This is a genomic window from Shewanella sp. 1180_01, from assembly GCF_052850535.1.
Map to the genome: position 1 here is coordinate 1 of NZ_VXCT01000034.1, position 56,254 is coordinate 56,254.

Here is a 56,254-nt window from a genome sequence, read left to right on the forward strand (position 1 = left end):
GCCTGACCCGTCCTAAATAGCGGTAACGTCGACGAGTTCAAGCAGATGATCGGCATAGACCTTCACATCTGCCCAGTCGGTGTAGTCGATAACCGACTTAGGATCGGTTGGGCCTTTGGTCATCTTCATAATCAACTGGATCATCCACCTGTCGTACCAAGGCCATGAAGGATAATCCACTTTCCCCGCAATAATTTTAAGATCGGCTGGCGTCCACGGCGATAAGGCGATGAACTTTTGCAGATATTTATTATTCTCAGGAATACGTTTTTCTGGATTTCTCGCTACCACGTTGACGCAGAAGAAACTGTTTGGCAATGCACCCAAAGCCTCTGCATGCTGCTCGATAAACTTGAATACACTCTTATCATAGGTGCCATAGAGTACGCAGGCACCTAAGGCGACGACCTCGTAATCGGGCCAATTGATACAAGTTGCGGCAGCACTATTGATATCAACGAGATCAACCTTAGCGCCACGAAAGGTTAATTGGTCGGCAATTGCATTGGCAATCTTGGCTGTGTGGCCACCACGGGTAAAATAAAGTACGAGAACGCGTGTCATAGGGAATTACCGATCCACTGAGTTAATGTCACCATTGTGGCAAGATTACGTTAAATAAACCTCTGATAGGATCACAAATCAGCCGTATCTCATATTCTGAGATGCAAAAATTGAGATCTGCATGGCTGAGCAGTATGATTGCGTAAACACAGGTGTTCAATTAGAATTATCTAATCAAAAGCGATGAAGTGAGTGACCTTATGCAAAATGACATAGATGTAGCTGCAATGGTAACTAATGCGGAAAGTGCGGCTAAATGGCTTAAGGCCATAGCGAACCCTTATCGCCTAATGATTTTATGCCTATTACTAGACAAAGAGTTGAGCGTAACTGAACTCAATGCCACTGTGCCATTAAGCCAGTCGGCACTATCCCAGCATTTAGCCGTATTACGCGCTGAAGATCTGGTGGATACCCGTAAGAGCTCGCAAATTGTTTACTACAAGCTCAAGAACGAACAAGTCACCCAAGTGATTTCGATTCTGCATAGCCGCTACTGCGCAGTGTAACACGGTAAAGCTAGCTTAAATTTAAGCCCTAATCGCTTGCAAGTGATTAGGGCTTAATGATTTTTAGTGTTGGCTAAAGCGGTTACCGAAGGCGTCGACTTTTTCCCAATCGGTAAACTCAAAGGTGCCTGTGATATCGGTTGGCCCTTTAGTCATCCACATGATGAAACGTATCATAGTACGATCGAAGAAACCGTATTTAGGATAATCAATCTTGCCCGCAAACACTTCAAGCAACTGTGGCTGCCATAGTGATAATTGCAGGAATTTTTGCATATAAGGATTGGTTTCAGGCGTATTCTTTAAGGGTTTGCGCGCCACGACATTAACGGTAAAAAAGCCATTAATCTTAGTATCGAGCACCGCATGGTGGCGGTTCACAAACTGGTAAAGTTCAGGTCTATGCTTACCATAACGAATACTGGCGCCGATCAGTACTTTATCAAAATCAGCTAAGCTCAACGCATCAGCCTGCGCTAATGTGACCAGCGAAACCTGTTCTCCCGCCTGCTCAGCAATCGTCTTCATTTTTTGGCAAATTGCCAATGTTTGGCCATCAATCGTCGAATAGATTATTAACGTCTGCATGATTAATTCTTCCAAAAAGTTGGCGTAAACAAAATCAGTAAGGTAAATACTTCGAGGCGACCAAACAGCATAGCCGCGACCAATACCCATTTGGCGCCATCGCCAATACTGGCGTAGTTACTGGCTACCGCGCCTAAGCCTGGGCCTAGGTTGTTTAAGCAAGCTGCGGTGGCACTAAAGGCAGTAATATCATCTAATCCCATCGCCATGAGTGCAAGCATACAGATCACAAACACCAGCGCATAGGCAGAGAAGAATCCCCACACGGCATCGACAACGCGATCAGGCAAGGCTTTAGAACCGATACGGATAGAGAACATCGCCTTAGGATGAACCAGTCGCTTTAATTCGCGCGAGCCCTGTAACAGCAGCAAAATGACCCGAATCACCTTAATCCCACCCGCAGTTGAGCCACCACAGCCACCGATAAAGCTCGAAAATATCAATAGAATAGGTAAAAACAGCGGCCACATGTGGAAGCTTTCAGTACCAAACCCTGCGGTAGTGGCCACGGAAACAGCCTGAAATAAGGCATGATCTAAGGTTTCTTCCGGCGAATCATAAATGCCCGAATGATAAAGCGTGAGGAAACAAATCGCGGTAAGAATGAGTTGAATCGCCACCAGCATCTTAAATTCGGCATCTTTAAAATACACTCTAACGTTAATTCCTCGCCGCGAAAATGCCGCAAAATGCACGCTAAAGTTAACCGCAGAAACGATTAAAAAGAATACACAAATAAGGTTAATCACTGAACTATCGAAATACCCCATGCTAGCATCGTGGGTCGAAAAACCACCAATAGCGATAGTTGAAAATGAATGGCAAACCGCATCGAACACACTCATGCCCGCCAGCCAATAGGCGGTCGCACAGGAAATAGTTAACAATAAATAGATATACCACAGTGCCTTAGCGGTTTCGGCGATCCGCGGTGTCATCTTACTGTCTTTCACTGGGCCCGGAATTTCAGCGCGATAGAGCTGCATTCCCCCGACGCCAAGCACAGGTAAAATCGCCACGGCGAGCACAATAATCCCCATACCGCCGAGCCATTGCAGCATGTGGCGATAAAACAGAATGGCTTTAGGTAAGAAGTCGAGCCCGACAATCACTGTGGCTCCGGTGGTGGTTAACGCTGAGAAAGATTCGAAGAAACTATCGGTCCAGCTGAGGTCGGGTTGACTCGAGAAGATAAACGGTAAAGCACCGATAGAACCCAGTACGGTCCAGAACAGGACCACAATCAAGAAACCCTCTCGGGTACGCAATTCTTCTTTACAGTGGCGATTGGGATACCAGAGCCAGAAACCAATAAATAGGCTGACAAAAAATGCCTGCATAAACGCCGTGCCGCCGCCATCGTTATACCAAACAGCGATCAGTGCTGGTGGCAGCATAGTGATTGAAAATAAACCAATCAGCAGGCCTATGATTCGTATTATGGTTTTATATTGCATTAAGCGAGTTCAATCATTCCATTGGCTGCAAAGGTATTTTCAGCATTTGGGCTATTTTGGCATAATTTACGCAGGCATCACAGCTCAAACTCAGGCCTCAAACTTCCCTGACTGAGCGTCGCCAGCGACTCACACAGTAATGCCTGTTGCTGCCTGCCTATCTCGAACACAATATCGACCGCTTCAGCAAATTGCTTATCGATAATCACGGCATCGACTTGCTGTAATAGATGTTCCACATCGCGCAGCTGCGCATAATCACAATGCAACTTGGCAGGATAACGTAACTGTTTTAGTCGCGTTGGCAATTGAACCAAACCTTGCCTTAAGCCCGACGTATAAGCCCGAACCAGTCCACCTACGCCTAGCTTAGTTCCGCCATAAAAACGCACCACAACAGCGCCCACTTCGCCAATATTTGCCCCTTGCAACACAGCTAACATAGGGCGACCAGCACTGCCTGCTGGCTCACCATCATCACTCGAACCAATCAAGACGCTATCATCCGGTGCGCCAGCCACAAAAGCAGAGCAATAATGGCTGGCGCCGGGATAGTCACGCTTTATGTCAGCGAGTACTAACTTAAATTTATCAAAGCTATCGCAATGAAAGAGAAAAGAGATAAAGCGGCTATGCTTTATCTCTTCTTCAATCACGATAGCTTCACAGGGAACGCTATAACTTTCGAGCACACATCCGCCCTAATCTTTACCCTATGATCAATCGGTCAAGCCGAGTTCACGGGTCATGTTCTCGTTTCTATCTTGATGCACTATGACGTTATCTTCGATGCGAATACCGCCAAAAGGTCTTAACTCATCCACCGTTTGCCAATTGATCTGTTGGCCACGACTATCTTGTTTAAGCTCATTAAGCAGAGTATCGATGATGTATAACCCGGGTTCCATGGTCAGCACTTGGTTTGGCGCTAAAATGCGCGTGCAACGTAGGAATGGATGAGCCTCTGGCGCCGCAATATGAGTTCCGCGTTCATCGTGGGAGAAGCCGCCAACATCATGCACTTGTAGGCCTAACATATGGCCTAAGCCATGGGGGAAGAAAGCACTGGTTATGCCTTGATCGACCAAACCTTGGGCATCACCTGTGGCTAAATTAAAATCCAATAGCATTTGCGCGACTTTAGCATGGGTGGCCAAGTGTAAATCGGGATAACGCACGCCCGGACGCATCATGTCGATAAGCTCTAGCTGCGCCTTGTTCATCGCAGTGATCAACTCATCGAAACGATTCTTCTCGAATGCATAAGTTCTGGTGATATCAGAGGCATAGCCAAAGTAACTCGCGCCGGCATCGATAAGAAATGACAAACGTTTCGCAGGGCTTTGGTGTTCGAGTGCGGTGTAATGCAAAATCGCCGCATTTTGGTTAAGAGCGATGATATTGCCATAGGGCACTTCGTTCTCGCTCTGGCCTACGGCAGATAAATAGTGCTGCTGGATTTCGAACTCGCTCGCACCATTATAAAAGGCATTTTTAGCCGCCAAATGTCCCTGCACCGCAATTTGATTCGCGCGGCGCATACATTCCAGCTCATATTCGGTTTTAGTGGTTCTGTGGTAATGCAGATAACTCATCACAGCATCGGGATTACGACTGGTAAAACCCAGCACTTCGGCCACATCTAAATGCTCACCTAAATAGGCCCAATTAGCGATATCTGTCGGTAAAAACTCAGCGATCTTATCAGCCTTAGTTAGCAGCTTAATATCGAAATACTCAGTCCAAAACATATCTGGCACATCAGACACTTTGTGCCAAAAATCCACAGGACGATAGAAAATCAACTGCGGCTTATCACGGCCGTTAACCACCAACCAACAATTCGGATTATCCAGTACTGGCAACCATGCCTTGAAGTGCGGGTTTGCCTTAAAGGGATAATTGATATCATCTAAAAACATCCGATGCGGCTGACCCGAATGGATCACTAAACCAGACAAAGCTTCTCGAGACAAAATCTCTGCGACTCGACGGTTTAACTCGGCAATATGGGCACGATAGTGATGAGCCAACTGATCCATTTGTCATCTCCTGCAATGAATAAAAGTGAATAATATGAGCCGAATTTGCTCACATATTCTTAATCTGATCATGAACAACAGATTCAATCAAAACACTAAACTGTCACTCAATCTAAAATACATGGCCGCTGAACAAAGAACATTAAAGCGATAACGTCATGATTATCTTTAAGAGTTATGTTCAATCCTAGCATGGCTGCAACGTTTAAACGTCTAAGGTAAACAGCCACAAAGACCTATTTATCCGCAAAGTGATTTAACGCATTCTAGGTGTTCTACACTCTGTGCAGTGTATCACAAAGGTGAAAAATCACTCTAGCCGACAAGAAATTAAACAGTCGTTTAAATTGGGTGTTGTAATTTATCGAATTTCGAAGCACACTGGCACACAACTGGTCAAATGATGGCCGAAGCTGCTGTGAGATAGAGAGTCGTACTAGCACCAACACATAATGGTGGGTATCACTTTTAAGCCAAAAGGAAGCAAGCAATGATCTACCAAAGTCCTACAATTCAGGTTGAGTTACTCGAGGATAATATTGCCAAGCTGTGCTTTAACGCACCCGGTTCGGTGAACAAATTCGACAGAGAAACCCTCGCCTCGCTCGATGCGGCATTAGACAGCATCAAGCAAGATTCCAATATCAAAGCGTTAGTGCTGACCTCAAGTAAAGATACCTTTATTGTGGGCGCAGACATTACCGAATTTTTAGGCCTGTTCGCACAAGATGACGCCGTATTGCTCTCTTGGGTTGAACAAGCCAACGCAGTCTTCAACAAACTCGAAGACTTGCCTTTCCCAACTGCATCAGCAATCAAAGGCTTTGCCTTAGGTGGCGGCTGTGAAACCATTCTGGCAACCGATTTCCGTATCGCAGACACCACAGCCAAAATCGGTTTACCTGAAACTAAACTCGGCATCATCCCAGGTTTTGGCGGCACAGTTCGTCTGCCACGTGTGATTGGTGCAGATAACGCACTTGAGTGGATTACCACAGGTAAAGACCAACGCGCTGAAGATGCACTGAAAGTCGGCGCTGTTGATGCCGTGGTTGCACCACAAGCGTTAGAAGCTGCTGCGATTCAAATGCTGAAAGATGCTGTTGCTGAAAAGCTGGATTGGCAAGCACGTCGTAACCGTAAACTGTCTGCGCTAACACTGCCAAAACTTGAAGCTATGATGTCATTCACCACAGCCAAAGGTATGGTGTTTGCGGTTGCGGGTAAACACTACCCTGCACCAATGGCTGCTGTAAGCGTGATTGAGCAAGCATCGACTAAAGGTCGTGCTGAAGCATTACAAATCGAACATCAAGCCTTTATCAAGCTGGCTAAAACTGACGTAGCTAAAGCACTTATCGGTATTTTCCTTAATGATCAATTTGTTAAAGGTAAAGCGAAGAAAGCCGGCAAGTTAGCGAAAGAAGTCAACAACGCGGCCGTATTAGGCGCAGGCATTATGGGCGGCGGCATCGCTTACCAAAGCGCCAGCAAAGGCACACCGATTGTCATGAAAGACATTGCCCAGCCAGCATTAGATTTGGGTCTCAATGAAGCCGCTAAACTGCTGTCTGCCCAAGTCGCCCGTGGCCGTTCAACGCCAGAAAAAATGGCCAAAGTACTGAACAACATCACGCCTTCATTAGATTATGCCGCGATTAAACACAGTGATGTTGTCGTTGAAGCTGTTGTTGAACATCCAAAAATCAAAGCACAGGTTTTAGCCGAAGTTGAAGGCTATGTAAGTGAAGATGCAATTATCGCCTCAAACACCTCAACAATTTCAATCAACTTGCTCGCTAAGAGCATGAAGAAACCTGAACGTTTCTGCGGTATGCATTTCTTCAACCCAGTGCACAAAATGCCGTTGGTCGAAGTTATCCGTGGCGAGCATAGCTCTGAAGAAACCATCGCCTCTGTTGTGGCTTATGCCAGCAAAATGGGCAAGACCCCAATCGTTGTTAATGATTGCCCAGGCTTCTTCGTTAACCGTGTACTCTTCCCTTACTTTGCAGGTTTTAACGGCTTACTTGCCGAAGGTGGCGACTTTGCTGCAATCGACAAAGTGATGGAAAAACAGTTCGGTTGGCCAATGGGTCCAGCTTACCTGCTCGACGTAGTCGGTTTAGACACAGGTCATCACGCCCAAGCTGTTATGGCTGAAGGTTTCCCTGATCGCATGGGTAAATCAGGCACTGACGCGATTGATGTGATGTTTGAGAGCAAACGTCTTGGCCAGAAAAATGGTAAAGGTTTCTATGTCTATTCAGTCGATAGCCGTGGCAAGCCGAAGAAAGATGTCGATCCAACAAGCTACGGTCTATTGAAAGATGCCTTTGGCGAGTTAAAAGCCTTCGAAGCCGATGACATTATTGCCCGTACTATGATCCCTATGATCATCGAAACCGTGCGCTGTTTAGAAGAAGGTATTGTCGCATCGCCTGCCGAAGCGGATATGGGCCTAGTTTATGGCTTAGGTTTCCCGCCATTCAGAGGCGGCGTGTTCCGTTACTTGGATACCATGGGTGTCGCAAACTTTGTGGCCTTAGCAGACAAATACGCTCACTTGGGCGGTCTGTATCAAGTCACTGATGCGATGCGCACATTAGCAGCCAATAACGGTAGCTACTACCAAGCCTAATTAGCGGGAAAGGAATTTAATCATGAAACAAGCTGTTATCGTAGACTGCATCCGTACTCCGATGGGCCGCTCAAAGGCTGGCGTATTTCGTAATGTGCGTGCAGAAACTCTGTCTGCCGAACTAATGAAAGGTCTGTTGCTGCGTAACCCGCAACTCGACCCAAACCTGATTGAAGACGTGATTTGGGGTTGTGTGCAACAAACCCTAGAGCAAGGCTTCAACATCGCCCGTAACGCTTCGCTATTAGCGGGCATTCCAAAGACCGCTGGCGCTGTGACGGTTAACCGCCTATGTGGTTCATCAATGGATGCTATCCACCAAGCTGCACGTGCGATTATGACTGGCATGGGCGACACCTTTATTATTGGTGGCGTAGAACACATGGGCCACGTGCCAATGAGCCATGGTGTCGACTTCCACCCAGGTCTTGCTAACAACGTGGCAAAAGCCTCTGGCATGATGGGTTTAACGGCTGAAATGCTGGGTAAACTGCACGGTATTACCCGTGAACAGCAAGATGCGTTTGCGGTACGTTCACACCAACGTGCTTATGCAGCGACGATTGAAGGCCGCTTTGCCAAAGAAATCTATGGCATTGAAGGTCACGATGCTAACGGTGCCTTAATTAAAGTCCTGCAAGACGAAGTGATCCGCCCAGAAACCACAATGGAATCTCTGGCTGCGCTGCGCCCCGTATTTGATCCAGTAAATGGTACTGTAACTGCTGGTACTTCTTCTGCACTGTCTGATGGCGCCTCAGCCATGTTGATCATGGAAGAATCTAAAGCGCGCGCACTTGGCTTGCCGATTCGTGCACGTATTCGCTCTATGGCGGTTGCAGGTTGTGACGCGGCTATCATGGGTTACGGCCCAGTGCCAGCCACGCAAAAAGCTCTAGCTCGAGCTGGTATTACCGTTGCCGATTTAGATGTGATTGAACTTAACGAAGCGTTTGCTGCTCAGTCTTTACCTTGTGTGAAAGATTTAGGTTTAGCAGATGTGGTTGATGACAAAATCAACCTCAACGGCGGCGCAATTGCACTAGGTCACCCACTGGGTTGTTCAGGCGCTCGTATCTCTACGACGCTGATCAACTTAATGGAAGACAAAGACGCGACCTTAGGGTTAGCGACCATGTGTATTGGTTTAGGCCAAGGTATAGCCACTGTATTCGAACGCGTTTAATTCGTTACTCGAATAATTTCAAAGCCGGAACTTGTTCCGGCTTTTTTATGCCAAATTTTCTGCCAGCGTAAATATTAATATTTCTCATTTCTTCTGCTGTTCATTTGAAAATCAGTCCGTTATCAACTTAACTACAAGGGCATCACTGGCTATTGTGTCAACCACAGACAAGTAATCATCAGCCAAATCTAGGCAGTGTAGTGCAAGGATGCAATTCGTTGTTTTACCAGAGGAATGCCTGATGCTACAAACGGAACAGACCCTTTTCGAACAAATGCGGATCACTGAGCTGGAGATCGAGTCTCGTAAGGCGCTCTTCTCTTTTACTGCGGCGGACGTAAAGGCCTTGCAATCCTTTAAACCCATCATTGAAGAAAACATAGATAAAATCGTCGATGACTTTTACGGGTTACAAACCAGCGTATCAGAAATTGCGCTGCTGATCGGAGACTCAGACACCCTTGCCCGCTTGCGTACCGCACAGAGAAGATATGTACTCGATTTATTTAATGGTGTTTATGACCTTGAATACGTAAACAATCGCCTGCGGATTGGTTTAGTGCATAAACGTATTGGTGTTGAACCCAAACTTTACCTGTCTGCGGTGCACACACTCAAGGAGTTGATCTATGCAGTGATCAACAGCTCAGTAGAAGATGTACATCATGGCGAACGTATTCGAGCCGCAATTGATAAACTGGTGCTATTTGATGTCACGCTAGTCTTCGATACTTATATTCGCAGCTTAGTCTCCGAGATTGAGAACGCTAAGGATAAGGCCGAGAAATATGCCCAAAGCATGGAAAGCAAAGTCAAAGAGCGAACCCAGCAGTTAGAAGAACTGTCGCAAACCGATCCCTTAACAGGTTTGCTCAATGTAAGGCACTTGCAAGAAACCGCAACTCGCATACTCAGAGCTGCCCAAAGACGCGCCGAGCCCGTATGTGTCATCTACTTAGATGTAGATGATTTTAAATTATTTAATGATACCCAAGGCCACAGATCGGGTGATGAAGTACTGTGCGCCGTCGCCAAAGCAATTAAAGCCACTACTCGTGCCGAAGATTATTGCTTTCGTTATGGTGGAGACGAGTTCTGTATCATCATGCCTAACTGCCGTGAAGAACAAGCTAGGGATAATTTTATCACTCGATTCAATCAACAAATAAAACTCAGTTTAAACAATATTTCCTTAAGCTTTGGCATTATTGATACTGGCCCCTATGAGTATGAAGAAGCCAACAGCTTAATTCATAAAGCCGATCAGCGAATGTATAGCTATAAACGTGCATCCAAACAGCAGCAAACTATGGCGGCGGCAAATGATTTAGTATCAGAGAATAGTACCGCAGAAGTCCATCCAATCACTCAATCTCGCAGCATTGATAAAGCCGTCGAGTAACATTGAAACCCACATTCGCCATTAATGTTCCACGTGGAACATTCTATATCTAACATTCGTATTGATAGAACACATCAATAAAACCAGATCACAAATTGAAACCGCCAACTTGGTTTATCATGGGGGCTGGAGTAACATTAGCTAATTATGCTTAACCGTTCAGTAGAGGTAATATGAACGACGCTTTCTCAACCGCACAGCATAGACTCGATGCTCTTGGTTTACGCTGCCCAGAGCCTGTAATGATGGTGCGTAAAACCGTAAGACAAATGGCTGCCGGCGAGACACTGCTGATCATTGCCGATGACCCTGCGACGACGCGCGATATTCCAAGCTTTTGTGAATTTATGGATCACACCTTAATTGCCAGTGAAACCACACAAACGCCATATCAATATTTGATCAAAAAAGGACTTTAAGTCGTATCCGTTAACGACTTAATCATGAACAAAGGATGTGAGAAACTATGCCAAAACTGCTGGCGATAGCCTATAAAACTGTAAAACGCGGCCCAATGAATGAAGTTCTCTGTGCCAATGTCACCCAACTCAGTGGCGTAGAGAAAGATGTGTTTGGTCGCCCAGGCAAACGCCAAGTCACTGTGCTTTCCAAACTTCAGTGGCAACAGGCCTGTAATAGTATCGAGGCAGATTTACCTTGGACGACTCGCAGAGCAAATCTGCTGGTGGATGATCTCGTATTTAGCAGTGCCGATGTTGGTAAACATTTACAGATCGGTGAGTTGCGACTTGAAATCACGGGTGAGACCGACCCCTGTAAAAAGATGGAAATAGCGCATGTCGGTTTAGAAGCCGCGCTCACGCCAGATTGGCGTGGTGGTGTAACCTGCCGAGTATTGAATGATGCCATGATCCACTTAGGCGATGAGATCACTCTGGTTAATCCAAGCTAATTTTATTCCCTTCTAGTCAGCCACTCTTAGTTAAATCTCCATACTCCTCAATAAATAGAACCAAGTGACTTGGTTCTATTTCTGCTATGCCAGCTCTCTTATCCATATCGCCGTTACTTTTCCCTTCCCTCGGTCATCAATTGAAACAGTATTTACGTTTTCCTTCTTTCCTATTTATGCGATAACTAGACTAAGTATTAACAAAAGTTCATCTTAAAATTAATACCACTCAAGCAGTCCATAAGAACGATAACAGGAAGTGACATGTTGAAATCTAAACTTACCCCGCTTTATATCGCCCTCGCTCTAGGTATGAATACCCTCGCCGTTAACGCAGCAGAAACTAAGGAGGCCGAATGGAATGTTAACGCTCCAGCAAATGCTCCCTTAGAGCAAGTCAAAATTGATGTTAATGAAGGTACTTGGATGAACCTTAGTGTCAGTCCAGATGGCAAGCATATTGTCTTCGACTTGCTCGGCGACATTTACCAAATCCCAGTAACCGGCGGTGAAGCTAAGCCATTAGCCCAAGGCATTGCTTGGCAGATGCAGCCCGTCTATAGCCCAGATGGCAAACACATCGCATTTACCTCGGATGGCGATGGTGGTGATAACATTTGGATCATGGATGCCGATGGTAGCAATCCACGAACTGTCACCCAAGAAACATTCAGGTTGCTAAACAGTCCAGCTTGGAGCCCTGGCTCTCAGTATCTTGTTGCACGTAAGCATTTTACCGCCAGCCGCAGTTTAGGTGCGGGTGAAGTGTGGCTATACCACGTAGCGGGCGGCGAAGGCGTCAAACTAACTGAACGCCCAAATGATCAGAAAGATTTAGGCGAACCCGCGTACTCGCCCGATGGCCGTTATATCTACTTTAGCCAAGATGATACGCCAGGTAAAACCTTCCATTACTCGAAAGATTCAGTTAACGGTATCTACAAAATCAAACGTTATGATACCCAAACCGGGAATATTGAAATCTTGATAGAAGGTACCGGTGGCGCGATTAGACCAACACCGAGTCCTGATGGCACTAAACTCGCCTATATAAAGCGTGATGACTTTAACTCATCACTCTACCTGCTCGACCTCAAGTCTGGTGAAACCACTAAATTATTTGGCGAACTAGACCGTGATATGCAAGAGACTTGGGCAATCCACGGCGTCTACCCGACTATGGCGTGGACTCAAGATAACAAGGATATTTTCTTCTGGGCTAAAGGAAAGATTAACCGCCTGAATATTGCCAGCAAAACACTCACAGATATCCCCTTTAGCGTAAAAACTGAGTTAGCAGTACAACCCTCAGTACGCTTTAAGCAAGACATTGATAAAGACGTTTTCGATGTAAAAATGCTGCGTATGGCACAGGTTTCTCCCGATGGCAGTAAAGTCGCCTTCGAAGCACTGGGGAAGATTTGGTTAAAATCATTGCCCGATGGAAAAATGTCGCGCTTAACTGAACTCAATAATGGGATTGAAGAACTGTATCCACAATGGTCACGCGATGGCAAAAATATTGTTTTCACCACTTGGAATGACCAAGACCAAGGAACAGTACAAGTCATTAGCGCCAAAGGTGGCAAACCTAAGCAGCTAACATCTGAGCCAGGAAAGTACGTAGAACCCACCTTTTCACCCGATGGTGAACTTGTGGTGTATCGTAAAACCCAAGGTGGCAATCTCACACCTAGAACTTGGTCGCAAGAACCAGGACTCTATAAAGTCGATATCAAAGGCAAACAAAATATCAAGATCAGTGCCGATGGCTACCAAGCTCAATTTGGTGCCAATACCGATCGCGTCTTTTTTATGAATAGCAGCGAAGATGAAACACCACAGTTATCATCTATCAACTTAGATGGCTTCGATAAGCGAATTCATTACAGCAGTAAGCATGCGACAGAATTTAGGGTTTCACCCGATGGTGAGCAACTCGCCTTTGCTGAACGCTTTAAGGTTTGGGTGACACCTTTTGCTAAACACGGTGAAACCGTTGAGATTGGCCCCAATGCCAACAATTTACCCGTAAGTCAATTGAGTGTCCGTGCGGGTGAAAGTATCAGTTGGAACAGTAAAAGCAACCAACTGTATTGGACGCTTGGCCCCGAACTTTATCAAGCCAAGGTTGATACTCAATATCTCAGCAAAGATGAAAAAGCTCAGCCAAGCATTATCAATTTAGGCTTTACCGAAAAGGCCGATGTTCCACGTGGAACAATCGCCTTCATCGGTGGCAAAGTGATTACAATGGAATATGACCAAGTCATCGACAATGGCGTGGTCATAGTCAAAGACAATCATATTGTCGCCGTAGGTGATGCCAATATCGCGATTCCAAAAGATGCACAGATCATCGACATCAAAGGCAAATCCATCATGCCAGGGCTATTCGATGCCCACGCCCATGGACCGCAAGCAGATGATGAAATTGTGCCACAACAGAATTGGGCGCTTTATTCTGGCCTTTCCTTAGGTGTCACCACTATTCACGATCCCTCGAATGACACGACAGAGATTTTTGCCGCTTCCGAACAACAAAAAGCAGGACACATAGTTGGCCCGCGTATTTTCTCTACTGGTACCATATTGTATGGTGCCAATGCGCCAGGCTACACATCACACATAGACTCACTCGATGATGCCAAGTTTCATCTTGAACGTCTGAAAAAAGTCGGAGCCTTTAACGTAAAAAGCTACAACCAACCACGCCGTAATCAGAGGCAACAAGTCATCGCTGCCGCTCGCGAACTCGAAATGATGGTCGTGCCAGAGGGTGGCAGTTTGCTACAACACAATCTCACTATGGTCGCCGATGGCCATACAACGGTTGAGCACTCTTTGCCTGTCGCGGCGATTTATAACGATATCAAACAATTCTGGAGCCAAACTAAAGTCGGTTACACGCCAACCTTAGTGGTTGCCTATGGCGGTATTTCAGGCGAAAACTACTGGTACGATAAAACCGATGTGTGGGCGCATCCACGTCTGTCTATGTATGTCCCCGCCGATATCTTGCAGGCGAGATCCATGCGACGCCCGCATGCACCAGATGGCCACTACAATCATTTCAATGTTGCTAAAGTGGCTAACGAACTAAATAAGTTAGGGGTTCACCCCAATATTGGCGCCCACGGTCAGCGTGAAGGTTTAGCGGCACATTGGGAAATGTGGATGTTCGCCCAAGGCGGCATGAGCAATATGGAAGTATTGAAAACGGCCACCATTAATCCTGCGACAACCTTTGGTATGGAACAACAGCTAGGCTCGATTAAAGAAGGTAAGCTCGCAGACTTAATCGTTATTGATGGTGATCCATTAGCCGATATTCGCGTTACAGATAAAGTCACTTATACCATGGTCAACGGTAAGCTTTTTGATGCTGAGACGATGAATGAGCTTAATGGGGATAAGGAAAAACGTAAGCCATTTTTCTTTGAGAAAATCTAAACTCTATCCTCAAGGCTAGAATGGGAGAGTTGCTTTACTGTTTTAATTATTTGGTTTAACCAGATATCACCAATGAAGATAAAAGCATGTTCCACGTGGAACATGCTTTTTTACATTTTGTGCATTGTTTATTGTGTATATGGACAAGAACTCGAATATTGCTATGAGTACTGCCCTACATCACATCAGCAAGATGAGCGATTACTGATGTTCGCAGTTATGCTGACCGGCACAGGAATCAACACAGGCCTGGTAGGAAATACACTCTACAAGGTGGTCATTCACCATACCCACCGCCTGCATAAAGGCATAACAAATTGTTGGGCCGACAAAATTAAATCCAAGCTTCTTTAACGCTTTTGACATGGCTTCTGATTCTGGCGTTTGTGCTGGAACCTGCGACATAGCAGTAAACTGATTCACTATGGGCTTACCCCCAACAAAGCTCCATAAGAATGCAGAGAAATCCTTCCCATCGGCAGTATAGGCCAAATATCCTTTGGCATTCTTGATGATAGAGTTCACCTTCAAGCGATTGCGCACTATGCCGGGATTCAACATAAGTTCCTCCACTTTCGCCTCATCAAAGCCAGCAATCACTTCTGGTTCAAAATTGGCAAAGGCCTGCTCATAGTTTTGTTGTTTCTTCAGGATCGTAATCCACGATAATCCGGCCTGTTGACCGTCTAAACACAACTTAGCAAACAGCTCCTTAGGATCATAAACCGGCCGCCCCCACACTTTGTCATGATACTCACGATACAAGGGATCATCACTTACCCAGCCACAACGGATCTCTTCCATGGTATATAACCTTATTGTTTTAATTAAGAAGGTAAAAAATAACCTACATAAGCAGATATCTACAAGGTATAATCGAACCCATTTTCTATTCAGGCTGACGGCAGTAGACAAGTAGACATGACGACAAAACACGACGTAAAAACATTTCAGGGTTTCATTCTCACCCTGCAGGAATATTGGGCACAGCAAGGCTGTGCAATCGTTCAACCTCTAGATATGGAAGTCGGCGCTGGAACATTCCACCCACAAACTTTCCTACGTTCTTTAGGGCCAGAACCTATGAGCAGTGCCTATGTGCAGCCATCGCGCCGCCCTACGGACGGTCGTTACGGTGAAAACCCTAACCGTCTGCAGCACTACTACCAATTCCAAGTCGTGTTGAAGCCTTCTCCTGACAATATTCAAGAGCTGTATTTAGGCTCACTGCAAGCACTGGGTATTGATACTCAAATCCACGATATCCGCTTTGTGGAAGATAACTGGGAATCACCAACACTAGGTGCTTGGGGCTTAGGCTGGGAAGTTTGGCTTAATGGTATGGAAGTGACTCAGTTTACGTACTTCCAACAGGTTGGCGGCATCGAATGCAGCCCAGTCACAGGTGAAATCACCTATGGCCTAGAGCGTCTGGCCATGTATATCCAAGGCGTAGATAGTGTTTATGATCTCGTATGGACCGATGGTCCACTGGGCCGCATCACCTATGGTGATGTGTTCCATCAAAATGAAGTCGAGCAATCGACCTATAACTTCGAGCACGCCGATGTGGACTTTATGTTCACCCTGTTCGATCAGTGCGAAAAAATGTGTCAGCATTTATTGTCGCTAGAAAAACCTTTACCTCTGCCCGCATACGAGCAAGTGATGAAAGCCTCACACGCCTTCAACCTGCTCGATGCCCGCCATGCCATTTCAGTTACCGAGCGCCAACGCTACATCTTACGCGTTCGTACTATGGCGAAAGCGGTCGCTGAATCTTATTATCAGGCACGCGAAGCGCTTGGCTTCCCAATGTGTAAGTAGAGGTAAAAACATGAATTTTGAAAACTTACTCATAGAGTTAGGCACGGAAGAATTACCACCTAAGTCACTACGTAAACTGGCTGAATCCTTTTTAGCTAACTTTACTGAAGAACTCACCAAAGCCGATTTAGCGTTCAGCTCAGCCGTTTGGTACGCAGCGCCACGTCGTCTGGCAATTAACGTCACTGAACTTGCCCTTGCACAAGCTGACAAAGTGGTTGAAAAACGCGGCCCAGCAGTGAGTTCAGCATTTGATGCTGAAGGCAAACCGACTAAAGCTGCCGAAGGTTGGGCACGTGGTAATGGTATTACTGTTGAACAAGCCGAACGTTTAGTTACAGATAAAGGCGAATGGTTAGTCCATAACGCCAAAGTTGAAGGCGTCGAAACAAAAAGTTTAATCGCTGCTATGGCGCAACGTGCACTCGATAAATTGCCCATTCCTAAGCCAATGCGTTGGGGCAATAATAAAACCCAATTTATTCGCCCCGTTCATACAGCCACTATCTTGTTAGGCAGTGAGTTGATTGAAGGTGAATTGCTGGGTATTAAATCGGCGCGCACTATTCGCGGTCACCGCTTTATGGGGCTCAAGCAGTTTGAATTAGCACACGCTGATCACTACCTTGCCGACCTAAAAGAAAAAGGCAAAGTCATCGCCGATTACGAAAGCCGTAAAGCATTAATCAAAGCCGATGCCGAAAAAGCCGCCGCTAAGATTGGTGGCACAGCGGATATTGAAGATAGCCTGCTTGAAGAGGTCACCTCTTTGGTTGAATGGCCTGTGGTATTGACCGCTAGCTTCGAAGAAAAATTCTTAAGTGTACCGTCTGAAGCTTTGGTCTATACCATGAAAGGCGATCAAAAATACTTCCCTGTCTTTGATGACGCGGGCAAGTTACTGCCAAACTTTATCTTTGTGGCCAATATCGAATCAAAAGATCCCGCGCAAATTATCTCTGGTAACGAGAAAGTGGTTCGCCCGCGCTTGGCTGATGCTGAGTTCTTTTTTAATACCGATAAAAAACACACGCTGGAATCACGTTTACCTAGCCTAGAAACCGTCCTGTTCCAACAACAGCTCGGCACCTTAAAAGACAAAGTGAATCGTATTTCTGCCCTAGCCGCCTTTATTGCCGGACAAACTGGCGCGAATGCGGTTGATGCAGCCCGTGCAGGTTTGTTATCTAAAACCGATTTGATGACCAATATGGTGATGGAGTTTACCGACACTCAAGGCACTATGGGCATGCACTACGCCCGCCTCGATGGTGAAACCGAAGCCGTTGCGGTTGCAATGGAAGAGCAATACAAGCCTAAGTTCTCTGGCGATACAGTGCCTAGTGCTGGCGTATCTTGCGCAGTCGCATTAGCAGATAAGCTCGATACTTTAGTCGGTATCTTTGGTATTGGCCAAGCACCAAAAGGCGCAGCCGATCCCTTTGCCCTACGCCGTGCCGCCATTGGTGTGCTGCGTATTATCGTAGAGAACAAACTGCCACTGGATTTAGTAACGCTGATTGCTAAGGCTCAGGAACTCCACGGTACTAACTTAAGCAACGCAAACGCAGCAGAGGAAGTGCTTGAATTCTTAATGGCTCGTTTCCGTGCTTGGTATCAAGATAAAGGTATTGGTGTTGATGTGATCTTAGCCGTGCTAGCACGTCGCCCAACACGCCCAGCTGATTTTGATAGCCGTATCAATGCGGTATCACACTTTAGAAGCCTAGAAGCTTCTAGCGCACTTGCGGCAGCGAACAAACGTGTATCCAACATTCTGGCTAAGGTTGAAGGTGCTTTACCGACAACGATCAATGCGAGTCTGTTAACTGAAGCCGCAGAGCAAGCATTAGCGGCCAAGTTGAACGAGCTGCAACCACTGCTGGCACCTTTGTTTGCCAATGCCGATTACCAACAAGCCTTAACCTTGTTAGCTGGCCTACGTGAAAGCGTGGATCAGTTCTTCGAAGATGTGATGGTCATGGTAGATGATGAAGCGTTGAAAAACAATCGCTTAGCATTGTTGAATAATCTACGCGAGCAGTTCCTGCACGTCGCGGATATATCACTACTGCAATAACGATACTAACGTTTTTAAATTATCGCTTTATAAAAAACGCGCTCATTAGCGCGTTTTTTATTGCCCTAATTTCTTATATCCAACGTATTACATGGCCTAATCAAAACTGCAGTAGTTTTTGATGTAAGCCATCAAATTGTGTTTGATCTAAGTTAACTTGCTGCAGTAAATTCGCCAGAATCTCAGGGGACAATTGCCCTGCTTGATGCAGCATAGAAATCTCGCTGATCACATTCGCCCGCCATACCACAGCAGCTAGCCCAGCTTGCGGGCGCGAGTTCACACTGGCAAGCTTGTCTAATTCTGTTTCAAAGGTATTGGGTAACTGCCAATGCTTAGCGAGCAATGAACTTAAGGCTAACGATTTCGTCGTCATCACTTGTCTAAATAAACCAGAATTAGGCTGTTCTCCCGGCTCTGCCTGTACAAATGCATCGAGAAGCATTTTAAAAATGGCCAGCTTGCCGACATCGTGTAATAAACCCAACAAAAAAGCCGTATCTTGATCTTCATCGCTTAACTCACTGGCAAGAAAAGCAACCTGCATCGAATGGCGCCAAATTTCAGCCCCAAAACGACGGAAATAGATTGGCTTGATATCCAACATTTCACGCACTAGACAAGTGGTAACAAACTTTCTCAACTGTTCACGACCAAGCTGTACCAAAGCCTGCTGCAAACTGGTGATATCCCTATCGCTACGTTTAAACGCGGGGGAATTACATAGCTTAAGTACCTCAATACTCAGTAAAGGATCTCGCTCAATAAGCGCTAATAGATCCTTAATATCAAACTGAGGATCGGCCAGCTTACGATCTAGCTCCAATACCTTTGACGGCAGCTTTAGCACTTTTTCGGCGATCACTTGTGGCGATGCCAAGGCCTGCTCTATCTCCACCATGACTCGACGTTCAAGATTATTAGCTACACCGCCAGTGTCCTTAACCCGTGTCGGAAACAACAAACTATAAAAAAGTGCGGCTAAATCCACTGATACCACACTAATGTCTTCGAGAGGTTTAGCTGGCTTTCGCGCAGGTTCAAGCGATTTACCTAAGTCAGTGGTTGAAAAACTTTTGGGTCTCTCAACCGTCGCTGTATCGCGAATATTAAAGAGCTTATTAAAAAGTGATTTAATCAAGAAGCATCAACCTGTCATTATAAATAATTGTTAAAAAGTCAGTTAAATATTGCCCATCATAAATCCATTTTGATCCGCTTAAGCTATATATAAATACGTTGCAGACATGCTAATGGCTTGCTTAAGTGTAACATATTCAATTCATTTCTGACGTCTACAATCCCGCTATTGCTGCCTTTATAAAGACAATCTTGGTTACAACTTGAAACCTCAAAAAACTTACATTCTGGCATCATTTAGCTGACAATATGTCCACCCTTAATAAAGTGATACGTATTTCGTCTCCCTTTAAGTCATTCACGACATACTCGCCAGCTAACGACGGAATATTTGATGATCGAGGTAATAAAAGCGGGTGCACTAACCACAGTTCAAGATCTCGGACGCATGGGATACCGACATTTAGGTGTAACCCAAGCTGGCGCCTTAGATAGACCTGCCCTGTGTTTAGCAAACCGCCTATTATCAAACCCAGATAACACACCCGTATTAGAATTGACCTTCGGCCAATCGATTTTTTTGTTTAAACGCGACGCTTGGATTGCCTTAACCGGTGCCGATTTCGATGCTCGTATAGACAATAAGCCCATAGTTTGCGGCTGGCGTTACTCCATTAAGGCAGGGCAAAAACTCAGTCTTAGAGGGGGAAATAAAGGCATGCGTGCTTATATTGCCGTTGATGGCGGCGTTAAAGTACCGCTAGTGATGAATTCTGCCGCTACCGATTTAACCTCAGGTATCGGTGGATTTCATGGCCGCGCATTAGAAGCGGGCGATCGCCTGACCTTAGGTTCTGCTCATCCACTAAGAAGGCAAGTCGGTGCAATTCAAAAAAGTTGGGATGGGCATATTCGCGCACTCGCGACCAAGCACACTCAAGCCTTCTCGTTGAAATCTCAGCAAACATTCTGGCAAACACAGTGGCAACTTTCAGCGGAAAGTGATCGTGCGAGTGCAATACTCAAAGGTGATACGTTAACATTGGCGAAGCCATTCCCTGTGCAATCACACACAGTCACGCCCGGAGTAGTTCAAGTCTCCGCTTCAGGGCAACCACTCGTGTTACTTGCCGATGCGCAGACCACCAGCAGTCATCCGCAAATAGCCGTAATTATTGAAGCCGATCTTTGGAAGATCGGCCCAAACTCGCCCAGGGCAAACAGTTAAATTCGAATTGGTCGACGATGAACAAGCCGCAACGGCGCAGGCAGAATGGCATGACTACTTCTATCGCTTACAACGCAGTCTCAACTAGGTATATAGAAATTAAGAAGCTAGATTTAATTCATTAGTCATAGGTGAAATGAGCCCATATAGTAGCTTTGCAGAAACACTCAGCATTTCACTCAAGGACAAACAATGGATCTTTATATTGGCAATAAAAACTACTCTAGCTGGTCACTGCGGGCTTGGTTAATGGCCGCGAAATCTGGCGTGCAGTTCAACGAAGTATTGCTGCAACTCGATACCGACAGCTTTTATCAGCAACTCAAAGCCATTTCGCCGACGTTAAAAGTACCGACATTAGTCGATGGTAATATCACGGTATGGGATTCACTCTCGATTTGCGAATACCTCAACGACACCTATCTTGCCGGTAGTGCATGGCCGCAAGATCCTAAACAAAAAGCCAAGGCCAGATCGATTGCCAGTGAAATGCATTCTGGCTTTAATGCCGTGCGTAACGCTCTACCAATGAACATACGCGCGAGCCGTTATGTTGAGCTCACTGATGCGGTCCGCAAAGACATTGAGCGCATCGATGCGATTTGGTCAGCACAAATGGCCGAGTTCGCCCCATCACATGCTGAAGGTACTTGGTTATTTGGCCAATGGTCGATTGCCGACATGATGTTTGCGCCTGTGGTCATGCGCTTTCTCACCTACGGTGTTGAAGTCTCGCAGGCAAGCCGTGCCTATATGCAGCATGTGATCAGCTGTCCGGAAATGCAGGCGTGGATGAGTGCGGCTAAAGCTGAGACTGAAATTGTGGCAGCGGATGAAACGGGTATTGATCGATAAAAGAGATAAAATCATAGAGATAAAAAAGGGAAAGCCTTAGCTTTCCCTTAATCATTCACGTACTAACACGCATTGCGCATCTAGCACTATACGTCTAAGTTAGCCACGTTCAATGCGTTCGCTTCGATGAACTCACGACGAGGTTCAACTTGATCACCCATCAAACAAGTGAACAACTGATCGGCACCCACGGCGTCATCAATCGTGACTTGCAACATACGGCGTGATTCAGGATCCATTGTAGTTTCCCACAATTGCTCAGGGTTCATCTCACCCAATCCTTTATAACGTTGAATGTATAAGCCGCGTTTGGCTTCAGAAATCGTCCAATCTAGCGCTTCAAGGAAGCTACCGACTTCTTTAACACGTTCGCCGCGTTGTACATAGCCGCCTTCTTCAATCATGCCATCTAACGCCGCACCTAACTTACCGATACGTTGATAATCGCTTGATTGGAAGAAGTCATAAGTAAACAGATAGTTAGTATCGATACCGTGTTTACGAATGGTGATCTTAGGCAGATACACTTTACGCTCAGGATCGAGAATCGGCTCAGCAGAATACAGTACGCCGCTGCTTTCCATTTCCACCAGCTCATGGATAAAGGCATCGATCCACTCTTTCATCTTGCCTTCATCGGCCAACATATCGTTGGTGATCATTGGGTGGTAAAGCATACGGTTAGTAATGTGCGTTGGATAGCGCTGCTCTAAACGGGCAACAATGGCTTCCACTTCACGATACTGAGTCACTAAACGCTCTAACGGCTCACCTGACATACCAATCGCCCCTTGGGTTGGGTACACAACAGTGCCATCCAATGCTTGAGTCGTGAGATATTGAGTCAATGCTGGCTCGTCTTTCAAATACTGTTCTTGCTTGCCCTTTTTCACTTTAAATAGTGGTGGCTGAGCAATATACACATAACCACGTTCAATCAATTCAGGCATTTGACGGAAGAAGAAGGTCAACAGCAAGGTACGAATGTGCGAGCCGTCGACGTCAGCATCCGTCATGATGATGATGTTGTGATAACGAGTTTTATCTGGGTTATATTCGTCGCGACCAATACCACAGCCAAGCGCCGTGATCAGTGTGGCCACTTCTTGAGAAGACAACATCTTATCGAAGCGGGCCTTCTCAACGTTTAGAATTTTACCTTTCAGTGGCAGAATCGCTTGGTTCTTACGGTTACGTCCCTGCTTAGCACTACCGCCAGCAGAGTCACCTTCCACTATGTAAATTTCTGAAAGACCAGGATCTTTTTCTTGGCAATCGGCCAGCTTACCTGGCAAACCACCTAAATCGAGCGCGCCTTTACGACGGGTCATTTCACGGGCTTTACGCGCCGCTTCACGGGCACGGGCCGCATCGACAATCTTACCAACAATCAACTTAGCATCGGCTGGGTTTTCCAGCAGATAATCGTTCAGCTTCTCACCCATGGTTTGTTCAACCGCGGTTTTCACTTCACTAGAAACCAGTTTGTCTTTGGTTTGCGAGCTGAACTTAGGATCAGGAACTTTAACAGAGATAACGGCAGTCAAACCTTCACGGGCATCGTCGCCAGTCGCGCTAGTTTTGCCTTTCTTGTTATAGCCTTCGTTTTCCATGTAGCTATTGAGGTTACGTGTCAACGCACTACGGAAACCGACTAAGTGAGTACCACCATCACGCTGTGGAATGTTGTTGGTAAAACAGAAAATATTTTCTTGATAACCGTCATTCCACTGCATAGCCACTTCAACGGTAATGCCATCTTCACGCTCTTGCATAAAGTGGAATACATCTTTGTTGACTGGGGTTTTGTTACGGTTCAGGTAATCGACGAATGCGCTAATACCGCCTTCGTATTTAAAGAATTCATTCTTGTTGTCACGTTCATCAACCAGACGAATACCTACGCCTGAGTTAAGGAATGACAGTTCGCGCACGCGCTTTGCCAGAATTTCAAAGTGAAACTCGACATCGCTAAAGGTATCTTCACTTGGCCAAAAACGGATTTCGGTACCGGTTTTAGTCGCATCACCAATCTCTTTGATTGGTGCATCAGGCACGCCATGAGTATAAAACTGCTCGTACACTTTGCCTGCACGACGAATAGTCATTTGCAGCTTTTTAGATAAAGCGTTTACAACCGATACACCCACACCGTGGAGACCGCCAGACACTTTATAGGAGTTATCGTCGAACTTACCGCCGGCATGCAATACCGTCATGATAACTTCTGCTGCCGATACGCCTTCTTCCTCATGGATAGATACCGGAATACCACGGCCGTCATCCTTAACAGAAACCGAACCATCGACATGGATAGTAATGGTAATATCGCTGCAGTGGCCGGCTAAGGCTTCATCGATAGAGTTATCGACTACTTCGAACACCATATGATGTAGACCCGTACCGTCGTCGGTGTCACCAATATACATCCCAGGTCTCTTACGTACTGCATCAAGGCCCTTAAGGACCTTAATACTCGAAGAATCGTAACTATTCTCTGACATATTATTCTCTCAATGGTTATTCAATTACCGTTACACGTCCCTGTTCCACATGAAACATCCTACTGGGAGGCGTGTGTAACGAATCGACTATTGCTGCAGGATCGATGGCGGTCACAAAAACTTGTGCACCGGTATCCGTTAACTGCTTAAGCAATAGCTGCCTATGCTGTGCATCCAACTCGGACGGAAGATCATCCACAAGATAAATACTGTGTTTATCTATTTGTTGTTTGAGCAACTTTCCCTGTGCAATACGCAGTGCACAGACTAATAATTTCAATTGACCACGGGACAGGGCATCCTGCGCCGGCAAAGTGCCTACACGAAGTCTAAGGTCAGCTTTATGGGGACCGCTGACGGTATGACCTGTGGCCAAATCTCTGGAATATTGGTTTTCGAGTAGTTCTGCAAAATCCGTTTTACTATCCCAGCCGCGCGTAAATGAAACCTTCACATCTACACTCGGTAAAAACTCCCCGATTATACCCTTAAGTAGCTCATTTAACGAGTCTACATAATGGTTTCGTATTTCAGTAACCTGCTCGGCATAACGCACAAACTCTTGGTCCCAAAATTGAATATTACTGTAGGCCGAGCGATTTCTAAGCAATTGATTTCTTTGCTTAAGAACGCGGCGAACATTCGTCCAAGCGCCATAAAACTGTGGGTCAGCATGAAATGCACCCCAATCGATAAATTGTCGACGGGATTTTGGGCCTTCAAACAGTAAAGAAAAGCTTTCAGGCGTGATCACTTGAATAGGTAACGTTTCGGCTAATGTCGACAGACGTTTGACTTTTTCACCGTCGATTCTCACTTCGGTCTCACCACTACGAAATCGGCGCAAACCGATTTTACTGTCACCGCGCGCTAAATTTAAGGTCGCAAAGAGCGTTAACTTATCGTCGTCGTTATTAATCACTCGTTGGGATAAATGGCTGCGAAACGAACGTCCCATACCGAGGAAATAAATCGCCTCAAGAATACTGGTTTTGCCGCTGCCATTTTGGCCATAAATCAAGTTAATCCCAGGTGCAGGGATTAACTGTGCGGACTGAATGTTGCGAAATGCTTCGATATTGAGACGGGTCAGGCTCATGCATTACTCATTAAGCCGCGTAAACGGCGAAGGCAAGGATTCATAACACTTAACAGGCAACTCAATCGCTGCCACAGGCTAAGGCTATCGGTAAATGAGTGAAGGAATGGCCAATGCTGCGTATTAAACACTGTGCCGCCGTTAAGCGGCATAGACATCGAAGACAGAGGTACAGACACGGGTAACGTAAAAATCGATGGTTTATAAGCGCATCGGCATAACCACATACATGGAATCTTCTTCCAAATGGTTTTCGATTAAGGCGCTGGAGTTACCATCAATGAGCGTGATACGCACATCATCGGACTTAAGGTTGTTGAGCACGTCGAGTAAATAACTGACGTTAAAACCAATTTCTAAGGCTTGGTTGTTGTATTCCACATCGATGATCTCTTCCGCTTCTTCCTGTTCAGGATTGTTAGCGGTGATCTTAAGCAGACCATTTTCGAGTTGAATACGCACACCACGGAATTTTTCGTTCGATAAAATCGATGCGCGGGTCAGCGCTTGCTTCAGGTGATTACGACTCGCAATCACAATTTTATCACCGCCCTTTGGCAATACACGGCGATAATCAGGGAAGCGGCCATCGACTAATTTACTGGTAAATACTGTGTTAGCCGTAGTGGCACGAATGGCATTATCACCAATGGCAATCGCGATATCGAGATCGTCCGACTCCAATAAACGCGCCATTTCCATTACGCCTTTGCGTGGAACAATGACTTGTTTTTCAGGTAATTGTGCTTCAATCGTGCGGTGACTTAAGGCTAAACGGTGGCCGTCGGTCGCAATAGCGCGCAACACATTACCTTCAGTTTCAAACAATAAACCGTTGAGGTAATAACGCACATCTTGGTTAGCCATAGAAAATTGCGTTGAGTCGATAATCGACTTCAACACGCCCTGCTTCAAGCTAAATTCAATCTCAGCTTGGAAGGCTTCAACGTTGGGATATTCTTCTGCGGGCAACGTCGCTAAGGAAAAACGACTACGGCCTGAACGCAGCAACCATTTATTATCTTGTTGTTCGACTTTCAGTTCGCTTTGTTCTGGCAAAGACTTAACAATATCGAGCAGCTTTTTAGCCGGAACCGTAGTACGACCTTCTTCGATATCACCGTGAACCACAACTTGGCCCACGAGTTCGACTTCTAAATCTGTTCCGGTCAGCTTAAGTGAGTGACCACTTACTTCTACAAGGAGGTTAGACAAAATGGGCAAATTATGGCGTCTTTCTACCGCACCACACACCAATTGCAACGGCTTTAATAGGGCATCCCTATCAATTGAGAATTTCATAGTGTCCAAATTTCCTTGTTTTAAGAAGATAAGGTTCTAATCAAATTAGCATAATCTTCTTTAATGTCGTGGCTCTCTTCCCGTAGCTGAGCAATCTTACGACAGGCATGCAACACTGTGGTGTGATCTCGACCACCAAAAGCATCACCAATTTCCGGCAAGCTTTGGTTAGTTAATTCTTTGGATAACGCCATTGCCACTTGTCTTGGCCGCGCGACACTGCGTGAACGGCGCTTAGACAACATATCAGCCATCTTGATCTTGTAGTATTCAGCTACGGTTTTCTGAATATTGTCTATAGTGACTAATTTTTCTTGAAGTGCCAAGAGGTCACGTAAAGCTTCACGAACAAAATCAATGGTAATTGGTCGACCGGTGAAGTTAGCGTTGGCGATAACGCGGTTTAACGCCCCTTCTAGCTCACGCACGTTTGAACGTAAACGTTTAGCAATAAAGAAGGCCACTTCATCGGGCAAGTTAATGCCGCTCTCTTGAGCTTTACGCATCAAAATCGCCACGCGGGTTTCTAACTCTGGTGGCTCAATCGCCACGGTTAAACCCCAACCAAAACGCGATTTCAATCTGTCTTCAACACCGTCGATCTCTTTTGGATAACGATCTGAAGTCAAAATTATTTGGTGATTTCCCTCAAGTAAGGCATTGAAGGTATGGAAGAATTCTTCTTGGGATCTGTCTTTATTGGCAAAAAATTGAATATCATCGATAAACAAAGCATCGACGCTACGGTAGTAACGTTTAAATTCTTCGATCGCATTGTTTTGCAGCGCTTTAACCATGTCTTGGACGAAACGCTCGGAATGCATGTAAACCACTTTGGCATTCGGATTATTTTTAATGATCCCGTTACCGACAGCGTGCAACAAGTGAGTCTTACCTAGACCTGTTCCGCCATATAAGAATAATGGGTTATAAGCACCACCTGGATTTTCAGCCACTTGCAACGCCGCAGCCTTACCTAATTGGTTCGACTTACCTTCTACGAAGTTATCAAACTGGTAGCTAGGATTGATGTTACTGCGGTGATTCGCGTTCGCCATCGGCTCGGCTTGGACGTTAAACGTCGTGCCTACTGTCGCTTTAGTTTGGGTATTTGCTACACGAGTTGGCGCTATAGGTGCTGGCACACTTGGCTTTTTCGCCGAAGGACGACTACCAATATCGAAACGCAATTTAGGTGCATCGCTGCCCATCTGCTCAGTAAAGAACTGATTAATGATATTGATGTACTTATCTCTGACCCAATCAAGCACGAAGCGGTTGGGCGCATAAAGCACCAGAGTATCTCCATCCATTTCGGCTTGTAACGGTCTGATCCACATACTGAACTGCTGAGCAGAAAGCTCATCTTGCAATCGTCCGATACATTGTTGCCAAAGTGAAACAGCCACTTAGTTATCCCCAAAAGATCATCAAAAAAGAGGTGTATTCTATAGCGAGATCTCAAGGATCGCTATCCTTAAAAAATATTTATCCCCAGCGAGATCATTCTGTGTGGATATCCTCGATCATCAAAGATCCAAAACGATCCTTTTATTCTGCACTATCCGCAAATCCTGCTTTATTAAGCGATCCACATTGATCTATAATGGCGCCCCTTCGATCGGCTCGAAGATCCCCTACACTACTATATGTAGTGTCCGTACACAGAGTTATCCACATCTTATGGTGTATTCTGGGGATTGATCAAAGGATACGCTGGCAGAAATAAAGCACTTACTTACTTTCGTTGTTGACGTGACTAAGTATTGTGATTACAATTCGGCCTCTTTTTTGCCCTTACCTCTATCCTAGAGATAAGGATATGTTCACTAATTAACAAAGACGGATTGCCATCATGAGTAAACGTACTTTTCAACCTAGCAACCTGAAGCGCAAGCGTTCTCACGGCTTCCGCGCTCGTATGGCTACTGTAGGCGGCCGTAAGGTGCTTGCACGTCGTCGTGCGAAAGGTCGCGCTCGTTTATCTGCTTAATAAGTGGGTAACTAGTTGACTAGCTATACCTTTTCGCGGGAGTTACGTTTGTTAACTCCCGCGCAATTTAAATCTGTATTTTCCAATCCCATCAAAGCATCTTCTGCTGAAATTACCTTGCTCGCTATTCCTAACACGGAACAACATCCGCGTATGGGCCTTACTGTTGCCAAACGCTTTGTAAAACGCGCCAATCAACGTAACCGTATTAAGCGTGTGATCAGAGATAGTTTTCGCTTAAATCAACACGACATTCCTCATCTTGATATTGTTGTGCTTGTCAGAAATGGCGTGATGGAAATGGAAAACGCTGAAATCAACAAATTGATAGAAAAGCTATGGCGCAAACTCAGTCGCCGCTACAATGGCTAGCGACCACGTTAATTCGTGGCTATCAAGTATTCATAAGCCCTATACTGGGCCCTCGATGCCGTTTCAATCCCACCTGCTCTCACTACGCTATTGAAGCAATAAAAGTGCATGGAACCGCGAAAGGTTGTTGGTTTGCATTGAAACGCATATTAAAATGTCACCCTTTACATCCCGGCGGTAGTGATCCCGTCCCCCCTAAAAATGACAGGTGTAATAAATAGGCTATGGAATCTCAACGCAATATATTGCTCATAGGACTACTGTTTGTCAGCTTTTTGCTGTGGCAACAGTGGCAAGCAGACAAAGCTCCTAAACCCGTTGCAACAGAATCGTCCTTAGTGGCGAACGCGGCAAACTCACACAGTGCCGATGTTCCAGAAGCTGATACAGGTGTTCCTGCAGCAGTGACAGCAACCAGCAAACTGATTACCGTGAAAACCGACCAGTTGGATGTTCAAATTAATCCAATCGGTGGCGACATTGTTTTTGCTGCGTTAGTTTCGCACAAAATGGAACAGGATAAAGATCAACCCTTCGTGTTGCTTGAGCAAACGAAAGATTTCACTTATATAGCCCAGAGCGGTCTTATAGGTCGCGATGGTATCGACAGTAGCGCCAAAGGCCGTGCCGCATTTAGCACTGCAGCGACTGAATATACCTTAGCCGAAGGTCAAGACACTTTAGAAGTGCCGTTAACTTATGTAGCCGACAATGGCGTGACATACACTAAAGTGTTTGTATTCCATCGTGGTAAGTTCAACGTCGATGTTGACTATAAAATCAACAACACTTCAGCGGCTCCGCTGCAAGTTCAGATGTACGGTCAAATTAAACAAACGATTAAACCGTCTGAAAGCAGCATGGTTATGCCTACCTACCGTGGTGGCGCATTCTCTACGCAAGATGTGCGTTATGAGAAATACAAATTTGATGACATGGCGAAAAGCAACCTGAACCAAGCGACGTTGGGCGGTTGGGCTGCCATGCTACAACATTACTTCGTTTCAGCTTGGATCCCACCGGCTACCGACAGCAACACTATTTTCTCTAGTGTCAGTGCGGGCGGTTTAGCCAATATTGGTTTCCGCGGCGCGGTATATGATATTGCTCCAGGTGCGACTCAAGAAATTAGCTCACAGTTCTACGTTGGTCCTAAGGATCAAAAAGCACTGTCAGCCATCTCTGATACCTTAAACCTAGTGGTCGATTACGGCTTCCTATGGTGGTTAGCTGTACCTATTCACTGGCTATTGATGTTCTATCAGTCATTCGTCGGTAACTGGGGTATGGCTATTATTCTGATCACCTTAACCGTTCGTGGTTTACTGTTCCCGCTGACAAAAGCACAGTACACCTCAATGGCGAAGATGCGTAACCTGCAACCTAAACTGACTGACTTGAAAGAACGCTTTGGTGATGACCGTCAAAAGATGGGTCAGGCCATGATGGAACTGTATAAGAAAGAAAAAGTTAACCCTATGGGTGGCTGTTTACCTATTATTTTACAGATGCCAATCTTCATTGCCTTGTACTGGGTATTGTTAGAAAGCTTCGAATTACGTCACGCACCCTTTATGTTGTGGATACACGATTTATCGGTACAAGATCCTTACTACATATTGCCGTTGCTGATGGGCGTATCTATGTTTGTGATGCAGAAGATGCAACCTATTGCACCGACTATGGACCCAATGCAAGTGAAAATGATGCAGTGGATGCCAGTGATCTTTACCGTATTCTTCCTCTGGTTCCCAGCGGGTCTAGTACTGTACTGGTTAGTGGGTAACATAGTTGCTATCACGCAACAGAAGATTATTTATGCAGGTCTGGCGAAAAAAGGCTTAAAATAAGCCTAAGATTTGCAAGACTCTAGCGCATCGTTACAGATTAATGTGAACGAATGACACTAAAAGGCGGCTTAATTGGCCGCCTTTTCCTTTACATATTTTAGTAGATATTAGTTTGGTGGGTATTTCCGTGACAACTGACACTATCGTGGCTCAAGCCACCGCGCCCGGACGTGGCGGCGTTGGCATCATTCGAATTTCAGGCGACAAGGCCAGTGATGTCGCTATGGCCGTATTAGGTCATCTTCCTAAAACCCGATATGCCGATTATTGCGATTTTAAAAGTGCATCGGGCCAAGTAATAGACCAAGGCATAGCGCTGTTTTTTAAAGGACCGAATTCCTTTACTGGCGAAGATGTCTTGGAACTTCAAGGCCACGGCGGCCAAATTGTCCTCGACATGCTGATCAAACGTGTAATGGAAGTCGGTGGTATTCGTATCGCAAAACCAGGCGAGTTCAGCGAACAAGCCTTTATGAACGATAAACTCGACTTAACCCAAGCCGAAGCCATTGCCGACCTTATCGACGCCACCAGTGAGCAAGCCGCTAAAAGCGCGCTGCAATCACTACAAGGTGAATTTTCTAAGGAAGTCCACGAGCTGGTGGACCAAGTCACTAACCTGCGTTTATACGTTGAAGCCGCAATTGATTTCCCCGATGAAGAAGTCGACTTTTTAAGTGACGGCAAGATTGCCAATGCACTCTATAAAATCATCGACAAACTTGACCTAGTGCAAGCCAGTGCCAAGCAAGGTTCTATTATTCGTGAAGGGATGAAAGTGGTAATTGCCGGTCGTCCCAATGCCGGAAAATCGAGCTTACTGAATGCGTTAGCGGGTAAAGAGTCGGCAATTGTGACTGAAATTGCCGGTACAACACGCGACGTATTACGTGAACATATCCATTTAGACGGTATGCCGTTGCATATTATTGATACCGCAGGACTGCGTGATACCACTGATACGGTAGAACAAATTGGTATTGAACGCGCATGGAATGAAATAAACAGCGCCGATCGTGTGCTATTTATGGTGGACGGCACGACAACCACCGCCGTCGATCCCCATGCGATTTGGCCTGACTTTGTCGATCGCCTGCCCTCCAATTTAGGTGTAACAGTGATCCGTAATAAAGCCGATCTCACGGGCGAAGACTTAATGATGACCGAAGAACAAGGTTATAGCGTCTACCGGATCTCGGCAAAAACAGGCTTAGGTGTTGAAGAATTAAAGCAACACTTGAAGTCACTTATGGGTTATCAGAGTAATCTCGAAGGTGGCTTTATCGCCCGTCGTCGTCACTTAGAAGCCCTTGAATTAGCCGCAGGACACCTGCAATTAGGTAAAGAGCAGTTAGAGGTTTACCTTGCCGGAGAGCTGCTAGCGGAAGAGCTACGTATGTGCCAATTAGCACTATCTGAGATCACTGGCCGCTTCACTTCTGACGATTTACTCGGCAAGATTTTCAGCTCTTTCTGTATTGGAAAGTAATGTTCTCGCCATGTGAACAGCTTTTCTAGCTAAGGCTTGTTGTGCTCAACAAGCCTTTCTTTTAACTAAAACCTCGTCAATTCCGCTTATATATCTTCCTAAATCCCTCTCGCTATACCCGTATAAATCCCAGATTTACACACCATCTCATAGAGACAAGCCTAGTTTTACCTTATGATGAAGCCGTATTAGCGCCCGAATACAGCCCCAAAAAGGCAGTAAACGAGTGTATTTCAGCGAGATTATCCATAAAAGGTATCGTCATAAATGGCAAAGATTGAAGTAATAGTCGGCACAACATTGGGCAGTGCAGAGTATGTCGCCGACGAAATGATGGCGCAATTAACGGATCAAGGGCACCAAGTTCAAGTGCATTTAACCCCAACTCTGTGTGAAATCGACACCCATGCACTGTGGATTATCGTGTCATCTACCCACGGCGCAGGTGATCTTCCAGATAATATCCAGCCCTTTTTCAATGAAATTACCGAGCAAAAACCGGATCTCAGCCAAGTGAACTTTGCCTTATGTGCAATTGGCGACTCAAGTTACGACACCTTTTGCCAAGGCCCTGAAAAATTAATTTCAGCCATTCAAGACTGCGATGCTAAAGCCTTTGTGGATAAGATCCAGATCGATGTACAGCTTGATCCCGTGCCAGAAGACCCAGCCCTTGCATGGTTAGCACAATGGCAACAGGAGATTTAAGATCGCCTATGGGATAAGGTCGCGATCTATGTACAGTTTAGATCCTATTTATCCACAATTTACTTATTTAAAGTATAAACATGTGGATAAGCTATTATTTAGATCTGATCAACCTCTGTACTATTCACACTCCGATCTGCTTAATGATCCACCCTGTGGGTAAGTAGGCGATCTATCCCCATGTTTAATGGCGTTAGATCGCGATCAGATCACAGGATCAGGATCGCGCTAATTAATGATTTATATACTTAATTTGGGTTATGCACAGAAAAACGCGATCCTAATAGTAAACATAATAAGAAGATCTATATAAAGATCTTAAGATCTATTAGTCCGGATCATCTCGATCGAACAGCGTAAAATGATCATTCACCTAGCACAAAGCAAATGCTAAAATACTCGGCTCGTACTGAGTCTCTTAGCAATTGAAGGTAGTGGCATGCATTTTCATGAACGGTTTGATGTAATTGTTGTTGGTGGTGGTCATGCCGGAACTGAAGCCGCGTTGGCAGCAGCAAGAATGGGATCAAAAACATTATTACTAACGCACAATATCGATACGTTAGGACAAATGTCATGTAATCCAGCGATCGGTGGCATAGGCAAAGGCCACCTAGTGAAAGAAATTGACGCCTTAGGCGGTGCAATGGCGATCGCAACCGATTATGCAGGGATCCAATTTAGAACCTTGAATTCAAGCAAAGGCCCAGCAGTACGAGCGACACGTGCACAAGCTGACCGTGCGTTGTATCGTCAAAAAATCCAAAACATATTACAAAACCAACCTAACTTACGTATTTTCCAACAAGCAGTTGATGACTTAATTGTTGAAAATCATCAAGTCGTTGGCGTAGTGACTCAAATGGGATTAGCCTTTGAATCTCCAGCCGTTGTGTTAACAACAGGCACATTCTTAAGCGGCAAAATCCACATAGGGTTAGAAAACTACAGCGGTGGCCGTGCAGGCGATCCACCAGCCATTGCCTTAGCCAATCGTTTACGTGAGTTACCGATCCGTGTTGGCCGTTTAAAAACCGGTACCCCGCCACGTATCGATGCAAACACGATCGATTTTTCTCAAATGGCTGAACAAAAAGGTGATTCTCCGTTACCTGTGATGTCGTTTATGGGCGATGTCAGTCATCATCCAAAACAAATTTCTTGCTGGATCACTCATACCAATGAAAAAACCCATGAAATTATTCGTGGTGGTTTAGACAGAAGCCCAATGTATTCAGGCGTAATCGAGGGTATTGGCCCGCGTTATTGCCCATCGATTGAAGACAAGATCCATCGCTTTGCAGATAAATCTTCGCATCAGATCTTTATCGAACCAGAAGGGTTAAATACCAATGAGATCTACCCTAACGGGATCTCGACCAGCTTACCTTTCGATGTACAGCTGAATTTAGTACGTTCGATCAAGGGCATGGAAAACGCAGAAATCATGCGTCCAGGTTATGCGATCGAATATGATTATTTCGATCCAAGGGATCTGAAAAACTCATTAGAAACCAAAGCGATCAATGGGTTATTCTTCGCTGGCCAAATAAACGGCACAACCGGTTATGAAGAAGCCGGTGCTCAAGGTTTATTAGCGGGCATGAATGCGTCGCTGCAAGTGCAAGGCAAAGAAGCTTGGTGTCCACGCCGTGACGAAGCGTATCTTGGAGTACTGGTTGACGATCTGTCGACTCTGGGTACCAAAGAACCGTACCGCATGTTTACTAGCCGTGCCGAATACCGTTTGTTACTCCGTGAAGATAACGCCGACATTCGCTTAACGGCCAAAGGTCGCGAACTTGGTTTAGTCGACGACGCTCGCTGGGCAGCATTTAGTGAAAAGCTAGAATCCATTGAACTTGAACTGCAAAGGCTACGTGGCCAATGGGTACATCCAAATTCGCCTTTGATCCATGCGTTAAACCCACATTTGAATACGCCGATCTCTCGCGAAGCGTCATTTGAAGAGTTACTGCGTCGTCCAGAAATGGATTACAGCAAGTTAATGCAGATTGAAGGTTTTGGTCCTGGGCTTGAAGATCCACAAGCAGCTGAACAAGTTCAGATCCAAGTGAAGTACTCTGGTTATATTCAACGCCAGCAGGAAGAGATCAACAAAGCCGTGCGTAATGAGAACACAGGTTTACCTTTGACGCTCGATTACAAAGAAGTACCGGGCTTGTCGAACGAAGTGATTGCTAAGTTAAATAACCACAAACCAGAAACTATAGGCCAAGCGTCACGGATCTCTGGTATTACCCCTGCGGCTATTTCAATTTTGTTGGTTCACCTCAAAAAGCGTGGCTTATTACGTAAGAGTGCGTAAAAGCTAGCTTAATAGCTGCTTAGGTCATAGAAGGGAAGCATTCAGGCTTCCCTTCATCGTTTTCGGGCTTCATAATAGCCTTCGCGTTCATAATCGTATCTTTTTTGAGGTTGCTCAGTGTTATCTGCCCAGTTAGAGGCTTATTTAGCCGAAATTAATTTGCCCGCAACCGCCGAGCAAAAAAAACAACTAATTGATTTTGTTGGCATGCTCAACAAATGGAATAAAGCCTATAACCTGACATCGGTGAGAGATCCCGAAGCCATGTTGATCCGTCATATCATGGACAGCTTAGTAGTTTCAAAACATCTGCAAGGTGAACGTTTTATCGATGTGGGCACAGGACCCGGTTTACCTGGGATCCCGTTAGCGATTATGAATCCCGATAAACAATTTGTGTTATTGGACAGCTTAGGTAAACGCATTCGTTTTCAAAAACAAGTGTCCTTTGAATTAGGCATTCATAACATCAGCTCAGTTGAAAGCCGCGTAGAAGCTTATCAACCTGAGCAAAAATTCGACGGCGTATTAAGTCGTGCATTTGCTTCAATCCAAGATATGCTGACTTGGTGCCATCATTTACCCGCCGAACATGGGCAGTTTTATGCCCTTAAAGGCCAGTTAAATGATGAAGAGATGCAACATATTCCAAGTGGATTTGCAGTGAAAGAAGTCATCGAGCTTAAGGTGCCTAAACTCGATGAACAAAGACATTTATTGAAAATAATCAAAGAATAACAGGCTTGAAAGTGGTGAATAAATCATTTTTAAGTAAGGGCAATAAACCAGCATTTACATACAGGGTGATATTGTGGGTAAAGTGATTGCCGTGGCTAACCAGAAAGGTGGCGTAGGAAAAACAACTACTTGCGTTAACCTAGCCGCTTCGTTAGCAGCAACAAAACGTAAAGTATTATTGATCGATCTCGATCCCCAAGGTAATGCCACTATGGGCAGTGGTGTCGATAAATACGAGGTCGAAAATACGGCCTACGAATTATTGGTCGAAGAGAAATCCTTCGACGAGATCGTCATTAAAAACACTGCGGGTAAGTATGATCTGATCGCCAGTAATGGCGATGTCACAGCGGCAGAGATCAAACTGATGGAGTTTTTTGCGCGTGAGATCCGTTTGCGTAACGCGCTCGCACCGATAAAAGATCAATATGATTATATCTTTATCGACTGCCCTCCTTCATTGAACATGCTGACGGTGAACGCTATGTCAGCGGCTGACTCTGTGCTCGTGCCTATGCAGTGCGAATACTATGCCCTAGAAGGCTTAACGGCGCTGATTGATACCATCACTAAGCTTGCCGCTATGGTTAACCCTGGGCTTGGCATTGAAGGCATTTTACGCACTATGTACGATCCGCGTAATCGTTTGTCTAATGATGTGTCCGATCAGCTAAAACAGCATTTTGGTGACAAGGTATATCGTACTGTGATCCCGCGTAATGTCAGGCTGGCTGAGGCGCCAAGTTTTGGTGCGCCTGCTATGTATTACGATAAATCGAGTGCCGGCGCTAAGGCGTATCTAGCGCTTGCGGGTGAAATGATCCGTCGTTCAGAACAACAAACTCAGGCTAAGCAAGCGTAAAGGATCACCATGACGTTAAAGAAAAGAGGATTAGGCAAAGGGTTAGATGCCCTACTGAGTAACAGCCATGCCGCCAGTAAAAAACACACTGATGAAGCTAATGTTGTAGATAAAAAAGAAGAGCTTATCCATCTCGATTTAGACTTATTACAACCGGGTAAGTATCAACCTCGTAAAGACATGTCTCCCGAAGCGTTGGAAGAACTGGCGCATTCTATCCGCAACCAAGGCATTATTCAGCCCATCGTTGTAAGACAAGTGGCAAACGACATGTATGAGATCATTGCGGGCGAACGTCGCTGGCGTGCTTCTCAACTTGCTGGCTTAAATAAAATCCCCTGCATAGTCAAACAAGTGCCCGATGAGGCCGCTGTTGCTATCGCTTTGATTGAAAACATCCAGCGTGAAGATTTAAATGCCATGGAAGAAGCCATTGCATTGCAACGTTTAATGCAAGAATTTGAACTGACTCACCAACAAGTTGCCGATGTTGTGGGAAAATCCAGAGCGAGTGTATCTAACTTGTTACGTTTAAACGGCTTAAATGAGCCGGTAAAACGTCTACTCGAGTATGGCGACATCGATATGGGTCATGCTCGCGCTTTGTTAGCAATTGAGGGAGAAGAACAAACAAATCTTGCGAGATTAGTGGCCGCTAAGGAATTAACCGTTCGCGAAACTGAACGATTAATTAATCAAACCTTAAATCCGCCTAAACAAGCCGAAACTACGACTAAAGATCAAGATGTTTGTCGTTTAGAGCAGCAGTTAATTGAAAGATTAGGTGCCAAGGTTTCTATCGCTCATAGTAGTAAGGGCACAGGTAAAATTGTAATTAACTATCAGAATCTGGCTGAATTAGACGGAATTCTTAGTAAAATTCATTAATGTCTGTAGATTAACAGTTTTTAATGTAAATTTGTGACAGATGCTAATCTTACATTTTAACTCGTTTGGCGCTAGATCACGTTAAAAGTGTTGTTTTTCCTTATCTCAAAGTTGCAATGAAGGCGTGAAAAGGTATACTTTCGCAAGCTTTTTGTGCATCGACATAAATACGGGTATTTGTCATCCGGTCATCGAAACAAAAAGTATGAATGCGGAGAGGATGAATTGAGTAAGGTTTTAGCGCGTCGTGGCCGGTGGTCAGCCTATAAATTGGTGATGATGCAGGCGGCGGTCGCTGGGGGTGCTTCAATTCTCTTTTTCGCCGTGTGGGGAGTTCAGTTTGGCTATTCTGCTTTAGCAGGTGGTTCAATCGCTGTGCTCCCTAATTTTGTATTCGCAACCCTCGCTTTCTCCCACACGGGAGCAAGTTCAGCTGCAAAAGTCATAAAGGCTTTTTACTGGGGGGAAGCGGTAAAGTTGCTGTTAACCATCGCAATGTTTTCGTTTGTATTTATCAATATTAAGGTCGCTTTTATGCCGCTTTTTGTTTGTTATGTGCTGACGCTAATAGTGCATTGGACAGCTCCTTTATACTTCAAGCAAAGTTAAGTGGGATGAATCATGGCTGCAACTGGTGAAGCGTTAACACCGCAGGGCTATATCCAACATCACCTTACCAACTTAAGTGTTGGTGAAGGCTTTTGGACATGGCACATTGATTCGTTGTTCTTTTCGGTTGGTCTTGGTGTTCTGTTCCTGTGGATTTTCCGCAGCGTTGGTAAAAAAGCGACTTCCGGTGTTCCTGGCAAACTGCAATGTTTTGTTGAGATGATCGTTGAGTTCGTAAATAACAGCGTGAAAGAAAGTTTTCATGGTCGCAATGCTCTGATCGCACCTTTAGCTCTGACCATTTTTGTATGGGTATTCATGATGAACTTCATGGATATGATCCCTGTTGATTGGCTGCCTCACGCAGCAAGTTTAATGGGTATTCCATATCTTAAAGCGGTTCCGACGACTGACGTTAACATTACCTTTAGCTTAGCTATCGGTGTGTTCTTGCTGATTATTTTTTACAGCATTAAGGTCAAAGGTGTGTCTGGGTTTGTTAAAGAACTGACACTACAGCCCTTTAACCATAAGGCAATGATACCCGTCAACCTCCTATTAGAGACTGTTACTTTGATAGCAAAACCAATTTCATTGGCATTGCGACTCTTTGGTAACTTGTACGCAGGTGAGTTGATCTTCATCCTTATTGCGCTGATGTATGGTACCAACTTGTTATTATCTACCCTAGGTGTGACTCTGCAACTGGGTTGGTTAATATTCCACATTTTGGTTATCACACTGCAAGCGTTTATCTTCATGATGTTGACCATTGTTTATTTAAGCATGGCGCATGAAGATCATTAAGGATTGCTGAAGAAATTTTAAACTAAATCATCAACTAATATAGATTTAGATACTGGAGATACAGATGGAAACGATTTTAGGCATGACAGCTATCGCTGTTGCTCTGCTGATTGGTATGGGTGCTCTTGGTACTGCAATCGGTTTCGGCTTATTAGGCGGCAAGTTCTTGGAAGGCGCTGCGCGTCAACCAGAAATGGCTCCTATGCTACAAGTTAAAATGTTCATCGTAGCGGGTCTTCTTGACGCCGTAACTATGATCGGTGTTGGTATCGCATTATTCATGCTATTTACCAACCCACTGGGTGCAATGCTGTAAAAAACGCTTCTGTCTTAACTCTAAATAGGAGGCTGTTGTGAATTTCAACGCTACCCTAATCGGTCAGACGGTCGCCTTTATCATCTTCGTGTGGTTTTGCATGAAGTTTGTATGGCCCCCTTTGATGAATGCCATCGAAGAGCGCCAAAAAAGGATTGCTGACGGTCTAGCTGATGCTGATCGTGCGGTAAAAGACCTGGAGTTGGCACAAGCGAAAGCGACTGACCAACTAAAAGAAGCCAAGGTAACGGCTAATGAAATTATTGAGCAAGCTAACAAGCGTAAAGCTCAAATAGTTGAAGAAGCCAAAACCGAAGCAGACGCTGAGCGTGCTAAAATCATCGCTCAGGGTAAAGCAGAAATTGAAGCTGAACGTAATCGCGTCAAAGAGGATCTGCGTAAGCAGGTTGCTACTCTTGCCATCATGGGTGCTGAGAAGATCCTTGAGCGTTCTATTGATCCAGCCGCCCACAGTGACATAGTTAATAAACTAGTCGCTGAAATTTGATAAGGGAGTTGAGTTATGGCTGAATTAACCACCATCGCTCGCCCTTACGCAAAGGCAGCTTTTGACTTTGCTATTGAACAAGATGCAGTGGATTCATGGGCAGAAATGCTTACGTTTGCCGCATTGGTGAGTGAAAACGAAACCATGCAACCACTGTTAGCTGGCTCTTTAGCCAGCACTAAGCTCGCAGCACTCTTTATTAGTGTGTGTGGCGAGCAAGTCAATGTGCAAGGTCAGAACCTGATAAAGGTAATGGCTGAAAACGGTCGCTTAAAGGTACTACCTGCTGTATCTCAGTTATTTACTGAATACCGTAATGAGTGGGCAAAAGAAGTGGAAGCCGATGTGGTTTCTGCAACTGAGCTGAGCTCTGAACAACAACAGCAGATTAGTATTTCTTTAGAGAAACGTCTCGCACGCAAAGTTAAGCTGAATTGCAGCACTGACGCCGCGCTCATCGCCGGTGTAATCATTAAGACAGGAGACCTAGTCATCGATGGCTCGGTCCGCGGTAAGTTATCGCGTCTGTCTGATAAGCTGCAGTCGTAATTGGGAGTTTGAGCATGCAACTGAATTCCACTGAAATCAGCGATCTGATTAAGCAGCGGATCGAGCAGTTCGAAGTCGTTAGCGAATCTCGTAACGAAGGTACTATCGTTGCGGTAAGTGACGGCATCATCCGCATCCACGGCCTAGCCGACGTGATGCAAGGTGAGATGATCGAACTGCCTGGTAACCGTTTTGCAATCGCGTTGAACCTTGAACGTGATTCTGTCGGTGCCGTAGTAATGGGTCCTTATGCTGATTTAGCAGAAGGCGTAAAAGTGAAAACGACTGGCCGTATTCTGGAAGTTCCAGTTGGCCGCGGTCTTCTTGGCCGCGTTGTTAACACTCTAGGTGAGCCAATTGACGGAAAAGGACCTATCGATAACGATGGTTACTCGCCAATTGAAGTTATCGCACCAGGTGTTATTGAACGTCAGTCTGTTGATCAACCAGTTCAAACTGGTTATAAAGCCGTTGATGCCATGATCCCTATCGGTCGTGGTCAACGTGAATTGATCATTGGCGACCGTCAAACTGGTAAAACAGCTATGGCGATCGACGCAATTATCAACCAGAAAAATTCTGGCATTAAATGTGTGTACGTTGCGATTGGCCAAAAGGCTTCTACTATCGCAAACGTAGTACGCAAGCTAGAAGAACACGGTGCGTTAGCTAACACTATCGTTGTTGTTGCAACGGCTTCTGAAGCTGCTGCTCTGCAATACTTAGCGCCATATTCTGGTTGTTCTATGGGTGAATACTTCCGTGACCGCGGTGAAGATTCTTTGATCGTATACGATGATTTGTCTAAGCAAGCAGTTGCTTATCGTCAAATTTCGTTACTGCTCAAGCGTCCTCCAGGCCGTGAAGCTTACCCAGGTGACGTATTCTATCTACACTCACGTTTACTAGAGCGTGCATCACGCGTTAACGCGATTTATGTAGAGAAGTTCACTAAAGGTGCAGTAACTGGCAAAACCGGTTCTTTAACCGCGCTGCCGATTATTGAAACGCAAGCGGGTGACGTTTCTGCATTCGTACCGACCAACGTAATTTCTATTACCGATGGTCAGATCTTCCTTGAGACCGATCTGTTTAACTCTGGCCTACGTCCAGCGGTTAACCCAGGTATTTCTGTTTCTCGTGTTGGTGGTGCGGCTCAGACTAAGATCATCAAGAAACTGTCTGGTGGTATTCGTACCGCACTAGCACAGTATCGTGAGCTTGCTGCGTTCTCGCAATTTGCATCTGATCTTGACGATGCAACACGTGCTCAACTTGAGCATGGTGTGCGTGTTACCGAACTGATGAAGCAAAAGCAATATGCTCCAATGAGCGTAGCCGCTCAAGCTGTGTCTATTTTCTCAGCTGAAAAAGGTTACCTGAAGAGTGTTGAGCTGAATAAGGTCGGTAATTTCGAAGCCGCTCTGCTCTCGTTCATGAACAGCGAGCATGCTCCTTTAATGAAGCTTATCAATGATACTGGCGATTATAGCGCTGATATCGAAGCTGAATTAAAAGCTGGCCTCGACAAGTTCGTAGCAACCCAAACCTGGTAACAATGATAGAGGTGTCTTAAGACACCTCAGGTCCAGATTGGAGAGTAGAGATGGCCGGCGCTAAAGAGATTAAAACCAAGATCGCGAGTGTGAAAAACACTCAGAAGATCACGTCCGCCATGGAAATGGTGGCAGCCAGCAAAATGCGCAGAGCGCAGGAACGCATGGCTGCGAGCCGTCCATATGCGGAAAGCATGCGTAAGGTGATCGGTCACGTAGCGCAAGGTTCTCTCGAGTATAAACACCCCTATTTGGAGGTGAGAGAGGCTAAGCGGGTTGGTTACATTGTTGTGGCAACCGACCGTGGCCTTTGTGGTGGTCTGAACGTTAACCTTTTCAAAAAGGTTATCGCAGACGTGAAAAGCTGGAAAGCCCAAGGTGCAGAATTTGAATTTTGCCCAATCGGCGCACGTAGTGTGCAGTTTTTCAAAAACTTCGGTGGACAAGTGTCTGCTCACGCTTCAGGTTTAGGCGATGCTCCAAAGCTCGCTGACTTGATCGGGACAGTCGGTGTCATGCTAGAAGCTTACAACGAAGGCAAGCTGGATCGTCTGTACGTGGTATTTAACAAATTTGTGAATACTATGACGCAGACTCCTGTGATCGAGCAGCTGCTACCTTTGCCTAAATCAGAAGATGATGAAACTGCTCATCGTTGGGATTATATCTACGAGCCAGATCCAAAAGCACTTTTGGATACCTTATTGGTCCGTTATGTAGAATCTCAGGTTTACCAAGGTGTTGTTGAAAACATTGCTTCTGAACAAGCTGCCCGTATGGTGGCGATGAAGTCGGCAACAGACAACGCTGGTGAGCTTATCAACGACTTGCAACTGGTCTATAACAAGGCCCGTCAGGCTGCGATTACGCAGGAACTGTCGGAAATTGTTTCTGGTGCCTCTGCGGTTTAGGTTAGGTAACGAATACAAGTTTTAGAGGATTAATCATGAGCACAGGTACTGTTGTCCAAGTGATTGGCGCGGTTGTGGACGTAGAGTTTCCACAAGATGCCGTACCTCAAGTATATGACGCTCTGAAAATCGTAGGTGAAGGCCCGTGTAATGGTTTGGTGCTGGAAGTTCAGCAACAACTAGGTGGTGGTGTAGTTCGTACCATCGCTATGGGTTCTTCTGACGGTCTGCGTCGTGGTCTTGAAGTAGTAAACTCAGGTTCACCTATTACTGTTCCTGTTGGTACCGCCACTCTTGGCCGTATCATGAACGTATTAGGCGAGCCTATTGATGAAGCGGGTCCAATCGGTGAAGAAGAGCGTTATGTAATTCACCGTACAGCTCCTTCATACGAAGATCAATCAAGCTCTACTGAACTGTTAGAGACTGGCATCAAGGTTATTGACCTTGTTTGTCCATTCGCTAAGGGCGGTAAAGTTGGTTTGTTCGGTGGTGCGGGTGTTGGTAAAACAGTTAACATGATGGAACTGATTAACAACATCGCTAAAGCCCACTCGGGTCTTTCTGTATTCGCCGGTGTAGGTGAGCGTACTCGTGAAGGTAACGACTTCTACTACGAGATGAAAGATTCTGGCGTTCTCGACAAAGTGGCCATGGTTTATGGTCAGATGAACGAGCCTCCAGGTAACCGTTTGCGCGTTGCACTGTCTGGTCTGACTATGGCAGAGAAGTTCCGTGACGAAGGTCGTGACGTACTGTTGTTCGTTGACAACATCTACCGTTATACCTTAGCCGGTACTGAAGTATCTGCACTGTTAGGTCGTATGCCTTCTGCGGTAGGTTATCAACCAACATTGGCTGAAGAGATGGGCGTTCTGCAAGAGCGTATCACTTCAACTAAGACTGGTTCTATTACCTCTGTACAAGCGGTATACGTACCTGCGGATGACTTGACCGATCCGTCACCAGCAACAACCTTCGCTCACTTAGATGCGACTGTTGTACTGTCACGTCAAATTGCTTCTCTGGGTATTTACCCAGCGGTTGACCCATTGGATTCGACTTCACGTCAATTAGATCCATTGGTTGTTGGCCAAGAGCATTATGATGTTGCTAACGGCGTGCAAACTGTACTGCAACGTTACAAAGAGCTGAAAGACATTATTGCGATTCTGGGTATGGATGAATTGTCTGACGAAGACAAAACAACTGTATTCCGTGCTCGTAAGATTGAGCGTTTCTTGTCTCAGCCTTTCTTCGTAGCAGAAGTCTTTACTGGATCTCCTGGTAAGTACGTTTCTCTGAAAGACACTATCCGTGGCTTTAAGGGTATTTTGAACGGTGAGTTTGATCACCTGCCAGAACAAGCGTTCTACATGGTTGGCTCAATCGATGAAGTCATCGAGAAAGCGAACAAAAAGAAATAACTAAGTAGCAATACTTAGTTTCTTAAGGAGAACGGGATGGCAGCCATGACAGTACATCTTGATATAGTAAGTGCAGAGAGCAACATCTTCTCTGGTCGTGTAGCTTCGCTGCAAGTGACTGGTTCAGAAGGTGAGTTGGGCATAATGCATGGCCATGCTCCTTTGCTGAGTTATATCAAACCTGGCATGGCGCGCATCGTCAAGCAAGACGGCAGTGAAGAAGTGTTTTACCTTTCAGGTGGTATTCTGGAAGTACAACCTTCTACTGTTTCCGTATTGGCTGATGTGGTTATGCGTGCCAAAGATATTGATGAGCAAGCGGCATTAGAAGCTAAGCGTCGTGCAGAAGCCCATATGGCAAATGCAGGTGCTGACTTCAATTATGACGCGGCTATGGTTGAACTAGCTAAGGCTATGGCTCAATTACGTGTTGTTGAAACCATCAAGAAAAACATTGCCAGATAAGGTTATTGTTTGTGAAAAAAGGCGACCATAAGGTCGCCTTTTTTGTGGCCGAAATTTGGGTAAGCGTGTTTTTGAGTTATTCCTATCGCTATCCGCTTCGCTTTTCGATGAGCTTTCCGTTAAAATTGCGCCACTAATACCAATCGTATTAAATATCTGTTCATTCAGCGGGAGTTCAACGCGCTTTAGACAAGGCGAAGGCTTGAAGGCATAGTGGTGCTCTGTCGAAAGCCTTGAACGCAGTATAAAGCGTATTGAAACCCGCCCTTTGGGAGCCTCACAGGCATCCCACTCCTGTGTTGCATTGACTTAAAAGGGAATAACCATTTCTGCGTCAATGCGCCTTGGATTGAGATGCCTGTGAGGCTCTGAACTGATTAGATATTTAATGTGATTGGTATACGACCGTAATTTTTCACCCTCTTGGGTATTTGTTCAAGGATATGGCAATGGCATTAAATGTAGTGATCTTAGCGGCTGGCAAGGGAACACGGATGCGCTCTGATCTTCCTAAGGTATTACATCCCATCGCCCACAAGAGCATGGTGCAACATGTCATCGATACCGCCCATAAAGTGGGTAGTGACGCGATTCAGTTAGTCTACGGTTATGGTGCTGACAAGCTACAGGCCAGCTTAGGTGAGCAACAACTCAACTGGGTATTGCAAGCTGAGCAATTAGGTACGGGTCATGCGGTTGCGCAAGCGAGCCCGCATATTGCTGACAATGACACTGTGCTCATTCTTTACGGCGATGTGCCACTGATTCAACAATCAACCCTTGAAGCCTTACTCGCTGCCCGTCCTGAAAATGGCGTGGCCATTTTAACCGTGAATTTAGCGGATCCTATGGGTTATGGTCGTATTGTCCGTACTCCTTGTGAAGGTCAAGAACAAGGGAAAGTAGTTGGTATTATTGAGCAGAAAGATGCTACAGCAGAGCAGCTACTGATCAACGAAATCAATACCGGCATCATGGCCGTTCCAGGTAAACAACTTAAAGCTTGGTTGAGCCGTTTATCCAACAACAATGCCCAAGGCGAATATTATCTAACGGATATTATTGCAATGGCACACGCTGATGGTGTTGCTATTGATACTGCCCAGCCACAATCTGCGATTGAAGTGGAAGGCGCCAATAACCGCGTGCAACTGGCGCAACTTGAACGCGCTTACCAAGCCCGTGAAGCAGAAAAACTGATGTTGGCGGGAGCGAACCTGCGCGACCCATGCCGTATCGATATCCGTGGTGAAGTCACCGTCGGTATGGATGTGATGATTGATATCAACGTGATATTCGAAGGCAAAGTGACCTTAGGTAATAATGTCACTATTGGCGCAGGTGCGATTTTAATCGATTGTGAGATTGCCGATAACGCTGAGATCAAACCTTACTCTATCATCGAAGGCGCTAAGCTTGGCGTTGCTGCCAGTGCTGGTCCATTTGCGCGCTTACGTCCCGGCGCAGAGCTTAAGCAAGATGCGCACATTGGTAACTTTGTTGAAGTGAAGAAAGCGGTTATCGGCGTGGGTTCTAAGGCTGGACACTTAGCCTATTTAGGTGATGCTATTATAGGTGATGGCGTTAATATCGGCGCTGGTACTATTACTTGTAATTATGATGGCGCGAATAAGCATCTTACCGTTATCGAGGATAATGTTTTTGTTGGCTCAGACACCCAGCTGGTGGCACCTGTCACTATTTGTAAAGGCGCAACCTTAGGCGCTGGCTCAACCATTACCCGCGATGTGGGTGAAAATGAGTTAGTCATTACCCGTGTTAAACAAAAACACCTGACGGGTTGGCAACGTCCAGTCAAAATTAAAAAGTAGTTTATTTAACTCAATTCATTATCTATAAAGCGGCCATGTGCCGCTTTTATATTTAGTCAGATTGTTGGAAATTCGATTCGTTTAATTCAGATGGAAACAATAAAAGTCACGAAATTAAGGTTGAGTTAATCCTGTTGTGGTAATTGCAATTTATTGGTTTTAAACAGATTTAGATCTATATCACAGCTAATTGTAAATTCGTGTAAAGAAGATTAAATAAAAACACTTCTCATTTATATTGCCTGCAATTCTAAGACGAAAGGTCTAATTGAGGTGTTGGCAATGGTATTTAAATATTCAGTTTTAGGTTTGGCCGTAGGTTCGGCATTAATGGCTATGCCTGTGTTGGCAGAGGTGGCTAGCGACGCAAATATCGAGCGCATTAATGTCACTGGCCGCACTTTTAACGATTATAAAGTGGGTACAGCATCAGGCGCTATGCGCGGTGATATCGACTTAATGGATACCCCACAATCAGTTAATGTGATCCCCGATTTTGTCACGGACGAACAGCTAGCTACTAACCTCGCTGAAGTGTTAGTTAACGATTCGAGCGTGACTGCAGGAACGACACGCTGGAACCGCCAAGTTTTTAGTATCCGTGGCTTCGAGTTAGATTCTGGTAATGGTTATCTCATCAATGGCCATCAGCAATGGTCCCACTACGTACAACCCATCGAAACCCTGCAGCAAGTCGAAGTGTTAAAAGGCCCTTCGAGCATGTTGTATGGTCAATCTGGCCCTGGTGGTTTAGTGAATATGGTCACTAAGAAACCAACCTATGATTCAATGCTTAACTTAGGTTTTGACACCGATGGCTACGGTTCTACCCGTGCACAGCTCGATGCGGGTGGCAGTTTAAACGAAGCACAAAGTATTCGTTACCGCGGTGTGTTAGTGAAGCAAGACACAAAATACTGGCGTGAGTATTCCGCTAATGATGAGAACCAAGAGCGCGATCGCTGGTTAGGTTATCTCAATATGGAATTTGACCTAAGCGACGATTTGTTACTGTCGGTTAAATACGACCATACCCAAGATAAAGCGGGTATTGATGCGGGTGGTTGGTTAGATAAACAAGGTAATGTCATTGGCGAACGTAAAACCGTTTGGGATGCGCCTTGGGCCTTTACTGACAATACAGTGTCAAACTTAGGTGCCGATCTGACTTGGCATATGAATGACAACTGGAAAGTCAAAGCGGGTTATAACGATCAGCAGTTTAATCGCCAACGTTTTGATTCTGCGCCGCAATATACAGAAGACCCATTCACCAAAGGCTATAGCATCAAGCCATTCGATCGTTACGACGATTGGCAGCATAAAACCGCTTATGCCGATTTCACCGGTGAATTTGCGTTGGCCGGAATACAGCATCAACTGCTGATTGGGGCTAACTATCTCGATTATTTCTATCAGCAACAAATTCACCGTGGGGCAGCTCAAACGGTTATTCCTGGGCAACCAGTTATTCAACCTGCTCTCGATTACCACACAAAACCCAAAGGCAATGCGAGTACCTATAAGTATTACGGTTTCTACCTGCAGGATTTAATGACGCTTAACGAACAATGGAAGTTGCTCGCTGGCGTACGTTACGACGAACAGAAGAAAGACGGTGAAGGTGAAAACAGTTATGCCGTGTCGCCTAAGTTTGGAGTGATCTACTCACCTATGAGTAATGGCAGTATTTATGTTAACTATTCAAAGAGTTTCACACCACAAGGCTCGGTAACCAGTTCTGAAGATGTCAATCATGGAGACAACCTGAAACCTGAGTACGGTACTCAATATGAACTAGGGACTAAGTGGGAGTTGTTTGATGACAGCCTACTGTTAACAGCAGCACTTTTTGATATTACGGTTTCTAATGTCACCATAGAGCAAGATATTCCCGAAACGAGTGATGGCAAGAAAACTATTACTACTCAAGGTGGCGAGCAGCATCACCGCGGTTTTGAAGTGGGTGCCCAAGGTCAGTTAGGCGATAGCTGGTTTGTGACTTCTTCTATGATGTATTTAGATGCCGAATATAAAACGGGTGCTGGCAAGATAGATGGGAAAATCTTAGATGGTAAAACACCTGTCGATGCGCCTGAATGGTCGGCGAATATCTGGACCCGTTATGAAGTGACAGACAATTTTGCGATGAACTTTGGTGCCATTTATGTGGGTGAGCGCTTCGCCGATAAAGATAACAGCATTACTAAAGACGGCTATGTGCGTTTCGATATAGGTGCAGCCTACACTATGGATATCATGGGTAAAGATGTGAGCCTTCGTGCCAACGTTAGAAATCTATTTGATACTGATTATATTGATGGTGGTCAGTACAATATGGTCACTATCGGCCAAGGCCGTAACTTTAGTGTTGCTGTTGAAGCTAAGTTCTAAATTTATTAGGTTTTAAATTCATTTAAAGCCGCTTGTCCTTAAAGGATAAGCGGCTTTTTTTATTGGCTGATGTTTAAGTTCACTATTACAGAACGATAAAAATACGCCGTAACATGCGAAACCGTGTTTCGAATACTAGCAAAAAAGTTTCGTTTCACTATAATACATCTTTCGAATCGAAACTTATCTGAAAGGTTTTATGAACAAACGAAACACACAGCAGCGTCGCCACAGCATCATCACCATATTGAACGAACTGGGTGAAGTGAGTGTCGATGAACTGTCGTTACGTTTTGAAACCTCAGAAGTGACGATTCGCAAAGATCTCGCAGCGCTTGAGAAAACAGGCCTGCTGCTGCGCCGTTACGGTGGCGCTGTGGCGATTCCTGACGAAGTGACCCAACAGTTTTCTGCCAAAATCGCGCCTAATAAGCTGTCTATTGCGAAAACCGCCGCGCAGCTGATTAAAGATCACAATCGCATCATTATCGATAGCGGCACTACGACTTCTGGCTTGATTGAACAGCTGAACGATAAGCGTGGGCTGGTGGTCATGACGAATGCGCTGCACCTTGCTAATGCCATCCATGAACTCGAAAACGAGCCAACCTTATTGATGACCGGTGGAACTTGGGACCCGCATTCTGAATCCTTTCAAGGTCAAGTCGCCGAGCAAGTGTTGCGCTCATATAATTTCGACCAACTGTTTATCGGTGCCGATGGTATTGATCTTGAACGCGGCACCACTACCTTTAACGAGTTAACTGGCCTAAGCAAAGTCATGGCCGAAGTGTCCCGCGAAGTGATCGTTATGGTGGATTCAGACAAAATCGGCAAGCGGATCCCTAACTTAGAGTTACCGTGGGCTAAGGTGAGTGTGTTGGTCACCGACGATCGTATCGACGAGAGCGCGCTAAAACAAATTTCAGATCAGGGCGTGCGAGTCATGCTAGCGCCCTACGCTCATTAGTGAGTCAAAATAACTTAACAACTTCATTTTTAATTTATAGGTAAAGACTATGTGTGGAATCGTAGGCGCTGTGGCGCAAAGGGATGTGGCTGAAATTCTAGTAGAAGGCTTACGCCGCTTAGAATATCGCGGATATGACTCCGCAGGCGTTGCCGTTATCCACAATGGTGAACTCAATCGCACGCGCCGCGTTGGCAAAGTACAAGAGCTTTCAGCAGCGCTTGAAACCGACCCATTAGCGGGCGGAACGGGTATCGCGCACACTCGCTGGGCGACCCACGGTGAGCCGAGTGAGCGTAATGCTCACCCGCATTTATCGGAAGGTGATATCGCGGTGGTGCACAACGGCATTATTGAAAACCACAATAAACTGCGCGAGATGCTAAAAGGTTTAGGCTATAAATTTAGCTCAGATACCGATACCGAAGTGATTTGTCACTTAGTACACCATGAGCTGAAAACTAACAACACTTTGCTTTCTGCCGTGCAAGCCACAGTTAAACAACTCGAAGGCGCCTATGGCACTGTTGTTATCGACCGCCGCGATAGCGAGCGCTTGGTTGTTGCTCGATCTGGTAGTCCTTTGGTGATTGGTTTTGGTCTAGGTGAAAACTTTGTCGCTTCGGATCAACTTGCCTTATTACCCGTCACTCGCTCATTTGCTTTCCTAGAAGAAGGTGATGTGGCCGAAGTGACCCGTCGCAGCGTGAGTATTTTCGACGTAAACGGTAATGCCGTTGAGCGTGAAGTCAAAGAATCTGAAATTACCCACGATGCCGGTGACAAAGGCGAATATCGCCACTATATGCTTAAAGAAATTTACGAGCAGCCATTGGCACTGACGCGCACAATTGAAGGTCGTATTGCTAATAAGCAAGTGCTAGACACGGCTTTTGGTGATAACGCTGCTGAGTTCTTAAAAGATATCAAACACGTGCAAATCATCGCTTGTGGCACTAGCTACCATGCGGGCATGGCGGCGCGTTACTGGTTGGAAGATTGGGCTGGCGTGTCTTGTAACGTCGAGATTGCCTCTGAGTTCCGTTATCGCAAGTCGCACTTATTCCCAAATAGCCTATTGGTGACGATTTCACAATCTGGTGAAACTGCAGATACTTTAGCGGCCATGCGCTTAGCGAAAGAAATGGGTTACAAAGCCACATTGACGATTTGTAATGCGCCAGGTTCGTCACTGGTTCGCGAATCTGACATGGCTTACATGATGAAAGCGGGCGCCGAGATTGGTGTGGCATCCACTAAAGCCTTCACAGTACAGCTTGCTGGCTTATTAATGTTGACTGCGGTGATCGGTCGCCACAATGGTATGTCTGAGCAAATGCAGGCCGACATCACTCAAAGCCTACAATCTATGCCAGCTAAAGTGGAACAAGCTTTAGGGCTAGATGCTGCGATTGCTGAATTGGCTGAAGATTTTGCCGATAAACACCATGCTTTATTCCTTGGCCGTGGCGATCAATACCCGATTGCGATGGAAGGCGCGTTAAAGCTGAAAGAGATTTCTTACATTCATGCTGAAGCGTATGCCTCTGGCGAATTAAAACACGGCCCATTAGCGCTTATCGATGCCGATATGCCTGTGATTGTCGTTGCGCCAAACAATGAATTGCTCGAAAAACTCAAATCTAACGTCGAAGAAGTGCGTGCCCGTGGTGGACTAATGTATGTGTTTGCCGACGTGGATGCCGAGTTCGAGTCGGATGACACGATGAAAGTGATCCCTGTGCCACACTGCGATATCTTTATGGCGCCGCTGATTTACACTATTCCGCTACAGCTATTGTCGTACCATGTTGCGTTGATCAAAGGTACCGACGTGGATCAACCACGCAACCTAGCAAAATCTGTAACAGTAGAATAAATATAAGCATTTAAATAAAAACCGCCTTTATTGGCGGTTTTTTCATTTAGATTCATGACAAAACGACGCTTAACTTACAGCAATAGCAAATGCTGGTGGCTTAGCTTTCTATGCTGGAATGGCATCTAGCTCGTGCTGCTTTTTTGCCTCAATGCGTTTCCATACTTTGTCGTGGAAGTAAAACACCACTGTGTTAATCGCGGGTTCAACTAAGGCCACTGCGCCGCCGACGATCACGCTGCCGGTTAATAAATAGGTTACGGTAAAAGCGACGCTAAAATGGAGTACGGCAAAAGTAAGTGTCTTAGTCATGATCTTGTCCTCTAAATAGGCTCCCAGCTGGAATACTTAGATGATAACAATTCTCATTAAAATTAAAAGCCGTGTTTTCAGATTAGTTTAAACGGTTTAATCTATTTATCCGTTGTAAAAAACATAAAGCCCTCACTCTGGAGGGCTTTGGGTTGCTAGCAGTAAATTAAAGCGCTGCTAATAAACTAGTAATGCCAAGGGAAGGCGGAGAAATCTTGATCGCGTTTCTCTAGGAAGGCATCGCGCCCTTCCTGCGCTTCGGCACTCGCATAGGCTAAACGCGTCGCTTCACCAGCGAATAATTGCTGGCCGACCATACCATCGTCAGTCATGTTAAAACCGTATTTAAGCATACGCATAGCCGTAGGCGACTTAGAGTTAATCTCTTTGGCCCACATTAATGCCTCGGTTTCTAGCTCTACATGGGGAACGGATTTATTGACCATACCCATGTCGAAGGCTTCATCGGCGCTGTAGTTAAAACCACAGAAGAAGATTTCGCGGGCACGTTTTTGACCTATCATCTTGGCGAGATAAGCGCTGCCATAACCTGAGTCGAAGCTCGCTACGTCGGGATCAGTCTGCTTAAATATCGCGTGTTCTTTCGAGGCTAAGGTTAAGTCGCACACTACGTGTAAGCTATGGCCGCCACCTACCGCCCATCCAGGCACAACGGCGATGACCACTTTAGGCATAAAGCGGATCAAGCGTTGCACTTCTAATATATGTAAGCGGCCCATTCTGGCTTGATCGGCTTTACCTTCTTCGGCGCCTTCATATTTATAGCCATCTTTGCCGCGAATACGTTGATCGCCACCCGAACAGAACGCCCAGCCACCATCTTTTGCCGAAGGACCGTTACCCGTTAGCAGTACACAACCTACATCAGACCATTGGCGTGCATGATCGAGTGCGATAAATAACTCATCAACGGTTTTAGGTCTGAAGGCGTTGCGGCACTCAGGGCGGTTAATGGCAATGCGAACTGTGCCGTGGGCTTTAGCTCTGTGGTAGGTAATGTCGTCGAATTGAAATCCACTGACTTCATCCCATAGGGTGGGATCAAAAATGTCTGATACTTGTTGGGTCATGATTCATAGGCCTTTGTGCTGTAATGCCTCAAAGGCTAGGCGGAATCATATATAAGGTCAATCACCTAAGCCTAAAGCTTAGCGCTATATAGCAAAATCCCATTTGCCTATGAGTCGGTGATTGTTAGAGGTGATCACAGAGATAAAGCTGATTATCTTTGCTGAACACTGGATGTTCTGGCGCCATAGTGCCGCAATAGTTAGCTTTAAAGTCGGCAATAGACTCGGGTGTCATGGGTATCTGATTAAAGGCTTCGAGTTCTAATGTTGATAAGCGCTCGACGATGTCGGTTCTTACTTTAGCCAGTTTATGGTCAATTTTTATGATTTTTGTTCCCGTCATAGAGTCAACTTTATTCTCTATTTTTTTGACCATAGCCTCAGTCTTTGCAATAGGAGCATCTAATTTATCTGTTTCTGTGTATAAGTAATACAAAGCACCCGCGAGTAGCGCCAATATGAGCCAACCTTTCATCTTTTAGTCCAACATAAGTGAATAACCATTAATAATATGGGTATAATAAGCTAGTTTTCGTCCAATATTAAAGCAGTAAAAGGCTGTAACGATGAACTCAGAATCTAACAACAAGGACTATTCGAAAACCAATCGAATTAAGATTCACCAGCCAGATGCGAGTAAAGCGGATCGCTTTAACCCTCGTAATCGGATTTATGTCCGAGCCATAGACGGTTTGTGGAGTAGCTTACGTCGCCGCATGGGCTGGATTGCCATGTTATTTTTCCTGCTTTTACCTTGGATCCCTTGGGGCGACCGTCAAGCTGTATGGTTTAACTTAGGCGAACAAAAGTTTCACGTCTTCGGTTTAACGATTTGGCCGCAGGATCTCACCTTGCTCGCAGCGTTGTTTATGATCGCTGCCTTTGCGCTGTTTTTTGTGACTACCTATCTTGGCCGTGTTTGGTGTGGATACACTTGCCCCCAAACAGTATGGACCTTTATGTTCATCTGGTTCGAGGAAAAACTTGAAGGTGCGCGCAATAAACGCATTAAGTTAGATCAAATGCCATGGAGCTTTGACAAACTCTGGCGTAAAACGGCAAAACATACGGCTTGGCTATTGCTCTCACTGATGACGGCGATGACCTTTGTGTCCTATTTCGTGCCGAGCCGTGAAGTCTATGTTGACGTCTTTACGCTTAATGCTTCTGGCGGTATCTACTTCTGGGTCGTGTTCTTTACACTTGCCACATACGGCAATGCGGGTTGGATGCGTGAAATCATGTGTATCCACATGTGCCCTTATGCTCGTTTCCAAGCGGCCATGTTCGATAAGAATACTTTTATCGTGGGTTACGATACTAAACGTGGTGAGACCCGTGGTCCGCGCTCACGCAAAGATGACCCTAAAGAGCTAGGGCTTGGTGACTGTATCGACTGTGACTTGTGTGTGCAGGTATGTCCTACCGGGATCGATATTCGTAACGGTCTGCAATATGAGTGTATTAACTGCGGCGCTTGTATCGATGCCTGTGACCAAACCATGGATCGTATGGGTTACGAGAAAGGGCTTATCAGCTATACCACAGAGAACAAGTTAGAAGGTATAAAGCAAAAAGTGCTGCGACCTAAGCTTGTCGGTTATGGCGTGGTATTGATGGCGATGATATTAGTCTTCATATACTCCAGTGCGACCATAGCGCCTGTGCGTATGGACATCATTCGTGACCGCAACCAGCTCTATAGAGAGAACAACCAAGGTTTGATTGAAAACACCTTCACCTTGAAGATTCTTAATAAGACAGAACAATCCCATGAATACACTATGAGTGTCGAAGGATTGGACCACTATAAATGGTACGGTCCGACTTCGGTCACTATTGCGGGTGGTGAAGTATTAACGTTACCTATTAGCGTTGGGGTTGATCCGGTTGAGCTTTCTCGTTCAGTTACTAACATCGAGATAAAAGTGAAAACTCATATCGACGGTGAAGAAGTCGAAGTTGAGCAAGAATCTCGCTTCTTTAGTCCATAGATAACAGTATTTATGATGATTTAGCTGAGCGTGACTCATATAGATTGCCAGACTTAATCGAGATAAAGGGGCTTTTTAGCCCCTTTTTTATACGTATCGTTTGATAAGTAAACGTCTAAACCATTAATCGTTATTTTCCTACAAAAAGCCCTTGCGGACTTTCTCAATCTCCCTATAATGCGCATCCACTGACACGGCAGACAGCGAAAGCCAGCTGACGAGTTAAGTTGAATTGAATGGCTTACTTTTTGTTGAGAATGGCACTTAATTCAACCGCAGCAAGAAGTTGAAAAATACTCCTTGACGCGAAACGGGAAATGCGTAGAATACGCAGCCCTAGCCACCTGGAAGCGTTCGGCGCTCATTGTGGTACTCAAGTTCTCTTACGAATATTGAGTTGCTCTTTAACAAGATAAAACAAGAAATCTGTGTGGGCACTCACAGGTGTTGAGTTAATCGAAACTGCTTAACCTTCGGGTTGGCAGTCAAAAATTTAAATCAATATTTTCTGTATCACGAAAGTGATGAGTGTTCATAGCAATATGTACAGTTTGTTTCGACACTTCTTTTATAAAGAGTGCGAGAAACAAAAAATCAGAATTCATTGAGCCGAAACCTTAGGGTTACAACAAAACTTTAATTGAAGAGTTTGATCATGGCTCAGATTGAACG

48 protein-coding genes and 1 pseudogene are annotated in these 56,254 nt (G+C 45.5%); 35 read left to right on the forward strand and 14 right to left on the reverse strand.

The annotated features are described in order from the left end of the window. Positions 1 to 12: 12 nt before the first annotated feature. Positions 13 to 564 carry a menaquinone-dependent protoporphyrinogen IX dehydrogenase gene (gene hemG, locus FW758_RS16285; protein ID WP_006083801.1) on the reverse strand — a complete coding sequence of 184 codons (552 nt, stop codon included), beginning with the start codon at positions 562 to 564 and terminating at the stop codon, positions 13 to 15. 200 nt (positions 565 to 764) lie between these two features. On the opposite strand from hemG (FW758_RS16285), the gene FW758_RS16290 reads away from it, so the two are divergent. After that, positions 765 to 1,073 (forward strand): ArsR/SmtB family transcription factor, encoded by a 309-nt coding sequence (locus FW758_RS16290; RefSeq protein ID WP_006083802.1) that lies wholly within the window; start codon positions 765 to 767, stop codon positions 1,071 to 1,073. Between the two features lie 63 nt (positions 1,074 to 1,136). Here the strand turns inward: FW758_RS16290 and hemG (FW758_RS16295) are convergent, their stop codons facing one another. From hemG (FW758_RS16295) to pepQ, 4 genes are all read right to left on the reverse strand, one after another. Continuing rightward, entirely contained in the window at positions 1,137 to 1,661 is a 525-nt protein-coding gene (gene hemG, locus FW758_RS16295) for a menaquinone-dependent protoporphyrinogen IX dehydrogenase (RefSeq protein ID WP_413490815.1), read from the reverse strand. A gap of 2 nt (positions 1,662 to 1,663) precedes the next feature. After that, a complete protein-coding gene (locus tag FW758_RS16300; RefSeq protein ID WP_006083804.1) occupies positions 1,664 to 3,121 on the reverse strand; it encodes a TrkH family potassium uptake protein in 1,458 nt (485 codons plus the stop codon). 77 nt (positions 3,122 to 3,198) lie between these two features. Beyond that, on the reverse strand, positions 3,199 to 3,813 hold the full coding sequence (locus tag FW758_RS16305) for a YigZ family protein (protein ID WP_427649903.1): 615 nt from the start codon (positions 3,811 to 3,813) through the stop codon (positions 3,199 to 3,201). A 27-nt stretch (positions 3,814 to 3,840) separates the two neighbouring features. Then, a complete protein-coding gene (pepQ, locus tag FW758_RS16310) occupies positions 3,841 to 5,163 on the reverse strand; it encodes a Xaa-Pro dipeptidase (protein WP_446445934.1) in 1,323 nt (440 codons plus the stop codon). A 490-nt stretch (positions 5,164 to 5,653) separates the two neighbouring features. On the opposite strand from pepQ, the gene fadB reads away from it, so the two are divergent. The 6 genes from fadB (at position 5,654) to FW758_RS16340 (ending at position 14,758) form a co-directional block, all read left to right on the forward strand. Continuing rightward, positions 5,654 to 7,804 (forward strand): fatty acid oxidation complex subunit alpha FadB, encoded by a 2,151-nt coding sequence (gene fadB, locus FW758_RS16315; protein WP_261273063.1) that lies wholly within the window; start codon positions 5,654 to 5,656, stop codon positions 7,802 to 7,804. Positions 7,805 to 7,826: 22 nt separating this feature from the next. Continuing rightward, positions 7,827 to 8,990 (forward strand): acetyl-CoA C-acyltransferase FadA, encoded by a 1,164-nt coding sequence (fadA, locus tag FW758_RS16320; protein WP_014609502.1) that lies wholly within the window; start codon positions 7,827 to 7,829, stop codon positions 8,988 to 8,990. 241 nt (positions 8,991 to 9,231) lie between these two features. Continuing rightward, the gene (locus tag FW758_RS16325; protein WP_342901059.1) at positions 9,232 to 10,392 is read left to right on the forward strand and encodes a diguanylate cyclase domain-containing protein; all 1,161 of its coding nucleotides are present in this window, start codon (positions 9,232 to 9,234) and stop codon (positions 10,390 to 10,392) included. 173 nt (positions 10,393 to 10,565) lie between these two features. Next, positions 10,566 to 10,811 carry a sulfurtransferase TusA gene (gene tusA / locus FW758_RS16330; protein WP_006083810.1) on the forward strand — a complete coding sequence of 82 codons (246 nt, stop codon included), beginning with the start codon at positions 10,566 to 10,568 and terminating at the stop codon, positions 10,809 to 10,811. A 47-nt stretch (positions 10,812 to 10,858) separates the two neighbouring features. Next, a complete protein-coding gene (locus FW758_RS16335) occupies positions 10,859 to 11,305 on the forward strand; it encodes an MOSC domain-containing protein (protein ID WP_259523869.1) in 447 nt (148 codons plus the stop codon). A 264-nt stretch (positions 11,306 to 11,569) separates the two neighbouring features. Further along, positions 11,570 to 14,758, forward strand: coding sequence for an amidohydrolase family protein (locus FW758_RS16340; protein ID WP_446445935.1), 3,189 nt, complete (start codon positions 11,570 to 11,572; stop codon positions 14,756 to 14,758). 201 nt (positions 14,759 to 14,959) lie between these two features. On the opposite strand, the gene FW758_RS16345 is transcribed toward FW758_RS16340, so the two are convergent. Next, entirely contained in the window at positions 14,960 to 15,562 is a 603-nt protein-coding gene (locus tag FW758_RS16345; RefSeq protein WP_006083813.1) for a DNA-3-methyladenine glycosylase I, read from the reverse strand. Positions 15,563 to 15,679: 117 nt separating this feature from the next. Between FW758_RS16345 and glyQ the strand changes: the two genes are divergently transcribed. Continuing rightward, positions 15,680 to 16,585 (forward strand): glycine--tRNA ligase subunit alpha, encoded by a 906-nt coding sequence (gene glyQ, locus FW758_RS16350; protein WP_219235734.1) that lies wholly within the window; start codon positions 15,680 to 15,682, stop codon positions 16,583 to 16,585. Positions 16,586 to 16,595: 10 nt separating this feature from the next. Then, on the forward strand, positions 16,596 to 18,665 hold the full coding sequence (glyS, locus tag FW758_RS16355) for a glycine--tRNA ligase subunit beta (protein WP_446445936.1): 2,070 nt from the start codon (positions 16,596 to 16,598) through the stop codon (positions 18,663 to 18,665). Positions 18,666 to 18,765: 100 nt separating this feature from the next. Here glyS and FW758_RS16360 read toward each other — a convergent pair whose 3' ends face one another. After that, complete coding sequence (locus tag FW758_RS16360; protein ID WP_446445937.1) at positions 18,766 to 19,806, reverse strand: HDOD domain-containing protein; 1,041 nt, start codon at positions 19,804 to 19,806, stop codon at positions 18,766 to 18,768. 333 nt (positions 19,807 to 20,139) lie between these two features. Between FW758_RS16360 and FW758_RS16365 the strand changes: the two are divergent. Both FW758_RS16365 and FW758_RS16370 read left to right on the forward strand, forming a co-directional pair. Then, positions 20,140 to 21,061, forward strand: a pseudogene (locus tag FW758_RS16365) (5-oxoprolinase subunit C family protein). 104 nt (positions 21,062 to 21,165) lie between these two features. Further along, entirely contained in the window at positions 21,166 to 21,828 is a 663-nt protein-coding gene (locus tag FW758_RS16370) for a glutathione S-transferase family protein (RefSeq protein WP_446445938.1), read from the forward strand. An 86-nt stretch (positions 21,829 to 21,914) separates the two neighbouring features. On the opposite strand, the gene gyrB is transcribed toward FW758_RS16370, so the two are convergent. The 4 genes from gyrB to dnaA all read right to left on the reverse strand — a co-directional run bounded on the left by gyrB (position 21,915) and on the right by dnaA (position 28,142). After that, the gene (gene gyrB, locus FW758_RS16375; protein WP_071939868.1) at positions 21,915 to 24,332 is read right to left on the reverse strand and encodes a DNA topoisomerase (ATP-hydrolyzing) subunit B; all 2,418 of its coding nucleotides are present in this window, start codon (positions 24,330 to 24,332) and stop codon (positions 21,915 to 21,917) included. 16 nt (positions 24,333 to 24,348) lie between these two features. After that, positions 24,349 to 25,431 (reverse strand): DNA replication/repair protein RecF, encoded by a 1,083-nt coding sequence (recF, locus tag FW758_RS16380; RefSeq protein ID WP_446445939.1) that lies wholly within the window; start codon positions 25,429 to 25,431, stop codon positions 24,349 to 24,351. A 201-nt stretch (positions 25,432 to 25,632) separates the two neighbouring features. Next, entirely contained in the window at positions 25,633 to 26,733 is a 1,101-nt protein-coding gene (dnaN, locus tag FW758_RS16385; protein WP_006083825.1) for a DNA polymerase III subunit beta, read from the reverse strand. 20 nt (positions 26,734 to 26,753) lie between these two features. Beyond that, on the reverse strand, positions 26,754 to 28,142 hold the full coding sequence (gene dnaA / locus FW758_RS16390) for a chromosomal replication initiator protein DnaA (protein ID WP_006083826.1): 1,389 nt from the start codon (positions 28,140 to 28,142) through the stop codon (positions 26,754 to 26,756). Between the two features lie 446 nt (positions 28,143 to 28,588). On the opposite strand from dnaA, the gene rpmH reads away from it, so the two are divergent. From rpmH to glmS, 23 genes are all read left to right on the forward strand, one after another. Then, positions 28,589 to 28,726, forward strand: a complete 138-nt coding sequence (rpmH, locus tag FW758_RS16395; protein ID WP_006083827.1) for a 50S ribosomal protein L34 — start codon at positions 28,589 to 28,591, stop codon at positions 28,724 to 28,726. Positions 28,727 to 28,741: 15 nt separating this feature from the next. Next, positions 28,742 to 29,098, forward strand: a complete 357-nt coding sequence (gene rnpA, locus FW758_RS16400) for a ribonuclease P protein component (protein ID WP_006083828.1) — start codon at positions 28,742 to 28,744, stop codon at positions 29,096 to 29,098. Then, positions 29,065 to 29,319, forward strand: a complete 255-nt coding sequence (gene yidD / locus FW758_RS16405) for a membrane protein insertion efficiency factor YidD (protein ID WP_006083829.1) — start codon at positions 29,065 to 29,067, stop codon at positions 29,317 to 29,319. The genes rnpA and yidD overlap by 34 nt, the downstream gene beginning before the upstream one ends. Positions 29,320 to 29,322: 3 nt before the next feature. Beyond that, positions 29,323 to 30,948 (forward strand): membrane protein insertase YidC, encoded by a 1,626-nt coding sequence (gene yidC, locus FW758_RS16410; RefSeq protein ID WP_006083830.1) that lies wholly within the window; start codon positions 29,323 to 29,325, stop codon positions 30,946 to 30,948. A gap of 127 nt (positions 30,949 to 31,075) precedes the next feature. Continuing rightward, positions 31,076 to 32,437 (forward strand): tRNA uridine-5-carboxymethylaminomethyl(34) synthesis GTPase MnmE, encoded by a 1,362-nt coding sequence (mnmE, locus tag FW758_RS16415; RefSeq protein WP_259567727.1) that lies wholly within the window; start codon positions 31,076 to 31,078, stop codon positions 32,435 to 32,437. A gap of 267 nt (positions 32,438 to 32,704) precedes the next feature. Continuing rightward, the gene (gene mioC / locus FW758_RS16420) at positions 32,705 to 33,145 is read left to right on the forward strand and encodes an FMN-binding protein MioC (protein ID WP_006083832.1); all 441 of its coding nucleotides are present in this window, start codon (positions 32,705 to 32,707) and stop codon (positions 33,143 to 33,145) included. 439 nt (positions 33,146 to 33,584) lie between these two features. Next, the gene (gene mnmG, locus FW758_RS16425) at positions 33,585 to 35,474 is read left to right on the forward strand and encodes a tRNA uridine-5-carboxymethylaminomethyl(34) synthesis enzyme MnmG (protein WP_012588971.1); all 1,890 of its coding nucleotides are present in this window, start codon (positions 33,585 to 33,587) and stop codon (positions 35,472 to 35,474) included. Positions 35,475 to 35,591: 117 nt separating this feature from the next. After that, on the forward strand, positions 35,592 to 36,212 hold the full coding sequence (gene rsmG / locus FW758_RS16430) for a 16S rRNA (guanine(527)-N(7))-methyltransferase RsmG (RefSeq protein WP_006083835.1): 621 nt from the start codon (positions 35,592 to 35,594) through the stop codon (positions 36,210 to 36,212). A 73-nt stretch (positions 36,213 to 36,285) separates the two neighbouring features. After that, complete coding sequence (locus FW758_RS16435; RefSeq protein WP_012090674.1) at positions 36,286 to 37,074, forward strand: ParA family protein; 789 nt, start codon at positions 36,286 to 36,288, stop codon at positions 37,072 to 37,074. A 9-nt stretch (positions 37,075 to 37,083) separates the two neighbouring features. Then, positions 37,084 to 37,962 carry a ParB/RepB/Spo0J family partition protein gene (locus FW758_RS16440; protein ID WP_006084765.1) on the forward strand — a complete coding sequence of 293 codons (879 nt, stop codon included), beginning with the start codon at positions 37,084 to 37,086 and terminating at the stop codon, positions 37,960 to 37,962. A gap of 225 nt (positions 37,963 to 38,187) precedes the next feature. Beyond that, the gene (locus FW758_RS16445; RefSeq protein WP_063883871.1) at positions 38,188 to 38,571 is read left to right on the forward strand and encodes an ATP synthase subunit I; all 384 of its coding nucleotides are present in this window, start codon (positions 38,188 to 38,190) and stop codon (positions 38,569 to 38,571) included. Between the two features lie 12 nt (positions 38,572 to 38,583). Further along, positions 38,584 to 39,378 (forward strand): F0F1 ATP synthase subunit A, encoded by a 795-nt coding sequence (gene atpB / locus FW758_RS16450; protein WP_006083839.1) that lies wholly within the window; start codon positions 38,584 to 38,586, stop codon positions 39,376 to 39,378. Between the two features lie 64 nt (positions 39,379 to 39,442). Then, complete coding sequence (gene atpE / locus FW758_RS16455; RefSeq protein WP_006083840.1) at positions 39,443 to 39,694, forward strand: F0F1 ATP synthase subunit C; 252 nt, start codon at positions 39,443 to 39,445, stop codon at positions 39,692 to 39,694. Between the two features lie 37 nt (positions 39,695 to 39,731). Then, positions 39,732 to 40,202 carry a F0F1 ATP synthase subunit B gene (gene atpF / locus FW758_RS16460; RefSeq protein ID WP_006083841.1) on the forward strand — a complete coding sequence of 157 codons (471 nt, stop codon included), beginning with the start codon at positions 39,732 to 39,734 and terminating at the stop codon, positions 40,200 to 40,202. Positions 40,203 to 40,217: 15 nt separating this feature from the next. Beyond that, a complete protein-coding gene (gene atpH / locus FW758_RS16465; RefSeq protein WP_006083842.1) occupies positions 40,218 to 40,751 on the forward strand; it encodes a F0F1 ATP synthase subunit delta in 534 nt (177 codons plus the stop codon). Positions 40,752 to 40,765: 14 nt separating this feature from the next. After that, positions 40,766 to 42,307: a F0F1 ATP synthase subunit alpha gene (gene atpA / locus FW758_RS16470; RefSeq protein WP_006083843.1), complete on the forward strand. Its 1,542-nt coding sequence runs from the start codon at positions 40,766 to 40,768 to the stop codon at positions 42,305 to 42,307. Positions 42,308 to 42,357: 50 nt separating this feature from the next. Beyond that, on the forward strand, positions 42,358 to 43,218 hold the full coding sequence (atpG, locus tag FW758_RS16475; protein WP_006084762.1) for a F0F1 ATP synthase subunit gamma: 861 nt from the start codon (positions 42,358 to 42,360) through the stop codon (positions 43,216 to 43,218). Between the two features lie 35 nt (positions 43,219 to 43,253). Then, positions 43,254 to 44,645, forward strand: a complete 1,392-nt coding sequence (gene atpD / locus FW758_RS16480; protein ID WP_006083845.1) for a F0F1 ATP synthase subunit beta — start codon at positions 43,254 to 43,256, stop codon at positions 44,643 to 44,645. A 36-nt stretch (positions 44,646 to 44,681) separates the two neighbouring features. Next, positions 44,682 to 45,110 carry a F0F1 ATP synthase subunit epsilon gene (locus tag FW758_RS16485; RefSeq protein ID WP_126493375.1) on the forward strand — a complete coding sequence of 143 codons (429 nt, stop codon included), beginning with the start codon at positions 44,682 to 44,684 and terminating at the stop codon, positions 45,108 to 45,110. Positions 45,111 to 45,559: 449 nt separating this feature from the next. Further along, a complete protein-coding gene (glmU, locus tag FW758_RS16490; RefSeq protein ID WP_446445940.1) occupies positions 45,560 to 46,942 on the forward strand; it encodes a bifunctional UDP-N-acetylglucosamine diphosphorylase/glucosamine-1-phosphate N-acetyltransferase GlmU in 1,383 nt (460 codons plus the stop codon). A 282-nt stretch (positions 46,943 to 47,224) separates the two neighbouring features. After that, entirely contained in the window at positions 47,225 to 49,336 is a 2,112-nt protein-coding gene (locus FW758_RS16495) for a TonB-dependent receptor (RefSeq protein ID WP_446445941.1), read from the forward strand. Between the two features lie 199 nt (positions 49,337 to 49,535). After that, complete coding sequence (locus tag FW758_RS16500) at positions 49,536 to 50,306, forward strand: DeoR/GlpR family DNA-binding transcription regulator (RefSeq protein ID WP_259523914.1); 771 nt, start codon at positions 49,536 to 49,538, stop codon at positions 50,304 to 50,306. 49 nt (positions 50,307 to 50,355) lie between these two features. After that, the gene (glmS, locus tag FW758_RS16505; protein ID WP_446445942.1) at positions 50,356 to 52,185 is read left to right on the forward strand and encodes a glutamine--fructose-6-phosphate transaminase (isomerizing); all 1,830 of its coding nucleotides are present in this window, start codon (positions 50,356 to 50,358) and stop codon (positions 52,183 to 52,185) included. Between the two features lie 108 nt (positions 52,186 to 52,293). Here the strand turns inward: glmS and FW758_RS16510 are convergent, their stop codons facing one another. From FW758_RS16510 to FW758_RS16520, 3 genes are all read right to left on the reverse strand, one after another. Next, a complete protein-coding gene (locus FW758_RS16510; protein WP_006079349.1) occupies positions 52,294 to 52,497 on the reverse strand; it encodes a DUF2061 domain-containing protein in 204 nt (67 codons plus the stop codon). 185 nt (positions 52,498 to 52,682) lie between these two features. Next, entirely contained in the window at positions 52,683 to 53,588 is a 906-nt protein-coding gene (locus tag FW758_RS16515; protein ID WP_107403039.1) for a 1,4-dihydroxy-2-naphthoyl-CoA synthase, read from the reverse strand. Positions 53,589 to 53,712: 124 nt separating this feature from the next. Continuing rightward, the gene (locus FW758_RS16520) at positions 53,713 to 54,063 is read right to left on the reverse strand and encodes a hypothetical protein (protein WP_006079351.1); all 351 of its coding nucleotides are present in this window, start codon (positions 54,061 to 54,063) and stop codon (positions 53,713 to 53,715) included. A 91-nt stretch (positions 54,064 to 54,154) separates the two neighbouring features. Here FW758_RS16520 and ccoG point away from each other — a divergent pair, with 91 nt between their 5' ends. Continuing rightward, positions 54,155 to 55,582, forward strand: coding sequence for a cytochrome c oxidase accessory protein CcoG (ccoG, locus tag FW758_RS16525; RefSeq protein WP_446445943.1), 1,428 nt, complete (start codon positions 54,155 to 54,157; stop codon positions 55,580 to 55,582). Positions 55,583 to 56,254: the final 672 nt, after the last annotated feature.

Excerpts from the sequence above, each read along its gene's own strand:
- hemG (WP_006083801.1), bottom strand. The coding sequence starts at position 564 with ATGACACGCGTTCTCGTACTTTATTTTACCCGTGGTGGCCACACAGCC.
- FW758_RS16290 (WP_006083802.1), top strand. The coding sequence starts at position 765 with ATGCAAAATGACATAGATGTAGCTGCAATGGTAACTAATGCGGAAAGT.
- hemG (WP_413490815.1), bottom strand. The coding sequence starts at position 1,661 with ATGCAGACGTTAATAATCTATTCGACGATTGATGGCCAAACATTGGCA.
- FW758_RS16300 (WP_006083804.1), bottom strand. The coding sequence starts at position 3,121 with ATGCAATATAAAACCATAATACGAATCATAGGCCTGCTGATTGGTTTA.
- pepQ (WP_446445934.1), bottom strand. The coding sequence starts at position 5,163 with ATGGATCAGTTGGCTCATCACTATCGTGCCCATATTGCCGAGTTAAAC.
- fadB (WP_261273063.1), top strand. The coding sequence starts at position 5,654 with ATGATCTACCAAAGTCCTACAATTCAGGTTGAGTTACTCGAGGATAAT.
- fadA (WP_014609502.1), top strand. The coding sequence starts at position 7,827 with ATGAAACAAGCTGTTATCGTAGACTGCATCCGTACTCCGATGGGCCGC.
- FW758_RS16325 (WP_342901059.1), top strand. The coding sequence starts at position 9,232 with ATGCTACAAACGGAACAGACCCTTTTCGAACAAATGCGGATCACTGAG.
- tusA (WP_006083810.1), top strand. The coding sequence starts at position 10,566 with ATGAACGACGCTTTCTCAACCGCACAGCATAGACTCGATGCTCTTGGT.
- FW758_RS16335 (WP_259523869.1), top strand. The coding sequence starts at position 10,859 with ATGCCAAAACTGCTGGCGATAGCCTATAAAACTGTAAAACGCGGCCCA.
- FW758_RS16340 (WP_446445935.1), top strand. The coding sequence starts at position 11,570 with ATGTTGAAATCTAAACTTACCCCGCTTTATATCGCCCTCGCTCTAGGT.
- FW758_RS16345 (WP_006083813.1), bottom strand. The coding sequence starts at position 15,562 with ATGGAAGAGATCCGTTGTGGCTGGGTAAGTGATGATCCCTTGTATCGT.
- glyQ (WP_219235734.1), top strand. The coding sequence starts at position 15,680 with ATGACGACAAAACACGACGTAAAAACATTTCAGGGTTTCATTCTCACC.
- glyS (WP_446445936.1), top strand. The coding sequence starts at position 16,596 with ATGAATTTTGAAAACTTACTCATAGAGTTAGGCACGGAAGAATTACCA.
- FW758_RS16370 (WP_446445938.1), top strand. The coding sequence starts at position 21,166 with ATGGATCTTTATATTGGCAATAAAAACTACTCTAGCTGGTCACTGCGG.
- gyrB (WP_071939868.1), bottom strand. The coding sequence starts at position 24,332 with ATGTCAGAGAATAGTTACGATTCTTCGAGTATTAAGGTCCTTAAGGGC.
- recF (WP_446445939.1), bottom strand. The coding sequence starts at position 25,431 with ATGAGCCTGACCCGTCTCAATATCGAAGCATTTCGCAACATTCAGTCC.
- dnaN (WP_006083825.1), bottom strand. The coding sequence starts at position 26,733 with ATGAAATTCTCAATTGATAGGGATGCCCTATTAAAGCCGTTGCAATTG.
- rpmH (WP_006083827.1), top strand. The coding sequence starts at position 28,589 with ATGAGTAAACGTACTTTTCAACCTAGCAACCTGAAGCGCAAGCGTTCT.
- yidD (WP_006083829.1), top strand. The coding sequence starts at position 29,065 with ATGGCGCAAACTCAGTCGCCGCTACAATGGCTAGCGACCACGTTAATT.
- yidC (WP_006083830.1), top strand. The coding sequence starts at position 29,323 with ATGGAATCTCAACGCAATATATTGCTCATAGGACTACTGTTTGTCAGC.
- mioC (WP_006083832.1), top strand. The coding sequence starts at position 32,705 with ATGGCAAAGATTGAAGTAATAGTCGGCACAACATTGGGCAGTGCAGAG.
- mnmG (WP_012588971.1), top strand. The coding sequence starts at position 33,585 with ATGCATTTTCATGAACGGTTTGATGTAATTGTTGTTGGTGGTGGTCAT.
- FW758_RS16440 (WP_006084765.1), top strand. The coding sequence starts at position 37,084 with ATGACGTTAAAGAAAAGAGGATTAGGCAAAGGGTTAGATGCCCTACTG.
- atpB (WP_006083839.1), top strand. The coding sequence starts at position 38,584 with ATGGCTGCAACTGGTGAAGCGTTAACACCGCAGGGCTATATCCAACAT.
- atpE (WP_006083840.1), top strand. The coding sequence starts at position 39,443 with ATGGAAACGATTTTAGGCATGACAGCTATCGCTGTTGCTCTGCTGATT.
- atpH (WP_006083842.1), top strand. The coding sequence starts at position 40,218 with ATGGCTGAATTAACCACCATCGCTCGCCCTTACGCAAAGGCAGCTTTT.
- atpA (WP_006083843.1), top strand. The coding sequence starts at position 40,766 with ATGCAACTGAATTCCACTGAAATCAGCGATCTGATTAAGCAGCGGATC.
- atpG (WP_006084762.1), top strand. The coding sequence starts at position 42,358 with ATGGCCGGCGCTAAAGAGATTAAAACCAAGATCGCGAGTGTGAAAAAC.
- atpD (WP_006083845.1), top strand. The coding sequence starts at position 43,254 with ATGAGCACAGGTACTGTTGTCCAAGTGATTGGCGCGGTTGTGGACGTA.
- FW758_RS16485 (WP_126493375.1), top strand. The coding sequence starts at position 44,682 with ATGGCAGCCATGACAGTACATCTTGATATAGTAAGTGCAGAGAGCAAC.
- glmU (WP_446445940.1), top strand. The coding sequence starts at position 45,560 with ATGGCATTAAATGTAGTGATCTTAGCGGCTGGCAAGGGAACACGGATG.
- FW758_RS16495 (WP_446445941.1), top strand. The coding sequence starts at position 47,225 with ATGGTATTTAAATATTCAGTTTTAGGTTTGGCCGTAGGTTCGGCATTA.
- FW758_RS16500 (WP_259523914.1), top strand. The coding sequence starts at position 49,536 with ATGAACAAACGAAACACACAGCAGCGTCGCCACAGCATCATCACCATA.
- glmS (WP_446445942.1), top strand. The coding sequence starts at position 50,356 with ATGTGTGGAATCGTAGGCGCTGTGGCGCAAAGGGATGTGGCTGAAATT.
- FW758_RS16510 (WP_006079349.1), bottom strand. The coding sequence starts at position 52,497 with ATGACTAAGACACTTACTTTTGCCGTACTCCATTTTAGCGTCGCTTTT.
- FW758_RS16515 (WP_107403039.1), bottom strand. The coding sequence starts at position 53,588 with ATGACCCAACAAGTATCAGACATTTTTGATCCCACCCTATGGGATGAA.
- FW758_RS16520 (WP_006079351.1), bottom strand. The coding sequence starts at position 54,063 with ATGAAAGGTTGGCTCATATTGGCGCTACTCGCGGGTGCTTTGTATTAC.
- ccoG (WP_446445943.1), top strand. The coding sequence starts at position 54,155 with ATGAACTCAGAATCTAACAACAAGGACTATTCGAAAACCAATCGAATT.